Annotated in this window: 52 protein-coding genes (2 of these 52 only partly in view); 35 read left to right on the forward strand and 17 right to left on the reverse strand. The window is 59.9% G+C overall.

Annotated elements, in window-relative coordinates:
• From ASD95_RS01620 to gcvH, 5 genes are all read left to right on the forward strand, one after another.
• Positions 1-5, forward strand: partial view of a 2-octaprenyl-3-methyl-6-methoxy-1,4-benzoquinol hydroxylase gene (locus tag ASD95_RS01620; protein WP_177336486.1) — the end only. 1213 nt of this gene lie to the left of the window's left edge; only the last 5 of its 1218 coding nucleotides appear in the window; its start codon lies beyond the left edge, outside the window; its stop codon occupies positions 3-5.
• A gap of 248 nt (positions 6-253) precedes the next feature.
• Positions 254-1258 (forward strand): extracellular solute-binding protein, encoded by a 1005-nt coding sequence (locus ASD95_RS01625; protein ID WP_056726397.1) that lies wholly within the window; start codon positions 254-256, stop codon positions 1256-1258.
• A gap of 138 nt (positions 1259-1396) precedes the next feature.
• On the forward strand, positions 1397-3013 hold the full coding sequence (locus ASD95_RS01630; RefSeq protein ID WP_056726677.1) for an ABC transporter permease: 1617 nt from the start codon (positions 1397-1399) through the stop codon (positions 3011-3013).
• Between the two features lie 156 nt (positions 3014-3169).
• Positions 3170-4252, forward strand: a complete 1083-nt coding sequence (gene gcvT, locus ASD95_RS01635) for a glycine cleavage system aminomethyltransferase GcvT (RefSeq protein WP_056726398.1) — start codon at positions 3170-3172, stop codon at positions 4250-4252.
• A 49-nt stretch (positions 4253-4301) separates the two neighbouring features.
• The gene (gene gcvH, locus ASD95_RS01640; protein WP_056726399.1) at positions 4302-4685 is read left to right on the forward strand and encodes a glycine cleavage system protein GcvH; all 384 of its coding nucleotides are present in this window, start codon (positions 4302-4304) and stop codon (positions 4683-4685) included.
• Between the two features lie 53 nt (positions 4686-4738).
• Here gcvH and ASD95_RS01645 read toward each other — a convergent pair whose 3' ends face one another.
• Positions 4739-5881: a DegT/DnrJ/EryC1/StrS family aminotransferase gene (locus ASD95_RS01645; RefSeq protein ID WP_056726400.1), complete on the reverse strand. Its 1143-nt coding sequence runs from the start codon at positions 5879-5881 to the stop codon at positions 4739-4741.
• Positions 5882-6034: 153 nt separating this feature from the next.
• Here ASD95_RS01645 and gcvP point away from each other — a divergent pair, with 153 nt between their 5' ends.
• The gene (gene gcvP, locus ASD95_RS01650) at positions 6035-8908 is read left to right on the forward strand and encodes an aminomethyl-transferring glycine dehydrogenase (RefSeq protein ID WP_056726401.1); all 2874 of its coding nucleotides are present in this window, start codon (positions 6035-6037) and stop codon (positions 8906-8908) included.
• Positions 8909-9009: 101 nt separating this feature from the next.
• Here the strand turns inward: gcvP and ASD95_RS01655 are convergent, their stop codons facing one another.
• From ASD95_RS01655 to ASD95_RS01675, 5 genes are all read right to left on the reverse strand, one after another.
• A complete protein-coding gene (locus ASD95_RS01655; RefSeq protein WP_056726402.1) occupies positions 9010-9327 on the reverse strand; it encodes a DUF2388 domain-containing protein in 318 nt (105 codons plus the stop codon).
• A gap of 68 nt (positions 9328-9395) precedes the next feature.
• Positions 9396-9845 (reverse strand): NfeD family protein, encoded by a 450-nt coding sequence (locus ASD95_RS01660; protein WP_056726403.1) that lies wholly within the window; start codon positions 9843-9845, stop codon positions 9396-9398.
• A gap of 8 nt (positions 9846-9853) precedes the next feature.
• On the reverse strand, positions 9854-10774 hold the full coding sequence (locus ASD95_RS01665; protein ID WP_056726404.1) for an SPFH domain-containing protein: 921 nt from the start codon (positions 10772-10774) through the stop codon (positions 9854-9856).
• A gap of 85 nt (positions 10775-10859) precedes the next feature.
• The gene (locus tag ASD95_RS01670) at positions 10860-12644 is read right to left on the reverse strand and encodes a GspE/PulE family protein (RefSeq protein ID WP_056726405.1); all 1785 of its coding nucleotides are present in this window, start codon (positions 12642-12644) and stop codon (positions 10860-10862) included.
• 90 nt (positions 12645-12734) lie between these two features.
• On the reverse strand, positions 12735-13073 hold the full coding sequence (locus tag ASD95_RS01675; RefSeq protein ID WP_056726406.1) for a hypothetical protein: 339 nt from the start codon (positions 13071-13073) through the stop codon (positions 12735-12737).
• 126 nt (positions 13074-13199) lie between these two features.
• Here ASD95_RS01675 and ASD95_RS01680 point away from each other — a divergent pair, with 126 nt between their 5' ends.
• Positions 13200-13670 (forward strand): Lrp/AsnC family transcriptional regulator, encoded by a 471-nt coding sequence (locus ASD95_RS01680; RefSeq protein WP_056726407.1) that lies wholly within the window; start codon positions 13200-13202, stop codon positions 13668-13670.
• A gap of 86 nt (positions 13671-13756) precedes the next feature.
• Here the strand turns inward: ASD95_RS01680 and ASD95_RS01685 are convergent, their stop codons facing one another.
• Positions 13757-15124: a CYTH domain-containing protein gene (locus ASD95_RS01685; RefSeq protein ID WP_056726408.1), complete on the reverse strand. Its 1368-nt coding sequence runs from the start codon at positions 15122-15124 to the stop codon at positions 13757-13759.
• Positions 15125-15281: 157 nt separating this feature from the next.
• Here ASD95_RS01685 and argE point away from each other — a divergent pair, with 157 nt between their 5' ends.
• On the forward strand, positions 15282-16430 hold the full coding sequence (gene argE / locus ASD95_RS01690; protein ID WP_056726409.1) for an acetylornithine deacetylase: 1149 nt from the start codon (positions 15282-15284) through the stop codon (positions 16428-16430).
• 144 nt (positions 16431-16574) lie between these two features.
• Positions 16575-17873 carry an amino-acid N-acetyltransferase gene (argA, locus tag ASD95_RS01695; RefSeq protein ID WP_056726410.1) on the forward strand — a complete coding sequence of 433 codons (1299 nt, stop codon included), beginning with the start codon at positions 16575-16577 and terminating at the stop codon, positions 17871-17873.
• Positions 17874-17979: 106 nt separating this feature from the next.
• On the opposite strand, the gene tauA is transcribed toward argA, so the two are convergent.
• On the reverse strand, positions 17980-18969 hold the full coding sequence (gene tauA / locus ASD95_RS01700) for a taurine ABC transporter substrate-binding protein (protein ID WP_056726411.1): 990 nt from the start codon (positions 18967-18969) through the stop codon (positions 17980-17982).
• 362 nt (positions 18970-19331) lie between these two features.
• On the opposite strand from tauA, the gene ASD95_RS01705 reads away from it, so the two are divergent.
• The 9 genes from ASD95_RS01705 (at position 19332) to ASD95_RS01745 (ending at position 28330) form a co-directional block, all read left to right on the forward strand.
• Complete coding sequence (locus ASD95_RS01705) at positions 19332-20663, forward strand: OprD family porin (RefSeq protein ID WP_056726412.1); 1332 nt, start codon at positions 19332-19334, stop codon at positions 20661-20663.
• Between the two features lie 413 nt (positions 20664-21076).
• Positions 21077-22420: an OprD family porin gene (locus tag ASD95_RS01710; RefSeq protein ID WP_056726413.1), complete on the forward strand. Its 1344-nt coding sequence runs from the start codon at positions 21077-21079 to the stop codon at positions 22418-22420.
• A 292-nt stretch (positions 22421-22712) separates the two neighbouring features.
• Entirely contained in the window at positions 22713-23351 is a 639-nt protein-coding gene (locus tag ASD95_RS01715) for a peroxiredoxin (protein WP_056726414.1), read from the forward strand.
• A gap of 282 nt (positions 23352-23633) precedes the next feature.
• A complete protein-coding gene (gene ssuE, locus ASD95_RS01720) occupies positions 23634-24227 on the forward strand; it encodes an NADPH-dependent FMN reductase (RefSeq protein ID WP_056726415.1) in 594 nt (197 codons plus the stop codon).
• A gap of 90 nt (positions 24228-24317) precedes the next feature.
• Positions 24318-25313 carry a sulfonate ABC transporter substrate-binding protein gene (locus ASD95_RS01725; RefSeq protein ID WP_056726416.1) on the forward strand — a complete coding sequence of 332 codons (996 nt, stop codon included), beginning with the start codon at positions 24318-24320 and terminating at the stop codon, positions 25311-25313.
• Between the two features lie 25 nt (positions 25314-25338).
• A complete protein-coding gene (gene ssuD, locus ASD95_RS01730; RefSeq protein WP_056726417.1) occupies positions 25339-26487 on the forward strand; it encodes an FMNH2-dependent alkanesulfonate monooxygenase in 1149 nt (382 codons plus the stop codon).
• 9 nt (positions 26488-26496) lie between these two features.
• Entirely contained in the window at positions 26497-27279 is a 783-nt protein-coding gene (ssuC, locus tag ASD95_RS01735; RefSeq protein WP_056726418.1) for an aliphatic sulfonate ABC transporter permease SsuC, read from the forward strand.
• The gene (ssuB, locus tag ASD95_RS01740) at positions 27276-28082 is read left to right on the forward strand and encodes an aliphatic sulfonates ABC transporter ATP-binding protein (RefSeq protein WP_056726419.1); all 807 of its coding nucleotides are present in this window, start codon (positions 27276-27278) and stop codon (positions 28080-28082) included. The genes ssuC and ssuB overlap by 4 nt, the downstream gene beginning before the upstream one ends.
• Before the next feature lie 32 nt (positions 28083-28114).
• Positions 28115-28330 carry a TOBE domain-containing protein gene (locus ASD95_RS01745; protein ID WP_007967989.1) on the forward strand — a complete coding sequence of 72 codons (216 nt, stop codon included), beginning with the start codon at positions 28115-28117 and terminating at the stop codon, positions 28328-28330.
• Positions 28331-28469: 139 nt separating this feature from the next.
• Here the strand turns inward: ASD95_RS01745 and ASD95_RS01750 are convergent, their stop codons facing one another.
• Both ASD95_RS01750 and ASD95_RS01755 read right to left on the reverse strand, forming a co-directional pair.
• A complete protein-coding gene (locus tag ASD95_RS01750) occupies positions 28470-29105 on the reverse strand; it encodes a TetR/AcrR family transcriptional regulator (RefSeq protein ID WP_056726420.1) in 636 nt (211 codons plus the stop codon).
• A gap of 265 nt (positions 29106-29370) precedes the next feature.
• Positions 29371-30747, reverse strand: a complete 1377-nt coding sequence (locus ASD95_RS01755; protein WP_046039110.1) for a glutamine synthetase family protein — start codon at positions 30745-30747, stop codon at positions 29371-29373.
• Positions 30748-31414: 667 nt separating this feature from the next.
• On the opposite strand from ASD95_RS01755, the gene ASD95_RS01760 reads away from it, so the two are divergent.
• The 7 genes from ASD95_RS01760 (at position 31415) to ASD95_RS01790 (ending at position 39803) form a co-directional block, all read left to right on the forward strand.
• Positions 31415-32773 (forward strand): glutamine synthetase family protein, encoded by a 1359-nt coding sequence (locus tag ASD95_RS01760; RefSeq protein ID WP_056726421.1) that lies wholly within the window; start codon positions 31415-31417, stop codon positions 32771-32773.
• A 59-nt stretch (positions 32774-32832) separates the two neighbouring features.
• A complete protein-coding gene (locus tag ASD95_RS01765; RefSeq protein WP_056726422.1) occupies positions 32833-34197 on the forward strand; it encodes an aspartate aminotransferase family protein in 1365 nt (454 codons plus the stop codon).
• A gap of 188 nt (positions 34198-34385) precedes the next feature.
• The gene (locus ASD95_RS01770) at positions 34386-35498 is read left to right on the forward strand and encodes a polyamine ABC transporter substrate-binding protein (protein WP_056726423.1); all 1113 of its coding nucleotides are present in this window, start codon (positions 34386-34388) and stop codon (positions 35496-35498) included.
• 188 nt (positions 35499-35686) lie between these two features.
• On the forward strand, positions 35687-36784 hold the full coding sequence (locus tag ASD95_RS01775) for a polyamine ABC transporter substrate-binding protein (protein WP_056726424.1): 1098 nt from the start codon (positions 35687-35689) through the stop codon (positions 36782-36784).
• Positions 36785-36856: 72 nt separating this feature from the next.
• Entirely contained in the window at positions 36857-37999 is a 1143-nt protein-coding gene (locus ASD95_RS01780; protein ID WP_008048747.1) for an ABC transporter ATP-binding protein, read from the forward strand.
• A 35-nt stretch (positions 38000-38034) separates the two neighbouring features.
• Positions 38035-38916, forward strand: a complete 882-nt coding sequence (locus ASD95_RS01785; protein ID WP_172435394.1) for an ABC transporter permease subunit — start codon at positions 38035-38037, stop codon at positions 38914-38916.
• The gene (locus ASD95_RS01790) at positions 38913-39803 is read left to right on the forward strand and encodes an ABC transporter permease subunit (protein WP_056726426.1); all 891 of its coding nucleotides are present in this window, start codon (positions 38913-38915) and stop codon (positions 39801-39803) included. The genes ASD95_RS01785 and ASD95_RS01790 overlap by 4 nt, the downstream gene beginning before the upstream one ends.
• A gap of 142 nt (positions 39804-39945) precedes the next feature.
• On the opposite strand, the gene ASD95_RS01795 is transcribed toward ASD95_RS01790, so the two are convergent.
• Positions 39946-40587: an HD domain-containing protein gene (locus ASD95_RS01795; protein WP_056726427.1), complete on the reverse strand. Its 642-nt coding sequence runs from the start codon at positions 40585-40587 to the stop codon at positions 39946-39948.
• Between the two features lie 271 nt (positions 40588-40858).
• On the opposite strand from ASD95_RS01795, the gene ASD95_RS01800 reads away from it, so the two are divergent.
• Complete coding sequence (locus ASD95_RS01800; protein ID WP_056726428.1) at positions 40859-41824, forward strand: GlxA family transcriptional regulator; 966 nt, start codon at positions 40859-40861, stop codon at positions 41822-41824.
• A 144-nt stretch (positions 41825-41968) separates the two neighbouring features.
• Here ASD95_RS01800 and ASD95_RS01805 read toward each other — a convergent pair whose 3' ends face one another.
• Together ASD95_RS01805 and ASD95_RS01810 are read right to left on the reverse strand one after the other, a co-directional pair.
• Positions 41969-44368 carry a penicillin acylase family protein gene (locus tag ASD95_RS01805; protein WP_056726429.1) on the reverse strand — a complete coding sequence of 800 codons (2400 nt, stop codon included), beginning with the start codon at positions 44366-44368 and terminating at the stop codon, positions 41969-41971.
• A 103-nt stretch (positions 44369-44471) separates the two neighbouring features.
• On the reverse strand, positions 44472-45053 hold the full coding sequence (locus ASD95_RS01810; RefSeq protein ID WP_056726430.1) for a DUF6436 domain-containing protein: 582 nt from the start codon (positions 45051-45053) through the stop codon (positions 44472-44474).
• A 96-nt stretch (positions 45054-45149) separates the two neighbouring features.
• Between ASD95_RS01810 and ASD95_RS01815 the strand changes: the two genes are divergently transcribed.
• A complete protein-coding gene (locus ASD95_RS01815) occupies positions 45150-46097 on the forward strand; it encodes an alpha/beta hydrolase (protein ID WP_056726431.1) in 948 nt (315 codons plus the stop codon).
• A 76-nt stretch (positions 46098-46173) separates the two neighbouring features.
• On the opposite strand, the gene ASD95_RS01820 is transcribed toward ASD95_RS01815, so the two are convergent.
• Positions 46174-46926 (reverse strand): DUF2059 domain-containing protein, encoded by a 753-nt coding sequence (locus ASD95_RS01820; RefSeq protein ID WP_056726432.1) that lies wholly within the window; start codon positions 46924-46926, stop codon positions 46174-46176.
• 108 nt (positions 46927-47034) lie between these two features.
• Here ASD95_RS01820 and ASD95_RS01825 point away from each other — a divergent pair, with 108 nt between their 5' ends.
• Positions 47035-47667, forward strand: a complete 633-nt coding sequence (locus ASD95_RS01825; protein WP_056726433.1) for a 2OG-Fe(II) oxygenase — start codon at positions 47035-47037, stop codon at positions 47665-47667.
• 2 nt (positions 47668-47669) lie between these two features.
• The gene (locus ASD95_RS01830) at positions 47670-48155 is read left to right on the forward strand and encodes a DUF523 domain-containing protein (protein ID WP_056726434.1); all 486 of its coding nucleotides are present in this window, start codon (positions 47670-47672) and stop codon (positions 48153-48155) included.
• A 122-nt stretch (positions 48156-48277) separates the two neighbouring features.
• Here ASD95_RS01830 and ASD95_RS01835 read toward each other — a convergent pair whose 3' ends face one another.
• Positions 48278-48868, reverse strand: a complete 591-nt coding sequence (locus tag ASD95_RS01835; RefSeq protein ID WP_056726435.1) for a transporter substrate-binding domain-containing protein — start codon at positions 48866-48868, stop codon at positions 48278-48280.
• A gap of 135 nt (positions 48869-49003) precedes the next feature.
• On the opposite strand from ASD95_RS01835, the gene ASD95_RS01840 reads away from it, so the two are divergent.
• Positions 49004-49429 carry a DUF4399 domain-containing protein gene (locus tag ASD95_RS01840; protein ID WP_056726436.1) on the forward strand — a complete coding sequence of 142 codons (426 nt, stop codon included), beginning with the start codon at positions 49004-49006 and terminating at the stop codon, positions 49427-49429.
• 61 nt (positions 49430-49490) lie between these two features.
• Here ASD95_RS01840 and serA read toward each other — a convergent pair whose 3' ends face one another.
• Positions 49491-50720, reverse strand: coding sequence for a phosphoglycerate dehydrogenase (gene serA / locus ASD95_RS01845; RefSeq protein WP_007976393.1), 1230 nt, complete (start codon positions 50718-50720; stop codon positions 49491-49493).
• Positions 50721-50925: 205 nt separating this feature from the next.
• Here serA and ASD95_RS01850 point away from each other — a divergent pair, with 205 nt between their 5' ends.
• The 4 genes from ASD95_RS01850 (at position 50926) to ASD95_RS01865 (ending at position 55305) form a co-directional block, all read left to right on the forward strand.
• Complete coding sequence (locus ASD95_RS01850) at positions 50926-52320, forward strand: FAD-binding oxidoreductase (RefSeq protein WP_033052123.1); 1395 nt, start codon at positions 50926-50928, stop codon at positions 52318-52320.
• A 38-nt stretch (positions 52321-52358) separates the two neighbouring features.
• On the forward strand, positions 52359-53024 hold the full coding sequence (locus tag ASD95_RS01855; RefSeq protein ID WP_056726437.1) for a fumarylacetoacetate hydrolase family protein: 666 nt from the start codon (positions 52359-52361) through the stop codon (positions 53022-53024).
• A gap of 256 nt (positions 53025-53280) precedes the next feature.
• Positions 53281-54207, forward strand: a complete 927-nt coding sequence (locus tag ASD95_RS01860) for an SdiA-regulated domain-containing protein (protein WP_056726438.1) — start codon at positions 53281-53283, stop codon at positions 54205-54207.
• A 180-nt stretch (positions 54208-54387) separates the two neighbouring features.
• Positions 54388-55305, forward strand: coding sequence for an SdiA-regulated domain-containing protein (locus ASD95_RS01865; protein WP_056726439.1), 918 nt, complete (start codon positions 54388-54390; stop codon positions 55303-55305).
• A 161-nt stretch (positions 55306-55466) separates the two neighbouring features.
• Here ASD95_RS01865 and rpiA read toward each other — a convergent pair whose 3' ends face one another.
• A complete protein-coding gene (gene rpiA / locus ASD95_RS01870; protein ID WP_056726440.1) occupies positions 55467-56141 on the reverse strand; it encodes a ribose-5-phosphate isomerase RpiA in 675 nt (224 codons plus the stop codon).
• Between the two features lie 222 nt (positions 56142-56363).
• Between rpiA and ilvA the strand changes: the two genes are divergently transcribed.
• Positions 56364-56856 carry the start of a threonine ammonia-lyase, biosynthetic gene (ilvA, locus tag ASD95_RS01875; RefSeq protein ID WP_008048261.1) on the forward strand. It continues 1022 nt past the right edge of the window, so 493 of the gene's 1515 nt are visible here — the first part of the coding sequence; it begins with the start codon at positions 56364-56366; the stop codon falls past the right edge of the window.

Consider the following 56856-nt stretch of genomic DNA (forward strand, 5'->3'; position numbering starts at 1 on the left):
TCTGAGATTTTCGTTGAGGCTTATGGCCTCATCGCGAGCAAGCTCGCTCTAACAGGAATTCAGGTGTTAATGCAATTTGTGTGAACGCTGGAGAACCCTGTGGGAGCAAGCTTGCTCGCGATGGCGGCAGTTCAGTCACCTCATATTCCAGCTCAAGCAACATCTGGTAACTCCTCCACGGCCAGCTTCGATTGAGAAGCTAAATGTGAGTCCTTATCATTTGTCCTCATTTTTCAATCGAGAGACCGCTCCCATGTTGGCACCGAAGCGTCTACTGACTGCACTGGCCTTGACCCTGATCGGCAGCACCGCCGCCCAGGCCGCTGACGAAGTGGTGGTCTACTCCTCGCGAATCGACGAGCTGATCAAGCCAGTATTCGATGCCTACACCGCCAAGACCGGCGTGAAAGTGAAGTTCATCACCGACAAGGAAGCGCCGCTGATGCAGCGGCTCAAGGCCGAGGGCGCGAATACGCCGGCCGACCTGCTGCTGACCGTCGATGCCGGTAACCTCTGGCAAGCCGAGCAGATGGGCATCCTCCAGCCGTTCACCTCGAAAACCATCGACACCAATATTCCCCTGCAATACCGGGCTGCCTCCCATGCCTGGACCGGCCTGAGCCTGCGGGCGCGGACCATCGCCTACTCCACTGATCGGGTGAAGCCGGGTGAACTGACCACCTACGAAGCGCTGGCCGACAAGCAATGGGAAGGCCGCCTGTGCCTGCGCACGGCGAAGAAGGTCTACAACCAGTCCCTGACCGCGACCATGATCGAAGTGCACGGCGCCGGGAAGACCGAGGAAATCCTCAAGGGCTGGGTCAGGAACCTGTCCACTGACGTGTTCTCCGACGACACCGCCGTGCTGGAAGCGATCAACGCCGGCCAGTGCGACGTCGGTATCGTCAACACCTACTACTACGGCCGCCTGCACAAGCAGAAGCCAGACCTGCCGGTGAAGCTGTTCTGGCCGAACCAGGCTGACCGTGGCGTACACATCAACCTGTCGGGTATCGGCCTGACACAACACGCGCCACACCCGGAAGCGGCCAAGGCCCTGGTGGAGTGGATGACCACTCCTGAAGCGCAGAAAATCTTTGCCGACGTGAACCAGGAGTTCCCGGCGAACCCGGCCGTGCAGCCATCGGCTGAAGTCGCCGCGTGGGGCAAGTTCATCGCTGATACCTTGCCTGTGGAAATCGCCGGCAAGCGCCAGGCCGAGGCGATTCGCCTGATGGACAAGGCTGGCTGGAACTGAGCCTGCTGTTTTAAAGGTCAAAAGATCGCAGCCTCCGGCAGCTCCTACAGGGTGATCACCAACCCAATGCAGGAGCTGCCGGAGGCTGCGATCTTTTTGCGTTTTCTCTACACTTCAAAATTTCGCGAGAGATTTTCCTTGGCCCATCCCGCCCAGCGCCGCTGGTATCCCGTCGTCTTCGCCATCGCTGCGCTGGTCCTGTTGCCCCTGAGCGTCCTGCTGCTTTCCTGGCAAACCATCGATCAACAGATCTGGTCCCATCTCTGGGACACACAGATGCCGCGGTTGCTGGGCAATACACTGACCCTGGTGCTAGGCGTCGGTGTCGGCGTGACCGCCCTGGGTGTCAGCCTGGCCTGGCTCACCAGCCTTTGCGAATTCCCCGGCCGGCGCTGGCTGGACTGGGCGCTGATGCTGCCCTTCGCGATCCCTGCCTATGTGTTGGCCTTCGTCTTCGTTGGCCTGCTGGATTTCGCCGGCCCCGTGCAAACCCTGCTGCGCGAGTGGTTTGGCAGTGGTCTGCGGCTGCCGCGCGTGCGCTCCACGGGTGGGGTGATTGTGGTGCTGGTGCTGGTTTTCTATCCCTATGTCTATCTGCTGGCGCGCACCGCCTTCCTCGCCCAGGGCAAGGGTCTGATGGAAGCCGCGCGAGTCCTTGGCCAGTCGCCCTGGCAAGCGTTCTGGCGGGTGGCGTTGCCCATGGCGCGACCAGCCATCGGTGCGGGCGTGGCATTGGCGTTGATGGAAACCCTGGCGGACTTCGGCGCCGTGTCGGTGTTCAACTTCGATACCTTCACCACGGCCATCTACAAGACCTGGTACGGTTTTTTCAGCCTGTCGTCCGCCGCGCAACTGGCCAGCCTGTTACTGCTGGTGGTGATGCTCGTGCTCTACGGCGAACGGCGTGCCCGTGGGGCCAACCGGGCGAGCAACGAGCGACCACGGGTCAAGGCGCTGTATCACCTGCGAGGCATCAAGGCACTGGCGGCCACGACGTGGTGCGGTCTGGTGTTCGCCTGCGCCTTCGTTATCCCGATGCTGCAATTGGCGGTGTGGTTCTGGTTGCGCGGGCGCTTCGATCTCGACGAGCGCTACACCGGGTTGATCGTCCATACCTTGTACCTGGGGGCGATGGCGGCGTTGATCACCGTCAGCGTCGCCTTGTTACTGGCGTTTGCCCGACGACTGGCACCCACCCGGGTCATTCGTTCCGGGATCAGTCTGGCCAATCTGGGTTATGCCTTGCCTGGTTCGGTGCTGGCGGTGTCGATCATGCTGGCGTTCAGTTACCTGGATCGCGAGCTGGTGATCCCGTTCTCGAGCTGGCTCGGTGGCGCGGGCAAGCCACTGCTGCTGGGCAGCCTGTCGGCGTTGCTGCTGGCCTATCTGGTGCGTTTCATTGCGGTGGCCTACGGTCCGCTGGAAAGCAGCCTGGCGCGTATAAGGCCATCTTTGCCCGAAGCGGCACGTAGCCTTGGCGTCAGTGGGCCACGACTGTTTTTCAAAGTGTATCTGCCATTATTGCTACCCGGCACGTTGAGCGCCGCGCTGCTGGTGTTCGTCGACGTGCTCAAGGAAATGCCCGCGACCTTGCTGATGCGCCCGTTTGGTTGGGACACGCTGGCAGTGCGAATCTTCGAAATGACCAGCGAAGGCGAATGGGCGCGGGCGTCTTTGCCGGCCTTGACCCTGGTGCTGGTCGGGCTGTTGCCGGTCATCGGATTGATCCGGCGCTCGGCGCATCGAAACAGCTAGGTGTCAGTCCTACACCTTGCGGCTACAATGCGCGGCATTCGGTGCGGTCAGTCTGACAGACCAGGTAGCTGAAATCGGCTGAAGGCCCTTTGTTTCAAGGCATTCAGTCCGTGCAGCACCTGCCCGCGCCTTCGCCACGCCCGGAAGGAGAAACCCATGGGACAGCGTACGCCTCTGTATGACCTTCATCTCGCACTCGGCGCGAAGATGGTCGATTTTGGCGGTTGGGACATGCCTCTGCATTATGGATCGCAGGTCGAGGAGCACCATCAGGTGCGCCGCGATTGCGGTGTCTTCGATGTATCCCACATGACCGTAATCGATGTCGGCGGCACCCAGGCCAAAGCCTGGCTCCGGCATTTGCTGGCCAATGATGTCGAACGCCTGCACAGCCCCGGCCGTGCTTTGTACAGCACCATGCTCAACGAGCAGGGCGGGATCGTCGATGACATGATCGTCTACCGTCTCGATGAGGGTTATCGCCTGGTGGTCAACGCCTCCACCCGCGATCAGGACATGGCCTGGATGCAAGCGCATCTCGACGGTTTCGACGTGCAACTTCGCGAGCGTTCCGAATTGGCGATGCTGGCCATCCAGGGCCCTCACGCCCGGCAGAAAATTGCCGAACTGGTCAGCCAGTCCCGCGGCAACCTGATCCAGCTCCTCAAGCCCTTCGAAGGCCTGTCCGATGGTGACTGGTTCATCGCGCGCACCGGTTATACCGGCGAAGACGGCCTGGAAATCATTCTGCCGGCCGATCAGGCGCCAGGCTTTTTCAACGATCTGGTCGGTGCCGGGATTTCTCCCATCGGCCTTGGCGCGCGGGATACCTTGCGGGTCGAAGCCGGCATGAACCTTTATGGTCAGGACATCCAGCAGGATATTTCACCCTTGGCCTCCAATATGGCCTGGAGCATTGCCTGGGAGCCCGCCACCCGGAAGTTCATCGGGCGCAAGGCGCTGGAAGCCGAGCAGGCCGCCGGCATACAGCACAAACTGGTAGGGCTGGTCCTTGAGGAGCGCGGTGTTTTGCGTGCTCATCAGGTGGTTCGTATCGCTGATGTTGGCGAAGGGGAGATCACCAGTGGTAGTTTCTCTCCTACGCTAAGCAAGTCGATTGCACTGGCGCGCGTGCCGATGGCAACAGCCGACCGCGCTGAAGTGGAAATCCGTGGCAAGTGGTACCCGGTCCGGGTGGTCAAGCCGACCTTCGTACGCCACGGCAAAACCTTGATCTAATCTTTTCCAGCGGTTAACGACCGCTGACAATTTCCTGAGGACACAGAACATGAGCAATATCCCTGCCGACCTGCGTTTTGCCGAAAGTCACGAATGGGCACGTCTGGAAGCCGATGGCACCGTCACCGTGGGCATCAGCGATCACGCGCAGGAAGCGCTGGGTGATGTGGTGTTCGTCGAGCTGACTGAAGTTGGTAAAGTCTTCAGCGCTGGCGATCAATCTGGTGTGGTGGAGTCGGTTAAAGCCGCTTCCGACATTTACGCTCCGATCAGCGGCGAAGTGATTGCGATCAACGAAGAACTGGGTGGTTCGCCAGAGTTGCTCAACACCGACCCGTACGGCGCGTGGATCTTCAAGCTCAAGCCAAGCGACAAGGCAGAGCTGGAAAAGCTGCTGGATGCCGCCGGCTACAAGGCTGCCATCGGCGAATAAGCCTGACGCAACATCCCAAAGCCCCGATCCGTCGGGGCTTTTTCATTGCGGGCTCAGGCGTCGCGCAAAACCGCTTTCACCGCCGCCACCGAACGCTCGACATCGGCTTTGCTCATCGCCGTGAACATCGGCAGCGAGACAATCAGCCGACCGACCTGCTCAGCGACCGGGAACATGCCCTCCTTGAAGCCGCACTCGCGGTACAGGCTCAACAGGTGAATCGGTGGGTAGTGATAGCCGATCCCGACACCCAATGCCTGCATCTGCTCCATGAAAGTCGCCCGCGCCGGTTTGCCATCCGTGCGTTCCGGTAATACCAGCTGGAACAGATGCCAGTTACTGTTCTCGAAATCCGCTGGCGGCAGTTGCGCTCCGTACTGCGCTTCGAAATCCTCGCCAAAACAGGCGAAATAGTGCCGGGCCAGGTCACGGCGATGAGCGGTGATGGCTTCGATATGAGCAAATTGCCCCAGGCCAATGGCTGCGGCGACGTCGGTCATGTTGAACTTGCCACCCAGCAAGTCGACATCCAGGCCATCGAAGCCGTTGCGGGTAACGCCCTGCAACCGGTATTTCTCCGCCAGTCGTACTTCTTCGGCCGTATTCAGCACCAGGCAACCGCCCTCGGAGGAGGTGACGTTTTTGTTCGCCTGGAAACTGAAGGACACGAAGTCCCCCGTCGAACCAATGCGTTGGCCGTTCCAGCTGGAGCCCAGCGCCTGGGCTGCATCCTCCACGATCCGCAGGCCGTGCTTTTTCGCCAGGGCGTACAAACGTGTCATGTCCACCGGCAACCCGGCGAGGTACACCGGGATGATGGCTTTGGTGCGGGGGGTAATCGCCGCTTCCAGTTGATCGAGATCGATATTGCGGGTCATCGGGTCGATGTCGGCAAACACCGGGGTGGCGCCGACTTCCAGGATGACGTTGGCGGTGGCCACCCAGGAAATCGGCGTGGTGATCACTTCATCGCCTGGCCCGACCCCGGCAATCCGCAAGGCGATTTCCATGGTGCAGGTGCCGGAGTTGAAGGTGCGCACCGGGCGCCCGCCAAAATACTCCGAGAGTTGAGCTTCGAAGGCCTGGACCTTGGGGCCGCTGGTGATCCAGCCCGAGCGCAATACGTCGCCGACGGCGGCAATCGTGGCTTCATCGATAGTAGGTTTGGAAAACGGCAGGAAAGGCAGTTGGCTCATGGATACAGTCACCGATCAGCGGACATTGGGCAGGCGGCGGACATGATGATCCGGATTGCTCGAGCGCGCCACGCCATCCACCGGGAGATCGACTGCTATGCTGGTTTGACCGTGTTGCATCGACGCTGAGCGCCAGTCAAGAGAGAGCCCGTCATGTCCCAGTTGCCGTCCCTGAGCCAGTTACGCGACCCCAATGCCTTTCTGCGCCGCCACCTCGGGCCCGATGCCGCCGAGCAGCAGGCGATGCTCGACAGCCTCGGCCTGGGCAGTCGGGTCGAATTGATCGAGCAGACGGTGCCGCCGGGCATCCGTCTCAACCGGGCGCTGGATCTGCCCCCGGCACTCGATGAAGAGGCCGCGCTGGCCAAGCTGCGCGGTTATGCCGAACAGAACCAGGTCTGGACCAGCCTGATCGGCATGGGCTACCACGGCACCCTCACACCGGCCGTCATTCTGCGCAACGTGCTGGAAAATCCCGGCTGGTACACCGCGTACACCCCTTATCAACCTGAGATCGCCCAAGGGCGGCTCGAAGCGCTGCTTAACTTCCAGCAACTGACCATTGACCTGACCGGCCTGGAGCTGGCCAATGCCTCACTGCTTGATGAGGCCACCGCCGCGGCGGAGGCCATGGCCCTGGCCAAGCGGGTCGCCAAGTCCAAAAGCAACCTGTTCTTTGTCGACGAAAACTGCCACCCGCAAACCATTTCCGTGGTGCAGACCCGTGCTGAAGGTTTCGGCTTCGAGCTGATCGTCGACGCTGTGGATAACTTGAAGCAGCACCAGGTGTTCGGCGCATTGCTGCAATACCCCGACACCCACGGTGAAATCCACGACCTGCGGCCGCTGATCGATCACCTGCACGCGCAACAGGCCCTGGCCTGCGTCGCCACGGATTTGCTGAGCCTGTTGATGCTGACCCCGCCAGGTGAACTGGGTGCCGATGTGGTGTTCGGTTCGTCCCAGCGATTTGGCGTGCCCATGGGCTACGGCGGGCCTCACGCGGCATTTTTTGCCAGCCGCGATGAATACAAACGGGCAATTCCCGGGCGGATCATCGGTGTTTCGAAAGATGCGCGGGGCAACACCGCCTTGCGCATGGCCCTGCAAACCCGCGAGCAACACATCCGCCGGGAGAAGGCCAACTCCAACATCTGCACGGCCCAGGTGCTGCTGGCCAATATCGCCAGTTTCTATGCGGTCTACCACGGCCCCGAAGGGCTCAAGCGGATCGCCCAGCGGGTTCATCGGCTGACCTGCATCCTGGCCGCCGGGCTTGAGCGCAACGGTATCACCCGGATCAACCGGCACTTCTTCGACACCCTGACGCTGGAAGTCGGCGGAGCCCAGACCGCGATCATCGAAAGTGCCCGGGCCGCACAGATCAACCTGCGCATTCTCGGGCGCGGCCAACTGGGCTTGAGCCTTGACGAGACCTGTGACGAAGGCACCGTGGCGAAGCTGTTCGATGTGTTCCTGGGGGCCGATCACGGGTTCAGCGTCGATGACCTGGATGCCGAGGTCTTGCCTGGCGGTATTCCCGAAGGGCTGGTGCGAACTTCGCCTTATCTGCGCCATCCCGTGTTCAGCGCCCATCACAGCGAAACCGAGATGCTGCGCTACCTCAAGCAACTGGAAAACAAGGACCTGGCGCTCAATCAATCGATGATCCCGCTGGGCTCCTGCACCATGAAGCTCAATGCCACCAGCGAGATGATCCCGATTACCTGGCCGCAGTTCGCCAACCTGCACCCGTTCGTGCCCAAGGAACAGGCCGCCGGTTATGGACTGATGATCGAGGAGCTGGAGCGCTGGTTGTGTGCGATCACCGGTTTCGACGCGATCTGCATGCAACCCAACTCCGGTGCCCAGGGCGAATACGCCGGGCTACTGGCAATCCGCAAATACAATGAGAGCCGGCAACAGGGCGGCCGCGATATTTGCCTGATTCCTTCGTCGGCTCATGGCACCAATCCCGCGTCGGCGCAGATGGCCGGGATGCGCGTGGTGATCGTCGAGTGTGACGAGGCGGGCAACGTTGACCTGGATGACCTCAAGGAAAAAGCCGCGCAGGCCGCAGACAAACTCGCCTGCCTGATGGCGACCTATCCTTCGACCCATGGCGTGTATGAGGAGGGAATCAGCGAAATCTGTGAAGTGATCCACCAGCACGGGGGGCAGGTGTACATGGATGGCGCCAACCTCAACGCTCAGGTCGGATTGGCGCGTCCGGCCGATATCGGCGCCGATGTCTCGCACATGAACCTGCACAAGACCTTCTGCATTCCCCATGGTGGCGGTGGGCCGGGCATGGGGCCGATTGGTGTTCGGGCGCATCTGGCGCCGTTCGTGGCCAACCATCCGGTGGTGCCGATCGACGGCCCGCTTCCACAAAATGGCGCCGTCAGCGCAGCACCCTGGGGCAGCGCAAGCATTCTGCCGATCAGCTGGATGTACATCGCGATGATGGGGCCGCAGTTGGCGGACGCCAGCGAAGTGGCGATCCTCGCCGCGAATTACCTGGCGCGGCATTTGTCCGGTGCCTTTCCTGTGCTCTACACCGGGCGCAACGAGCGGGTGGCCCATGAATGCATCCTCGACCTGCGTCCGCTCAAGGCGTTGACCGGCATTACCGAGGAGGACGTGGCCAAGCGCTTGATGGATTACGGCTTCCATGCCCCGACCATGTCGTTTCCGGTGCCGGGGACGCTGATGGTTGAACCGACCGAAAGTGAGTCGAAGGCGGAGCTGGACCGGTTCATCGGGGCAATGCTGAGCATCCGCGCGGAAATCAACGAGGTGCAGAACGGCAATTGGCCGGCTGAAGAAAACCCGTTGAAAGGTGCGCCGCATACGTTGGCCGATATCACCGGCGTGTGGGAGCGGCCATACAGCATCGTGCAAGCGGTCACGCCAGACGCGCACACCAAGGCGCACAAATACTGGCCGGTGGTGAACCGGGTGGACAACGTGTATGGAGACCGGAACCTGTTTTGTGCCTGTGTGCCGGTGGATGATTACCGCTGACATTTCAGGCTGTTCCCACAGGGGTATCAGTGAACATGAGGTTGTGTTCGCAAAGCAAAAAAAATGCCGCTCATATGAGCGGCATTTTTCATTCGCAACGCTTACTCCGAAGCCACGGCATTCTTCGCCAGGATCGCGTTTGCCAGCTCCATGTCCGTGGCTTGCAGGCCCGGGTTGTCGGCGCGGACTTTCTGCATGGCCGCTTCCAGGTACGGGCCGCGGATACTGCCATCACTGGCGACGAAGCTGCTGGCATCGTCCTGGGCTGCGACAACCAGCTTGTTATCCTTGGATGTCAGATAGCTCGAACCGGTGGTTGCGCCGGAGGTGAGAACGTTACGCCAAAAAGTATCGGCCATCGCCGAACCGACAGGCAAAGACAACAGCGCGACGGTAGCGACAGCAAGTTTGAAACGCATGACAGGGTGACTCCACTGGGTTGACTACGCGGTTGGATTGCCAACCCCCAATCGAGTTCCGTGGTCGCCTAATCCGCCGCTTCGACCAGCAGGATCGCGCCTTGCTGGCCGACCACCCGCACGCGACTGCCAATGCCAGCATCCGGCCCTCGGGCCATCCACACGCCGTCGGCCACCTTGATTTTGCCGCGACCGTCGACAATCGCTTCATGCACCACAAAGGTTTTGCCGATCAGATCCTGACCGCGCAGGTTCAGGTGCGGCTGATCGCTCGGGCGCGCCGCCGTGCGCTGACGTCGCCACCAGTACAACGCGGTGGTGATCGACAGCAGGCCGAACAGCAGAAACTGCCATTCCCAGGACAGGTCCGGCAGCAGGAAGGTCAAGACGCCCACGGCGGCCGCAGCCATGCCGATCCACAGCAGGTAACCGCCGGCGCCGAACACTTCGAGAATCAACAGCACCGTGCCCAGCGCCAACCAGTCCCAGAACGAAAGGTGCTGCAAAAATGCCCACATGGCGCGCCTCAGGCTTTCTTGTTATCGAAAGTGGCCTTGACGATTTCGCCAATGCCGCCCACCGCGCCAATCATCGAACTGGCCTCCAGCGGCATCAGGATCACCTTGCTGTTGTTGGCCGAAGCCAGCTTGCCCAGCGCATCGATGTACTTTTGCGCGACGAAGTAGTTGACCGCCTGCACGTTGCCGCTGGCGATGGCTTCGGACACCACTTTGGTCGCCTGTGCTTCTGCCGCGGCTTGCCGCTCGCGGGCTTCGGATTCCAGGAACGCGGCCTGGCGACTGCCTTCGGCTTCGAGGATCTGTGCCTGCTTCTTGCCTTCCGCGGTCAGGATCGCTGCGGCGCGCAGGCCCTCGGCTTCGAGGATCTGTGCACGCTTGATCCGTTCGGCTTTCATCTGCCCCGACATCGCCGCCATCAGGTCGGCGGGTGGGCTGATGTCCTTGATCTCGATCCGGGTGATCTTGATGCCCCACGGCGCGGTCGCTTCGTCGACAGTGCGCAGCAGTTTTTCGTTGATCCCGTCACGCTGGCTGAGCATGGCGTCGAGTTCCATCGAGCCGAGCACGGTGCGGATGTTGGTTTGCAGCAGGTTGCGGATGGCGTGTTCGAGGTTGTTGACCTCATAGGCCGCCTGGGCCGTGTTGACCACCTGGAAGAAGCACACGGCGTCGATTTGCACCGTGGCGTTGTCGGCGGTGATGACTTCCTGCGGCGGAATATCCAGCACGCTTTCCATCACATTCATCTTGCGGCCGATGCGGTCCATGACCGGAATGATGACGTTCAAACCCGGCTTGAGCGTGTTGGTGTAGCGACCGAAACGCTCGACTGTCCATTCAAAGCCCTGGGGCACGACCTTGAAACCCATGAACAGAATGGCGACCACCAGGCCGACAAAAAGCAAAAGCACACTACCGATCTGCATAACGATTCCTTGTTGATGTGTGGATCTGTGGAGTTTCAATCGCTGGAGTGTAGCTGTGCCGATGCCGGATAAGTACAGCCGGGTCTCAGTTCTGCTCGCTCTGGGGTGTCACGCGCAGAACCTCCTCGATGGTCGTCAGCCCGGCGCCGACTTTTTGCGCTCCTGACAGCCGCAGGCTGCGCATGCCTTCCTTGAATGCCTGGCGCCGCACGGCCAGCAGGTCGGTATCAGGACTGATCAGCGCTTTGATGCCATCGCTTAACTGCATGATTTCGTAGACCCCGGCGCGACCGCGATAACCGGTGTCGCGGCACTCCACGCAACCGATGGCTCGCTGGGCATTGGTCGGCAAGGGTGCTTGCCAGGGGCGGGTCAGGGTTTGCCAGTCGTCTTCGCCCAGCGTCAGCGGCGCCTTGCAGTGCGAGCACAGGGTTCGCACCAGTCGCTGGGCCATGACGCCAAGCACCGTGGCCTTGATCAGGTAGTGCGGCACGCCGAGCTCCAGCAGGCGGCTGATGGCGCTGGGTGCGTCGTTGGTGTGCAGGGTCGACAGCACGAGGTGCCCGGTGAGCGCGGCCTGGATCGCCATCTCTGCAGTTTCGAGGTCGCGGATCTCGCCGATCATGATGATGTCCGGATCTTGCCGCATCAGCGCGCGCACGCCGGCGGCGAAGGTCAGGTCGATGTTGTGCTGGACCTGCATCTGGTTGAACGCAGGCTCGATCATTTCGATCGGGTCTTCAATGGTGCAGAGGTTGACCTCCGGCGTCGCCAGTTTTTTCAGGGTGGTATAGAGGGTGGTGGTCTTGCCCGAACCCGTCGGCCCGGTGACGAGGATGATGCCGTGGGGCTGGCGGGTCATGTCTTGCCAGCGGCGCAGGTCGTCGGCGGAGAAACCAAGCTGGTCGAAGTCCTTGAGCAATACTTCCGGATCGAAGATCCGCATGACCATTTTTTCGCCGAAGGCCGTGGGCAGTGTCGACAAGCGCAGTTCGACCTCTCCGCCGTCCGGGGTCTTGGTTTTCACCCGGCCGTCCTGGGGTTTGCGTTTCTCCGCGACGTTCATGCGCCCCAGGGTTTTCAGGCGACTGACGATGGCCATGGTGACCTGGGGCGGGAATTGATAGACGTTGTGCAGCACGCCGTCGATGCGAAAACGCACCGTGCCTTGCTCGCGCCGGGGCTCGATGTGGATGTCGCTGGCACGCTGCTGGAACGCGTACTGGAACAGCCAGTCGACGATGTTGACGATGTGTGCGTCGTTGGCGTCGGGCTCCTGGTCGCTGGCGCCGAGGTTGAGTAACTGTTCGAAATTGCCGAGGGTACTGACTTGCGGGTCGGCGCTGTTCGCCCCAGTGACCGATTTGGCCAGGCGGAAGAATTCGACGCTGAAGCGCTGGATGTCCACCGGGTTGGCCACCACGCGCTTGATCGGCAGCTTGAGCACATGGGTCAGGTCAGCTTCCCAACCGCTGACATAAGGTTGGGCGCTGGCCACGGTGACCGCCTCGCGGTCGATCGATACCGCGAGGATCTTGTGGCGCTGGGCGAAGGCATAGGACATCAGCGGGGTCACGGCAGCGACATTGATTTTCAACGGGTCGATGCGCAGGTAAGGCTGGCCGGCCTGCCGGGATAGCCACAAGGTCAGGCTCTCGAGGTCCAGCGGTTTGCCGGGACGGCTGAGATCGTCCAGCTGTTGGCTGGCAATGAACTCCAGCGGATGCATCTGGCCAAGGGAGGCGTTGCGGCGACGGGCATTGAGCGCGTGTTCGGCCGAATCCTGACTGATAAAGCTCTGGGCGACCAGTTCGCGCAGCAGGTCATTGAGATCCAGCCAGCGGTCCTGAAAGGCGAGATGTACGGACATGCGGGCTCCTTTTGAACGACAGTGCGCAAAGGATAGCCGTGGCCCGGCTGACAGCTGGGCCACTACCCGACAAAGCCGTTTCGGCGTTTTTCAGCCCGCCGCTTGAGCCGCTTCGGCCCATGGGGAATCAGCTTCTTGCAGCTCCACCGAGCAAACGCTGATCAGGTTACGAAGTTTTTCCGCAATCACTTGCGCGCGGTGCCAGCTCAAACCGTCGATGACGATCTCGATGTTCAGCCAGTCGTCCTGGCGCTGTGCGTTGACCTGTTCCGGGGTGAGCAGTTGCAAAGCGAACAGATTGAGGGCACGACACAGCAGGTCCGGTTCTGCCTCGGCCAGCATTTGATAGCGAACCCGGCAATGGGCGTTACCGACGTTCCAGACATCGGAACGGGCAGGTGGGGTGTTTACGGCTTCGAGATACGGCATGGTCTGGCTCCAAAATCATTGGAGAAATGTTTACATCCTGTGCCGGGTATTTCTTCTCTATGATTGGCTGTATTGCAGAATTGAAGAATAAATCAATTCACTTGTTAGTCGATTAAGGGTTTTTTTATGCAAAGCGAACTGGACAGCTACGACCGCAAGATCCTCGCCTTGCTGCAAGAGGATGCTTCGCTTTCCAGCGCACAGATCGCCGAACAGGTGGGGCTCTCGCAATCGCCGTGCTGGCGGCGGATTCAGCGGATGAAAGAGGAGGGCATCATTCGCGCTCAGGTGACCTTGCTCGACCGCAAGAAAATCGGCCTGAACACGCAGATCTTCGCGGAGGTGAAACTCAATGCCCACGGGCGTTCGAACTTCACCGAATTCACCGAGGCGATTCGCGGCTTTCCGGAGGTGCTGGAGTGTTACGTGCTGATGGGGGCGGTGGATTTCTTGCTGCGGATTGTCACGGCGGACATCGAGGCCTACGAGCGTTTCTTTTTCGAGAAACTGTCGATGGTGCCGGGGATTCAGGAGGTGAATTCGATCGTGGCGTTGTCGGAGATCAAGTCGACGACCAGTTTGCCGGTGGTGCGATAAAGCAAAAAGATCGCAGCCTGCGGCAGCTCCTACATTCGGATGGAGTACACCCGTAGGAGCTGGCGAAGCCTGCGATCTTTTCGGTATTACAGGCGCAGTAACATTTTCCAGGCACGGTTCTGATACACCGCAATCGCCTGCTGCTTGCGCGCATCCAGGACTTCGTCGGTGATCGATTCGTTAGCCAGTTGCGCCAGTTTGTTCAGCTCGCCGTAGAGGCGATCCATTTCCGGGATCTCCAGCACGTTACGCGCATGGTGCAGCCAGACCTGGATGCGTTCGATGCGCGGCAGTTGCTCGGCCAGGTCTTCCGGTTGTTGCTGGTAACGTTGCAATTGCAACGAAGTGGCCTCTTCGCCCAAAAGGCGCGGCAACCAGCTGCCCAGTTGCGCAGCGCCCTGGCGATTGCCACGGGTGTTGCGGTCGGCGGCCCAGGTGCGGGCCAGCAGCCAGCGCGAGCTTGTCAGGGAGAACAGGCCCCAGCGCGGGTCTTCGAGCTCTTCGAGGAACTGCTCGGGCGCGGCTTTGCGCACGTCTTCATCTTCCAGGCCGGCCTGGACCAGCGGGCGCCAGTCTTCCAGCAAGGCATCAAGGGCGATACGCAGGTCGTGGGTCGACTGACGCGGAGCGGCCTGGCCCAGGCTGCTGATCAGCGCGCGCATTTCCGCGAGACATTCGACCCAGTCCTGCAACAGGCGCCAGTGACCATTGAAGCGATACTGCTCGGCCAGACGCTGGCTGCTGCCCAGCAAATGCCAGCTCAGCGCGGCGAACGCGTCGTCCAGCGGCGTTTCGGCGGTGATCTGCGGCGCCGGCAGGCTCAACGAATAGCTGTGGGCGTCGTACAGGCGATAACCGCGCTCGGCCTTGCTGATGTCGCAAGGCATCAGGGCCAGTTTCTCGGCCAGCTCGGCGGCCAGTTCCAGCAGGGCTGCCGGCTCGCCTTCGCGCAGTTCCAGTTCCAGCTCGCAGATTTCTTCTTTCTGCTTGCCGACCACGACGTGACCCAGGTCCAGCGCGGCTTCGATGACCACTTTGGTCTTGCCGCGACCCCAGGCGATTTCCGCGCATTCGCGGACGAAGTCGGTGGTGAAGATCGGCTTCAGGGTCTTCTTGTCCAGCTCGGCCAGTTCCTCGGGCCAGCATTCGCCGTCGAGTTTCTTCAAGTCGAGCTTGGCCTTGGGCAGGGGCCAGTTGAATTCATTACGCTCGGACAAGCCGGCGACGCTCTGGCCGCGGGTCTTGAGGGTCTGAATCACTTCTTCGCCATCCTTGCGCAGGCGCAGGGCGACTTTGGCCTGGGCCAGGTCGCGCTCGGGCGTGTCGAAGTACTGATTCATCAACTCACGGCGTTCCCAGCCACTTTTGTTGCGTTTTTTCAGTAACGGGTGCTCGCGCAGGGCGGCGAGGGTTTCGCGGCTGACGCGGAGTTTGATTTCGGTTTCTTTCTGCATGGCCGGAAAATCCAGGATCGGGAGCGCAGCCGGGGGAATGTGTGGCTGCCAAGGTCGTGCAGTGTACAGGACTCACGGTTAGTACGCGCCGAGACGGTTTATTCCTGTCATCGGTTGGTTCTATGATGGACCTCAATTCGGGTGCCGGGAGTCAGCGATGCCATTGCCATCGATGAAAGAACAATTCGCTGCGTTGATCGCCGCACCGTCGGTCAGTTGCACGCAGCCCAGTCTCGATCAAACCAACCGCCCGGTTATCGATCTGCTGGCGACGTGGCTCGGTGAGCTGGGTTTCACCTGCGAGATCCAGCAGGTCAGCCCTGGCAAGTTCAACCTGCTGGCCAGTTTCGGCTCCGGCCCCGGCGGCCTGGTGCTGGCCGGGCACAGCGACACCGTGCCGTTCGACGGCGCGTTGTGGCAAACCGACCCGTTGAAGCTGACTGAAGTCGACGGTCGTTGGATTGGCCTGGGCAGTTGTGACATGAAGGGTTTTTTCGCCCTGGCCATCGAGGCGGTCAAACCGCTGCTCGATCAGCCGTTCAAACAGCCGTTGCTGATTCTCGCCACCTGCGATGAAGAAAGTTCGATGTCCGGTGCCCGCGCGCTGGCCGAAGCGGGGCGACCGCTGGGGCGGGCGGCGGTGATCGGCGAGCCGACCGGGCTCAAGCCGATCCGCATGCACAAAGGCATCATGATGGAACGCATCGACATTCTCGGGCAGAGCGGTCATTCCTCCGACCCGCGCCTGGGCCACAGCGCCCTGGAAGCCATGCACGATGCCATCGGTGAACTGCGTGGCCTGCGCCTGTTGTGGCAGCGCGAATTCCGCAATCCGCAGTTTGGCGTGCCGATGCCAACTATGAATTTCGGCTGCATCCATGGCGGCGACAACCCCAACCGCATCTGCGGCCAGTGTTCGCTGGAATTCGATTTGCGCCCGCTGCCCGGCATGGACCCCAAAGTCCTGCGCGCCGAGATCCTGCAGAAGCTCAAGCCGGTTGCCGAGCGGCATCAGGTCAAGATCGATTACGCGCCGTTGTTCCCTGAAGTGCCGCCGTTCGAGCAGGCTGAGGACGCCGAGCTGGTACGCCTTGCCGAAAAGCTCACCGGTCACAGCGCCGAAGCAGTGGCGTTCGGCACCGAAGCACCTTATCTTCAGCGCCTTGGCTGTGAAACGCTGGTGCTTGGCCCTGGTGATATCGCTTGCGCCCACCAGCCGGGGGAATACCTCGAAATGTCACGTTTGCAGCCTACGGTGCATCTACTAAGGCAGCTGATCGAACACTATTGCCTGACACCGGCCTGAGCTATTTAAATTGCCGGTACCCAAACCCGTATTCATGAGGAGAGCGCGCGTGTCGCCAAGCCTGTTCCGACGATAACCATCAGCCCGCTGTGCGTTTTCAGTTTCGCCCTTTTTTCGGCTGCTATTTATTACAGGCCCAGGTTCATGCCCGAATACGTCAATTGGCTTCGTCACGCTTCGCCTTACATCAACGCTCACCGCGATTGCACCTTTGTCGTCATGCTGCCCGGCGACGGCGTTGAGCACCCCAACTTCGGCAATATCGTCCACGACCTGGTGCTGTTGCACAGCCTGGGCGTGCGGCTGGTGCTGGTTCACGGTTCCCGCCCGCAAATCGAAGCGCGCCTCGCGGCCCGTGGCCTGACCCCGCATTACCACCACGGCATGCGCATCACCGATGCCGCGACCCTGGAGTGCGTGATCGACGCGGTTGGCCAGTTGCGCATTGCCATTGAGGCTCGCCTGTCGATGGACATGGCTTCGTCGCCGATGCAGGGCTCGCGCCTGCGGGTGGCCAGCGGCAACCTGGTGACGGCACGGCCGATCGGCGTGCTTGAAGGCGTCGACTATCACCACACCGGCGAGGTGCGCCGGGTCGACCGCAAGGGCATCAACCGTTTGCTGGACGAGCGCTCCATCGTGCTGCTGTCGCCGCTGGGCTATTCGCCGACCGGGGAAATTTTCAACCTGGCCTGCGAAGACGTCGCCACCCGCGCGGCCATTGATCTGGGCGCGGACAAGCTGCTGCTGTTTGGCGCCGAACTGGGCTTGATCGACGAAAACGGGCGCCTGGTGCGCGAATTGCGTCCGCAACAGGTGCCGGCGCATTTGCAGCGTCTGGGCAGTAACTATCAGGCGGAACTGTTGGATGCCGCTGCCGAAGCTTGTCGTGGCGGTGTGGCCCGTAGTCATATCGTCAGTTATGCCGAGAACGGTGCACTGCTGACCGAACTGTTCACCCGTGACGGCGGCGGTACGCTGGTGGCCCAGGAGCAGTTCGAAGTGGTGCGCGAAGCGGCCATCGAAGACGTCGGCGGACTGCTGGATTTGATCAGCCCGCTGGAAGAGCAGGGCATCCTGGTGCGCCGTTCCCGTGAGGTGCTGGAGCGCGAGATCGAGCAGTTCAGCGTGGTCGAGCGCGAAGGCATGATCATCGCCTGTGCGGCGCTGTATCAGATTGCCGATTCGGATGCCGGTGAACTGGCGTGCCTGGCGGTGAATCCGGAGTATCGCCATGGCGGTCGCGGTGATGAATTGCTGGAGCGCATCGAGACCCGCGCCCGGGCTCAGGGTTTGAAGACTTTGTTCGTCCTTACCACCCGTACCGCTCACTGGTTCCGCGAGCGTGGTTTTGTGCCGAGCAGCGTTGACCGTCTGCCGTCGGCGCGGGCGTCGCTGTACAACTATCAGCGTAATTCGAAGATCTTCGAAAAAGCCCTTTGAGGTTTGAACGACTTTTGTAGGAGCTGCCGCAGGCTGCGATCTTTTGATTTTGCTTTTTCAATATCAAAAGATCGCAGCCTGCGGCAGCTCCTACAGGAGCCTTGCGTTACTCCTGCACAAACTTCGCACTGACATACGGCGAATAGTCCGCCAGCACCGTCTCCACCTTCCCTTGCTCCTTCAAGAATTTCGCCGTCTCGCCAATGGCCTTGGCCGTGCCGCCGTCCAGTAGCGCGGTGCTCTGTTGCGCCTTGGCATCCGGGAATGCGGATCCGGCCAGTAACTCCGGCACATCGGCGGCATTGGCACCGGTCAGTTTGGCGATTTTCTGCACGGGCTCCGAGTCCACCGTCCAGTCGGCTTTATGCGCTGCGTAGTCGGCAAAGGCGTCGAGGGTGACCTTGGCGAATCTGGCCACCACCTCCGGGTGCTTCTCGGCGTAATCCTTGCGCGCCACCCAGACTTCAAAGGTGGGTGCACCCCATTGGCCTACCTGCGCAGCGTCGGTCAGGGTCTTGCCAGTCCTGCGGATTTCCCCCAGGGCGGGCGACCAGACAAACGCGCCATCAATATCACCACGCTTCCAGGCTGCTGCGATTTCCGCCGGCTGCAGGTTCACCACTTTGACTTGCGAACTGTCCAGGCCCCAGTGCTTCAGCGCACCAAGCAGGCTGTAGTGGGAGGTTGAAACGAAAGGCGTGGCGATGGTCTTTCCGATCAGATCTTGCGGTTTCTCGATGCCGCTGCCGTTGCGCACCACCAACGCTTCGGCCGCGTTGATCTGGGCCGAGACGATGAACGCGACAATCGGCAGGTTGCGCGAGGCGGCAGCGGCCAGCGGACTGGAGCCGAGATTGCCGATTTGCACATCACCGGAGGCAATCGCCGTGACCACTTCCGGGCCGCTGTTGAAGCGTCGCCAGTCGATGGGCTGGCCAATTGTTTTTTCATAAAGGCCATCGGCCTGGGGGACTTTGCTGGGGTCGATTCCGGTTTGATAGCCGACAGTGAGGTTTGCTGCCTGGGCGGCGAAAGAAAATGCGAGAGATACACAAACTGTAACAATTGGTCCGGATAGTGCGCGTTTGGTCGTCATGGGGCCGCCTTTCGGTAAAGGATTTGTTTCCGAATTGCGTAAAAAACTAATCGATCTAAAAAAACAAAAATAAATACTTTTTAGGAATTAGCTTATGAGCCGAACCCTCTGTTCTGGGGGATCTGTAAATCGGGTGCTAAATTCCTAAACGGTATTAGAAAAGAATGGGGTAATTCTTTTCAGGTTCATGACGAACTCATGACCCGGCAGGGACCAAAAAACGGGGATTAGACTATGGTCGTAGACACACATGGTTACGATTGACTTGTGGGTCACGGTCTGGCGCTAATCGCGAATCTTAGGATTTCGGGCGACGACTCGAGACCAGGAATACAAGAATTAGAATCGAGAGGAGCTACACAATGAACAAGTCCACCTTGGCTTTGGCCGTGGCCGTAGGGGTTTTGGCGCAGCAGGCAGGCGCCGCAGGTTTCCTGGAAGACAGCAAGGCGTCCATCAGTTCCCGGACCATGTATTACAACAACGATAACCGTGAAGGCGGTGCGGATCAGAAAGAGTCCGCGGAAGGCCTGAAATTCGATTATCTGTCCGGTTTCACCCAAGGCACTGTCGGTTTCGGTATCGACGCCCAGGCACTGCTGGGTATCCACCTGGACGGCGGCAAGGGTCACCACCCGGACAACAACACCTTCTTCCCAAGCGACACCGATGGTTCGGCCGTACACGAATGGAGCCGTGCGGCAGCCAACGTCAAGGCGCGCTTCTCGAAGACCGAAGCCCACCTGGGTGGCGCTCTGGCACCCAACTTGCCGATCCTGGTCGCGAACGACAGCCGTCTGCTGCCGCAGACCTTTGAAGGCGGCACCATCACTTCGAAAGAAATCGACAACGTGACCTTCAACGCAGGTCAGTTGGAGCATTCGGCGGGTCGCGCTTCTTCGAACTCCACCGGCCTGGCCGTGGCTGGCGGTACAGAGGACAGCAACAAGTTCTACTACGGTGGTGCTGACTGGAAGGTCACCAAGGACCTGACCCTGCAGTACTACCACTCGAATCTGAAGGACTACTACAAACAGGACTTCCTGGGCTTGGTCCACGTGTTTGCGATCGACGCCAAGCAGTCCTTCAAGACTGATATTCGCTACTTCGACAGTAGCTCCGACGGCAAGAACGGTGATCCGGGATTCCGTTTCAACAACAACAACGGTTTCGCCAAGACCCCGGGTGAGGTCGACAACAAGACCTGGAGCGCCATGTTCACCTACACCCTGGGTGGCAATGCCTTCCTGGTCGGTCATCAGCGCGTCAGCGATGACGGTGGTTTTGTCTACCTGAACCAGGGCAACGTGGTCGATGGCAATGGCCGTCCGGAAGGGAACGGCGGCGCCAGCTTCTACCTGTTCACCGATTCCATGATCAACGGGTTTGTTCGTGCCGGTGAAAACACCACCTTCGGTCAATACTCCTATGACTTCGCCGGACTGGGCGTGCCGGGCCTGAAAACTTCGATCGCCTACCTGCATGGCGACAACATCAAGGCTACCAACGGCAGCGGCCCTGATGGCTCCGAGTGGGAACGCGACATGCGGATCGACTACACCATCCAGCAGGGCACGCTCAAAGGTTTCGGCGTAACGCTGCGTAATGGCGTCTACCGTGGCAGTGAAGTCTCCAACAACCCTGATGTTGACCAGACTCGTCTGATCTTCAACTACACCTACAGCTTCCTGTAACAAGCCTTGAGAAAAAAACCTCGCCCGCTGGCGAGGTTTTTTTTGTCCGTTCTTTTATATTCCATAAAGATCTTTGCTGATTATTTATTATTCTTTTTGGTTTTTAAATATCCCGCTTAAAGTGCGCCTGTCCGCCACTCATCCCTGAGCCCGGATTTGGCAGTTTCGTCCCTCGATATTTGCTCAGGTTCAGGATTCGGCCTTGCCGCCGATACCTCGGATCTGTCGTGGGAAGCCATATTCCTAAGCGGTATTAAAAAGCACCAAAAAATTCTTTTTGGCTTTAAGGCCATGTATCCTGCGGCCCGCAAAACGACCGGCCTAGACGGTTTGCCACGAATTAATGCATTCAGGATCCCGGGCAATCGATTCGGGACCAGGAACATCAGAACTAGAAACGAGAGGAGCGAAACATGAACAAGTCCACCTTGGCCATGGCTGTGGTCGTCGGGGTTTTGACCCAGCAGGCAAGCGCCGCGGGTTTTATCGAAGACAGCAAGGCAACACTGGGGCTGCGTAACTTCTACATCAACACCGATTACCGTGACGGTACTGGCCCGAACAAAAACGAAGAATGGGGCCAAGGCTTCGATCTACGTTTCATCTCGGGTTACACCCAGGGCACCGTCGGCTTCGGTATCGATGCGATCGGCCTGTTGGGCGTCAAACTGGATTCCGGTGGCGGCACCAACGGCGCGAGCAACAACTCGTATGGCGGCACCGTGTTCCCGAGCAAGTCCAACGGCGAAGCGGTTGATGACTTCTCCAGCCTGGGTTTGACTGCCAAAGCCAAGATCTCCCAGACCGAGCTGAAGCTGGGTACCTTGCAGCCCAAGCTGCCGGTGATCGTGACCAACGACGGTCGTCTGTTGCCGCAAACCTGGCAGGGTGGCCAGATCTCCTCGAACGACATCAAGGACCTGACCTTGATCGGCGGTCAGATCGAGCAGGTAAAAGGTCGTAACTCGAGCAACAATGAACAGTTGTCTATCTCTGGCGCCAACAGCCGTTCCGCTACAGGCCGCGACAGCAACAAGTTCATCTATGCCGGTGGCGACTACAAGATCACCAAGGACCTGACGGCCCAGTACTACTACGGCACCCTGGAAGAGTTCTACAAGCAACACTTCCTGGGTCTGGTGCACAACTGGGCCATCGGCCCTGGCGTGCTGAAGTCTGACTTGCGTTACTTCAACAGCTCCGACGACGGTGCCAACGGTCACGATCCTCTGTACTACACCACTGGCAACTACAGCGGTGCAGCCAACGGCAAGGGCAAGGTCGACAACAACCTGTACAGCGGCCTGTTCCTGTACTCCGTTGCCGGTCACACCTTCGGTGGCGGTTATCAGGTCAGCAACGGCAGCAGCGATTTCCCTTGGCTGAACCAGGGCGACGGTTCGTCGAACTACACCATCACCGATTCGCAAATCCAGAAGTTCGGCCGTGCTGGCGAGCGTACCTGGCTAGCACGCTACTCCTATGACTTCGCCAAGGTCGGCGTACCTGGCCTGACGGCTGGCCTGGTGTACCTGCGCGGTGACAATATCGATACCGTTAACGCCAAGGGGGGCGAGGCGGCCAATGGTGCCTCTGAGTGGGAGCGCGACCTGACCGTGGGTTACGTCGTTCAGTCCGGCGCGCTGAAGAACCTCGGCCTGATGTGGAAAAACGCCACGTGGCGCACCGACCTGCCGAACACCCGTTCGCAGGACGAAAATCGCCTGATCGTCAGCTACTCGATCCCGCTGTTGTAATAAGCGCACGCGTAACCGAGACAAAAAAGCCCCGCCCGGTATTGCACCGGGCGGGGCTTTTACATTTTCAAGACGGGTTCACCCCCGTAATCCCGCCTTGAACTTCCCTCTTTACAGCAACTCAAGGCCTTCTCGAACCTTGGGGGCGATGTTCGGCCGGTTGCGCGGGCACGTCCAGTGAACAGATATTTAATATTTCTTTATGATCTAAATAAATCGATATTTATTCTTTTTAATAGATAAAAAACACAGGCACAGTTGAACCCATCAAGCACTCACAAGGAGCAGCACCATGGGTCTCAGACTTGGCGATATCGCCCCCGATTTCGAACAGAACTCCAGCGCAGGCACCATCCGTTTCCATCAGTGGCTGGGCGATAGCTGGGGCGTGCTGTTTTCCCATCCCGCGGACTTCACACCGGTGTGCACGACTGAGCTGGGCTTCACCGCGAGGCTCAAGGATGAGTTCGCCGCGCGCGACGTCAAGGCCATCGCTTTGTCAGTGGACCCGGTGGAGTCGCACCACAAGTGGATCGAGGACATCAACGAAACCCAGGGCACCGTGGTCAACTTTCCGATCCTGGATGACGCCGACCGCAAGGTCTCGGACCTCTACGACCTGATCCACCCCAACGCCAACGACACCCTGACCGTGCGCAGTCTGTTCGTGATCGACCCGAAGAAAAAGGTCCGGCTGACGATTACCTACCCGGCGAGCACCGGCCGCAACTTCAATGAAATCCTGCGGGTGATCGACTCGCTGCAACTCACCGACAACTACAAGGTGGCCACGCCGGCCAACTGGCAAGACGGTGATGAGGTGGTGATCGTACCGTCGCTCAAGGATGAAGATGAAATCAAACAGCGCTTTCCCAAGGGCTATCGGGCGGTCAAGCCTTACCTGCGTCTGACGCCGCAGCCCAATCGTTGAAGGTCAGAAGATCGCAGCCTGCGGCAGCTCCTACGTGCATACGTCGATCCCTGTAGGAGCTGCCGCAGGCTGCGATCTTTTCAAGGCACCCACAAAGCAGGGGATTTCAGGCCGTTTCGACGGCCTGTTTTTTTGCCTGGAAGAAATCGGTTGTATATTTCCATAACGCATAACCAAATGAATAAATATGATTTATGGATATATAAATCAGCTGTTAAGGTCACTCCATCGAAGCGAGATCGCAAACCGCGAATCGCCAACACCGTGCAAGGAATCGTCTGAATGTTGGTTGTCTCACTCGGTGGCAGTCCCAGTCAGCGCTCTCGTTCCGGGGTGCTTCTGGATCGCTCCCAGCGTTGGTTGCAAGGGCAGGGCGTGGAAGTAGTGAGTTATCAGGTGCGGGACTTCCCGGCCGAGGACTTGCTGCACGCACGCTTCGACAGCCCCAAGGTGATCGACTTGTTGCAACAGATTGAAAATGCCGATGGCCTGCTGATCGCCACACCGGTTTACAAGGCATCGTTTTCCGGAGCACTGAAAGTCGTGCTGGATCTGCTGCCCGAACGCGCCTTGAGCCATAAGGTGGTTCTGCCGATGGCTACTGGCGGCAGCATCGCCCATATGTTGGCAGTGGATTACGCGCTCAAACCGGTGCTGTCGGCATTGAAGGCCCAGGAAATGCTGCAAGGCATTTTCGCCGTCGACAGTCAGATCGCCTACGGCGAAGGTAGCGCCCAGGCGCAGTTGGCACCGGAGCTGGAACAACGACTGAATGAATCGCTGGAGCTGTTTTTCAGCGCTATGGCGCGACGGCCCAAGCCGCTCGACCCGAACCTGTTGAATGATCGTTTGTTGAGTGCTCGCTGGAGCATTTGAACCTCACCAAAAAATTGAAGTACTGGCCTTACTCGCCCGCCAACGGGCAAGCAGGTGCAGCCAAAACCCAACTGCAAAAAGGAGAGCGCCATGCGCCCTGTCATTTTGCGTCGTGGTCTGGTCGCTCTGTTTGCTGCGGCTTTGACCTTCGGCGCCATTACTCAAGCTCAGGCGCTTTCTACCCGGGAAGGCGTGCTACGAATCGGCTATCAGAAATACGGCACCCTGGTGCTGCTCAAAGCCAAGGGCACCCTGGAAAAACGTCTCGCCGCCCAAGGTGTGGACGTGCAATGGACGGAATTCCCCGGTGGCCCGCAACTGCTTGAAGGCCTGAACGTCGGCTCCATCGACTTCGGTGTTACAGGCGAAACGCCTCCGGTGTTTGCCCAGGCAGCGGGTGCCGATCTGCTCTACGTCGCCTATGAACCGCCAGCGCCGCACAGTGAGGCGATCCTGGTGCCGAAGGACTCGGCGATCAAGTCGGTGACGGACCTCAAGGGCAAGAAAATCGTGCTCAACAAGGGTTCCAACGTGCACTACCTGCTGGTACGTGCGCTGGAAGATGCCGGCCTCAAATACACCGACATCCAGACCGTATTCCTGCCGCCGGCCGATGCCCGCGCCGCGTTCGAGCGTGGCAGTGTCGACGCCTGGGTGATCTGGGACCCGTACCAGGCCGCTGCCGAACAACAGCTGCAAGCGCGCACCCTGCGCGATGGCCAAGGCATCGTCGACAACCATCAGTTCTACCTGGCAACCAAGCCTTATGCGCAGAAAAATCCCGAGGTGATCAAGACACTGGTGGAAGAAGTGCGCGCGGTGGGCGAGTGGTCCAAGGCTAACCCGCAAGAGGTGACCCAACAGGTTTCACCGCTGCTCGGCCTGCCAGCGGACATCACCCTGACCTCGGTGAAACGCCAGGGCTATGGCGCGCTGTTCCTCACCCCGGAAGTGGTCGCCGCACAGCAGAAAATCGCCGACAGCTTCTACCAGCTCAAGCTGATTCCCAAGCAGTTGAGCATTAAAGACGTGATCTGGACGCCGCCGGCTGCCGTTGCCCAAAGCTCAGTAACCAAAGCCCAATAATTCGATTCCCCAAGGAGACCACTCCATGAGCCTCAATATTTTCTGGTTCCTGCCTACCCACGGCGACGGCCATTACCTTGGCACCGCCGAAGGCGCTCGCGCCGTCGACCACGGTTATCTGCAACAAGTGGCGCAAGCGGCGGATCGTCTGGGCTTCGGCGGTGTGCTGATTCCTACCGGTCGCTCCTGCGAAGACTCGTGGCTGGTGGCGGCATCGCTGATTCCTGTGACCCAGCGCTTGAAGTTCCTGGTTGCCCTGCGCCCGGGGATCATTTCCCCGACGGTGGCGGCGCGTCAGGCTGCGACCCTGGATCGACTGTCCGGCGGTCGTGCGTTGTTCAATCTGGTGACGGGTGGTGATCCGGAAGAGTTGGCGGGCGATGGTCTGTTCCTGAGCCACGAAGAGCGCTATCAGGCCTCGGTGGAATTCACCCGCATCTGGCGTCGGGTACTGGAAGGCGAAACCGTCGATTACGACGGCCAGCACATCAGCGTGAAGGGGGCGAAATTGCTCTATCCGCCGATCCAGCAACCGCGTCCGCCGCTGTACTTCGGCGGTTCCTCTGAAGCCGCCCAGGATCTGGCCGCCGAACAGGTGGAAATGGTCCTGACCTGGGGCGAACCACCGGCCGCCGTTGCGGAAAAAATCGAACAGGTCCGTGCCAAGGCCGCCAGGCTTGGTCGCACCGTACGCTTCGGCATTCGCCTGCATGTGATCGTGCGTGAAACCAACGCCGAAGCCTGGCAAGCGGCGGACAAATTGATCTCGCATCTGGACAACGAAACCATCGCCCGTGCCCAGGCTTCGCTGGCGCGTTTCGATTCGGTCGGTCAGCAACGCATGGCTGCGCTGCATGGCGGAAGCCGTGACAACCTGGAAGTCAGTCCTAACCTGTGGGCCGGCGTCGGTCTGGTGCGCGGCGGTGCCGGTACGGCGCTGGTGGGCGATGGTCCGACCGTGGCCGCCCGCGTGAAGGAGTACGCGGACCTGGGCATCGATACCTTCATCTTCTCCGGTTATCCACACTTGGAGGAGTCGTACCGGGTGGCGGAGTTGCTGTTCCCGCACCTCGATGTCGAGCGTCCTGAACTGCCGAAGAGCGCCGGTTACGTCAGCCCGTTCGGCGAGATGGTCGCCAACGACATTCTGCCAAAAGCCGCGTCCCAGAGCTGAGGCGCGATCATGAAGAAAATCATCCACAGCCTGGCGCCCTGGGCGTTGCCGGTGTTGTTGCTGGCGGTGTGGCAGTTGAGTGTGTCGGCGGGCTGGTTGTCGACACGAATCCTGCCGGCACCCATCGCCGTCATCGAGGCCGGCGTGAGCCTGGTGCGCAGTGGCGAAATCTGGACGCACTTGGCGATCAGTGGCTGGCGTGCCGCGCTAGGCTTCACCATCGGTGGTGGCATCGGCCTGACCCTTGGCTTCATCACCGGTCTGTCGAAGTGGGGCGAGCGCTTGCTCGACAGTTCGGTGCAGATGATCCGCAACGTGCCGCACCTGGCGCTGATTCCACTGGTGATCCTGTGGTTCGGCATTGATGAGTCGGCAAAGATTTTCCTGGTGGCGCTGGGCACCTTGTTCCCGATTTACCTCAACACCTATCACGGCATCCGCAATGTCGACCCGGCGCTGGTAGAGATGGCGCGTAGCTATGGCCTGAGCGGTTTCAGCCTGTTCTGGCAGGTGATTTTGCCGGGGGCGCTGCCTTCGATTCTGGTTGGCGTACGCTTCGCGCTGGGCTTCATGTGGCTGACGTTGATCGTCGCGGAAACCATTTCCGCGAGTTCCGGCATCGGCTATCTGGCGATGAATGCCCGGGAGTTCTTGCAGACCGACGTGGTGGTGCTGGCGATTCTGTTGTACGCGGTGCTCGGCAAACTGGCAGACCTCGCGGCCCGTGGACTTGAACGAGTGTGGCTGCGCTGGCATCCGGCGTATCAGGTTGCGAGGGGAGGTTCGGTATGACTGCCCAACAGCCTCCACGCCTGCTGCGCGGGACTCCGCTGGTGGTGCGCAAGTTGCAAAAAACCTTCGGTGCGCGGCAGGTGCTGCGCGAGATCGACCTGCACATTCCGGCGGGCCAGTTTGTCGCTGTGGTCGGTCGCAGTGGTTGCGGCAAAAGTACCCTGTTGCGCTTGCTCGCCGGCCTCGATCAACCAAGCGGCGGTGAGTTGTTCGCCGGTGCCGCGCCATTGAGTGATGCGCGGGAGGATACGCGGCTGATGTTCCAGGAAGCGCGTTTGCTGCCCTGGAAAAAGATCATCGACAACGTCGGTCTGGGCCTCAAGGGGAACTGGCGGCCGCAGGCGCTTGAAGCTTTGGAAGCGGTGGGCCTGGCCGATCGTGCCCACGAGTGGCCGGCCGCGCTGTCCGGTGGGCAGAAGCAACGCGTGGCATTGGCTCGTGCGTTGATTCATCAGCCGCGCCTGCTGTTGCTCGACGAACCTTTGGGTGCGCTGGATGCCCTGACTCGAATTGAAATGCAGCAACTGATCGAACGGCTCTGGCAGCAGCACGGCTTCACGGTGTTGCTGGTGACCCATGACGTCAGTGAAGCCGTGGCGATTGCCGATCGGGTGATCCTGATCGAAGACGGCGAAGTCGGCCTGGACCTGCACGTGGAACTGCCGCGCCCTCGGGTTCGTGGTTCCCATCGGCTGGCGGCGCTGGAAACCGAAGTGCTAAATCGCGTGCTGGCGCTGCCCGGCCAACCGCCGGAACCGGAACCTGTTTCACCCTTGCCTACGCAATTGCGCTGGGCTCAATAACTCAAGTCTTATCCACGACAGGAATCAACATCATGACTATCAAGGCCATCAACGTTCGCAACCAGTTCAAGGGCTCCATCAAGGAAATCGTCCTCGGCGACGTGCTGTCGGAAATCGACGTGCAGACCGCGTCCGGCATTGTCACTTCGGTGATCACCACGCGTTCGGTGAAAGAGCTGGAACTGGCGGTCGGCAGTGAAGTGATCGCGTTTGTGAAATCCACCGAGGTGTCGATCGCCAAGTTGTAAGGCACATGCGTAAACAACAACCCCGAAGGGTTTGAGCCCTTCGGGGTTTTTTATTCGTTAAGATCAAAAGATCGCAGCCTTCGGCAGCTCCTACTGGAATACGCATTCCGATGTAGGAGCTGCCGAAGGCTGCGATCTTTTAAAGCGCCACACGCTTGGGCAAATACGGCGGCAAATACAACCCCACATAAGCATCAAACACCCGCATCCCTTCCTCGGCCATGCGCGGCGTAATCTGCCCGTGCTGCTGCACCGAGCGCGCATACACCCGGTCGCCCAGTTCCATGGCCAGGGCAAACACATCGACATCACTGGGCAACGTCGGCAGCTCGAAGTGATGGTCGAACAGCTTGTGCATCAGGTCGCCCAGTTCGATGTCGTGCTGGCGGTCGGCCTGGGTGACTTCAGTCAGACCGTGCTGGGCCAGAATGAGTTGGCGGGCGGCGGCGTCTTCTGCGTAGATGTCGAGCATGCGTTGTTCCACCAGTCGCGACAGATCGCGCCAGCCATTCAAGGCGAGATGGTCGATGGGAGCTTGCAGGCAGGCGCGGAAGGCCGCATGGACGTCGGCGGTCAAGGCTTCGAGCAAAGCCGGCACGCTGGCGAAGAAGTGGTAGACCGAGGAGGGCGGAATCTCCGCGCGCTCGGCGACGCTGTAGATCGACAGACTGGCCACACCCTCGGCAGCCAGCAGCGTGCGGGCGGCATCGAGTATCGAATCGATCCGGGCCTGGCTGCGTGCGCGGGGTTTGCGGGGGGTGGCTACGCGTGTCATTGGAGTCTCCTGCGGGGCAGCGGGCATTGTACGCAGAGCGGGCAGATGTTCCATATCCCCTGTGGCGAGGGAGCTTGCTCCCGTTGGGTCGCGAAGCGGCCCCAAAACGGCCGATGCGGTGTGCCTGACAGAACCGACTGCGGATTAAAGGGAGTCCTTCGGCCTCCAGCGGGAGCAAGCTCCCTCGCCACGGGGTTTGATGGCACCCATAAAAAAACGCCGCCGGCTTTTACAGCCGGCGGCGTTTCCTTTTTACTGCAACCGATTAAACGGTATGCAGGTACCAGTTGTACTCGAGGTCGGAGATGGAGTGTTCGAACTCCTCCAGCTCACTCTCTTTGCACGCGACGAAGATATCGATGTATTTCGGATCGATGTACTTGGCCATGACTTCGCTGTCGTCCAGCTCGCGCAGTGCATCGCGCAGGTTGTTCGGCAGGCTCTGCTCGTTCTGCTCGTAGCTGTTGCCTTCGACCGGGGCGCCAGGCTCGATCTGGTTGGTCAGGCCGTGGTGCACACCCGCCAAAACCGAAGCCATCAGCAGGTACGGGTTGGCATCGGCGCCGGCTACACGATGCTCGATGCGCACGGCGTCGGAAGAACCGGTCGGTACGCGAATCGCCACAGTACGGTTATCCAGGCCCCAGCACGGCGAGTTTGGCACGTAGAACTGTGCGCCGAAACGACGGTAGGAGTTGACGTTCGGGCAGAGAAAAGCCATCTGCGCCGGTAGGGTCTCGAGCACACCGCCGATCGCGTGACGCAGTGCGGCGTTCTGCTCGGGATCCTCGCTGGCAAAAATATTCTTGCCGTCTTTGTCGAGAATCGAAATGTGGACGTGCAGACCATTACCCGCCTGGCCTGGGTAAGGCTTGGCCATGAAGGTGGTGTCCATTTCATGGTCGTAGGCGATGTTCTTGATCAGGCGCTTGAGCAGGACCGCGTAGTCGCAGGCCTTGATCGGGTCAGCCACGTGGTGCAGGTTCACTTCGAACTGCGCCGGGGCACTTTCCTTGACGATGGCGTCGGCCGGAATGCCTTGCTCTTTGGCACCTTCCAGAATGTCCTGGAGGCAGTCGACGTATTCGTCGAGGTCGTCGATCAGGTAGACCTGAGTCGAGTGCGGACGTTTGCCGGAAACCGGCGAGCGAGGTGGTTGCGGACGACCGTTCACGTTCTCCTGGTCGATCAGGTAGAACTCCAGTTCGAACGCGGCACAGATGGTCAGGCCCATTTCGTCGAACTTGCGTACCACATTGGCCAGCACTTCACGCGGGTCGGCGAAGAATGGTTCGCCTTCGAGTTCGTGCATGGTCATCAGCAGTTGCGCGGTCGGGCGCTTCTGCCATGGCTCGTTGCATAGGGTATCGGGAATTGGATAGCAGATTCGGTCAGCATCACCGATGTCCAGGCCCAGGCCGGTGCTTTCCACCGTCGAGCCATTGATATCCAGAGCAAATAGAGAGGCCGGCAGGTTGATGCCTTTCTCGTAAACCTTGTGGAGGCTGGTGCGTTCGATGCGCTTGCCGCGCACCACACCATTCATATCCGCAATCAGAAGGTCAACGTACAGAACCTCAGGATGTTCCTTAAGGAACGCGTTCGCTTCGTTAAGCTGAACGGCACGCGGGGGTACCGACATGATGCAACACCTTTGTTGTTAAAAATATCAATCATTGATCTTTTCAGATTCCAGTCAACCCGAACGGCATGCCGAAGTCAAGCGAGGCCTTTTTTGCCCTAAAAAAGCGCCCGTGTGGCTTTTTTGAGGCACTTTGGGGCGTTTTTATGCCTTTGGCCTCCATGGCGCCCGCAGGCTTGAGCGGGCCGTGTTGTATTTTTTACGGGGGTGTTGTGTAAAAAAATGAACAAGGCTAAGCTCGAATCAAACCCATAACAGCAATAATACCGGGGTGCTTCATGTCTCGCCTGCCGATAATCGGCGTCACCGACTGCTCAAGACAGGTCGGTCGGCATGTTTATCACATCAGTGATGACACGTCCGTCCGTTCCGTGGCCTCAGCGGTTCTGGTGATCCTCCCATCCGTGACGGTTCAACCGTCCCCGTCCGATATTCTGGACGGTCGTGATGGCACCCCCATTACGGTTACTCCATTCAATATAGAACCGATTCACAATAGCGGCCTGACCATCGTTCAGGGCACCGCTCGCGATTCTGCACGCCCGGCTTCTGCAGCCGTGTCGGCAAGCACGATAATCTGCCGCGCAAACGCTCTACAACGCGACGCCGATGCGTCAAACAACGCCTGACCTTAAAAGGGTCAGACAACTCAAGCCTAGAGGCATTTATGAGTAACAACCTCGACCAGCTCACCGATTGGTTGAAAAACCACAAGATCACAGAAGTCGAATGCATGATCGCCGACTTGACCGGGATTACCCGGGGCAAGATTTCGCCGACCAACAAATTCATCGCCGAAAAAGGCATGCGCCTGCCAGAAAGCGTGCTGTTGCAGACAGTGACCGGCGATTACGTCGAAGACGACATCTATTACGAGCTGCTCGACCCGGCCGACATCGACATGATCTGCCGTCCCGATCAGGGTGCGGTGTACCTGGTGCCGTGGGCCATCGAGCCGACCGCCATCGTCATCCACGATACCTACGACAAGCAAGGCAACCCGATCGAGCTGTCGCCGCGCAACGTGCTCAAGAAAGTCCTGAAACTCTATACCGACAAAGGCTGGCAGCCGATCGTGGCGCCGGAAATGGAGTTTTACCTGACCAAGCGCAGTGACGACCCGGACTACCCGCTGCAACCGCCGATCGGCCGTTCCGGTCGTCCGGAAATCGGTCGCCAGTCGTTCTCCATCGAAGCGGCGAACGAATTCGACCCGCTGTTCGAAGACGTCTATGACTGGTGCGAATTGCAGGAACTGGACCTCGATACCCTGATCCACGAGGACGGCACGGCGCAGATGGAAATCAACTTCCGTCACGGCGATGCCCTGTCCCTGGCCGACCAGATCCTGGTGTTCAAGCGCACCATGCGCGAAGCCGCGCTCAAGCACGACGTGGCCGCGACCTTCATGGCCAAGCCGATGACCGGCGAGCCGGGCAGTGCCATGCACTTGCACCAGAGCATCATCGACATCGAGACCGGCAAGAACATCTTCTCCAATGAAGACGGGACCATGAGCCAGTTGTTCCTGCACCACATCGGTGGTCTGCAGAAGCTCATTCCCGAACTGTTGCCGCTGTTCGCACCCAACGTCAACTCGTTCCGCCGCTTCCTGCCGGATACTTCGGCGCCGGTGAACGTGGAGTGGGGTGAAGAGAACCGCACCGTGGGCCTGCGGGTACCGGATGCGGGGCCGCAAAACCGACGGGTGGAAAACCGCCTGCCGGGCGCCGATGCCAACCCGTACCTGGCGATTGCCGCGAGCCTGCTCTGCGGTTACATCGGCATGGTCGAAGGCCTGAACCCGAGTGCGCCGGTGGTTGGGCGAGGCTATGAACGCCGCAACCTGCGCCTGCCGCTAACCATCGAAGACGCACTGGAACGCATGGAAAACAGCGCGACCATCGAGCGGTACCTGGGCAAAAATTTCATCACTGGCTACGTTGCGGTCAAGCGGGCCGAGCATGAAAACTTCAAGCGCGTGATCAGTTCGTGGGAAAGGGAATTCCTGCTCTTTGCCGTCTGATACGCCGGGCGCCGCCGCTGCCTGGCGGCGCCTTCACCTGATTGTTTTAGGAGATTCGTATGACCAGCAACAATCCGCAAACCCGTGAATGGCAAACCCTGAGCAATGATCACCACCTGGCTCCGTTCAGCGACTTCAAGCAGCTGAAAGAGAAAGGCCCGCGGATCATCACCAACGCCAAGGGCGTTTACCTCTGGGACAGCGAAGGCAACAAGATCCTCGACGGCATGGCCGGCCTGTGGTGCGTCGCGATTGGTTATGGTCGCGATGAACTGGCCGATGCCGCCAGTAAACAGATGCGTGAACTGCCTTACTACAACCTGTTCTTCCAGACTGCGCACCCACCGGTACTGGAACTGGCCAAGGCTATCGCCGACATCGCGCCAGAAGGCATGAACCATGTGTTCTTCACCGGCTCCGGCTCCGAAGGCAACGACACCATGCTGCGTATGGTTCGTCACTACTGGGCGATCAAGGGCCAGCCGAACAAGAAAGTCATCATCAGCCGCAAGAACGGCTATCACGGTTCCACCGTGGCCGGCGCGAGCCTGGGCGGCATGACGTACATGCACGAACAGGGCGACTTGCCGATCCCGGGTATCGTACACATCGCCCAGCCGTACTGGTTCGCCGAAGGCGGCGACATGACCCCGGAAGAATTCGGTATCTGGGCGGCCAACCAGCTGGAAGAAAAGATTCTGGAAGTCGGCGTCGACAACGTCGGTGCCTTTATTGCCGAGCCGATCCAGGGCGCCGGTGGCGTGATCATTCCGCCAGAGACCTACTGGCCGCGCATCAAGGAAATCCTCGCCAAGTACGACATCCTGTTCGTGGCTGACGAAGTGATTTGCGGTTTCGGTCGTACCGGCGAGTGGTTCGGTGCCGATTTCTACGACCTTAAGCCAGACATGATGACCATCGCCAAGGGCCTGACCTCGGGCTACATCCCGATGGGCGGCCTGATCGTGCGTGATGAAGTGGTGGACGTGCTCAACGAAGGCGGCGACTTCAACCACGGCTTCACTTACTCCGGTCACCCGGTAGCCGCTGCGGTGGCGCTGGAAAACATCCGCATCATGCGCGACGAGAAGATCATCGAGCGCGTACATGCAGAAACGGCACCGTATTTGCAAAAGCGTCTGCGGGAACTGAACGATCACCCGCTGGTGGGTGAAGTTCGTGGCGTGGGTCTGCTGGGGGCCATCGAACTGGTCCAGGACAAGGCCACGCGCAAGCGCTACGAAGGCAAGGGCGTCGGCATGATCTGCCGTCAGTTCTGCTTCGATAACGGCCTGATCATGCGCGCCGTCGGCGACACCATGATCATCGCTCCGCCACTGGTGATTACACCGGCGGAAATCGATGAACTGGTGACCAAGGCTCGCAAGTGTCTTGACCTGACCCTGAGTGCATTGCAGGGCTAAGTGCTAGGCTCTGAGCGGAAGTCCAAAGTTCTGCAAATGAACCAGGAACTTTCGCTCGGAACTGGTCAGAAAGCGTGGCCGTTCCTTGAAAGACCGATGTGGATCTTGCCAGACTAGCCGCGGTTCCAGTTGCCCGGGTTCGGTCGCTGAACAAGTGGTTCAAAAAAGAAAAATTTGGAGCATTACGCATGAAGGCACTAGGTAAAAAGCTCGCTGGCAAGACCCTCCTTGCCATGTCCGTGATGGGTTTGATGGCGGGCGCGGTTCAGGCCGATGACAAAGTACTGCACGTGTACAACTGGTCCGACTACATCGCACCGGATACCGTCAAGAAGTTTGAAGACGAGTCGGGCATCAAGGTTGTCTATGACGTCTTCGACAGCAACGAAACCCTGGAAGCCAAGTTGCTGGCAGGCAAGTCCGGTTACGACATCGTTGTACCGTCGAACAACTTCCTGGCCAAGCAGATCAAGGCTGGCGTCTACCAGAAGCTGGACAAGTCCAAGCTGCCTAACTGGAAGAACCTGAACACCGACCTGCTCAAGGCCGTTTCCGTGAGCGACCCGGGCAACGAACACGCCTTCCCGTACATGTGGGGTTCGATCGGTATCGGCTTCAACCCCGAGAAGGTCAAGGCTGCGTTGGGTGCCGACGCGCCGACCAACTCCTGGGACCTGCTGTTCAAACCTGAAAACGCCGCGAAGTTGAAATCGTGCGGCATCAGCTTCCTCGATTCGCCAACCGAGATGATTCCGGTGGCGTTGCACTACCTGGGCTATCCAACCGACAGCCAGGACAAGAAACAACTGGCCGAAGCCGAAGCGCTGTTCCTGAAAATCCGCCCTTCGGTAGGTTACTTCCACTCGTCCAAGTACATCTCCGACCTGGCCAACGGCAACATCTGCGTGGCTGTGGGTTACTCGGGTGACATTTACCAGGCCAAGTCCCGCGCGGAAGAAGCCGGTGGCAAGGTGAAAGTCAGCTACAACATTCCAAAAGAAGGTGCCGGCAGCTTCTACGACATGGTCGCCATCCCTAAAGATGCCGAAAACGTCGAAGGCGCCTACAAGTTCATGACCTTCCTGCAGAAGCCGGAAATCATGGCTGAAATCACCAACGCCGTGCGCTTCCCGAACGGTAACGCGGCTGCAACTGCGTTGGTCGATAAAGACATCACCAGCGACCCGGGCGTTTACCCACCGGCGGACGTGCTCGCCAAGTTGTACGCGATTGCCGACTTGCCGGCCGCGACGCAGCGGATCATGACCCGCAGCTGGACCAAGATCAAATCCGGTAAATAAGCCGGTTTTATGCAACAACCTGTTGTCGCCACCCGCGCGGTGGCGACAACAGGTGTAATTAAATGACAGAAAGTTTTGCTGGAACGGTTTTTCGAGGGTAAGTTGCGCGCCGGTTTTGTTGCCGGGCAACCACGGTTGTCATGTAACACGGGGCAACTTGGGCCCAACTAATTTCAGAGGACCTCCACTTGCCTATTTTTTCTTTGTTGCGCAATGCCATGCTGGCGGGCGCCGGGTTGACGCTGGCTGTCAGTGCCCAGGCCGCCGGTACCGTGCATATTTATAACTGGTCGGACTACATCGGCGAGACCACCCTGGCCGACTTCCAGAAAGAAACCGGTATCAAGCCGGTTTATGACGTCTTCGATTCCAACGAAACCCTGGAAGGTAAATTGCTGGCCGGGCGTACCGGCTACGACGTGGTCGTGCCGTCGAACCACTTCCTCGGCAAACAGATCAAGGCCGGAGCATTCCAGAAGCTCGACAAGTCTCAGCTGCCGAACTATTCGAACCTCGACCCGGTGCTGCTCAAGCGCCTGGAGCAGAACGATCCGGGCAACCTGTACGCCGTGCCGTACCTGTGGGGCACCAACGGCATCGGTTACAACGTCGACAAGGTCAAGGCTGTGCTGGGCGTCGATACGATTGATTCGTGGGGCGTGCTGTTCGAGCCGGAGAACATCAAGAAGCTGCAAAGTTGTGGCGTCGCGTTTCTCGATTCCGCCGATGAAATGATGCCGACAGTGCTCAACTACATGGGCCTGAATGCCAACAGCACCAACCCTGAAGATTACAAAAAGGCCGAAGAGAAGTTGCTCGCAGTACGGCCTTACGTGACCTACTTCCACTCCTCCAAGTACATCGCGGATCTGGCCAACGGCGATATCTGCGTGGCGATCGGTTTCTCCGGTGACATCTTCCAGGCCAAGAACCGCGCCGAAGAAGCCAAGAAAGGCGTGAACATTGCCTACTCGATTCCGAAAGAGGGCGGTGCACTCTGGTTCGACATGCTGGCGATTCCGAAGGACTCGGCCAACGTCAAACAAGCCCACGCCTTCATCAACTATTTGCTCAAGCCTGAGGTGATTGCCCAGGTCAGCGATTACGTCGGCTATGCCAACCCTAACCCGGGGTCGGACAAACTGATGGAACAGTCCATTCGCACCGACGAAGCGGTTTATCCACCGCAAGAGGTGCTCGACAAGACCTACGTGTCGATCGAGTTACCGCCGAATATTCAACGTTTGATGACCCGCAGCTGGACCAAGGTCAAGTCGGGTAAATAGTTTCAAGGCTCAAACTATCCAAGGTTGGCTCACCTTGAGCGAACTGCACTCTTTTTTCTGGGAGTTTCGTAAATGGCAGTTGCCTCCGGCGCCTATAAGAAAGCCCTCGAGGGCGACCAGCAACCTAAACAGGTGCTGGTCAAAATCGACCGGGTCACGAAGAAGTTCGACGAGACGATTGCCGTGGACGATGTGTCCCTGGAAATCAAGAAAGGCGAAATTTTCGCCCTGCTCGGCGGTTCGGGATCGGGCAAATCCACTTTGCTGCGCATGCTCGCAGGTTTCGAACGGCCCACGGAGGGACGCATTTTCCTCGATGGCGTAGACATCACAGACATGCCGCCCTACGAGCGGCCGATCAACATGATGTTCCAGTCCTACGCTCTGTTCCCGCACATGACCGTGGCGCAGAACATCGCTTTCGGCCTCAAGCAGGACAAGATTCCCGCGGCAGAAGTCGACGCCCGCGTGGCCGAAATGCTCAAGCTGGTGCAGATGAGCCAGTACGCCAAGCGCAAGCCGCATCAATTGTCCGGCGGTCAGCGTCAGCGTGTGGCCCTGGCCCGTTCCCTGGCCAAGCGTCCGAAGCTGCTGCTGCTCGACGAACCGATGGGCGCACTGGACAAGAAGCTGCGTTCGCAAATGCAGCTGGAGCTGGTGGAGATCATCGAGCGCGTCGGCGTGACCTGCGTCATGGTGACCCACGACCAGGAAGAGGCCATGACCATGGCCGAGCGCATCGCGATCATGCACCTGGGCTGGATCGCCCAGATCGGCAGCCCGATCGACATCTACGAAACCCCGACCAGTCGCCTGGTCTGCGAATTCATCGGTAACGTGAACATCTTCGAAGGCGAAGTGATCGACGACGCCGAAGGCCACGCGATCATTACCTGCAAAGACCTGGATCGCCAGATCTACGTCGGCCACGGCATCAGCACTTCGGTGCAGGACAAGTCGGTCACCTACGCGATCCGTCCGGAAAAACTGCTGGTCACCGCCGACATGCCGACCTGCCAGTACAACTGGTCCAGCGGCAAGGTGCACGACATCGCCTACCTGGGCGGGCACTCGGTGTTCTACGTCGAACTGCCAAGCGGCAAGCTGGTGCAGTCGTTCGTGGCCAACGCCGAGCGTCGCGGGCAGCGTCCGACCTGGGGTGATCAGGTCTACGTGTACTGGGAAGACGACAGCGGCGTGGTGCTTCGCTCATGAACATGCGCAAACTCAAGCGTCGACTCAATCGAATAATTCCCGGTGGCCGTCAAATGGTCATCGGGGTTCCCTTCATCTGGCTGTTCCTGTTCTTCATGCTGCCGTTCTTCATCGTACTGAAGATCAGCTTCGCAGAAGCGGACGTGGCCATTCCGCCCTACACCGAAATCTACAGCTACGCCGAGCAGAAGCTGCAGTTGCTGCTTAACCTGGGCAACTACGCGATGCTGGCCGGTGACGAGCTGTACATCGCCGCATATCTCGGCTCGCTGAAGATGGCGCTGTTCAGCACCATCCTCTGCCTGGTGATCGGCTACCCGATGGCCTACGGCATCTCCGTTGCCCGCAAGGAAGTGCAGACGGTGCTGGTGCTGTTGATCATGATGCCGACCTGGACTGCGATCCTGATCCGCGTTTACGCGTGGATGGGCATCCTCAGCAACAACGGCCTGCTCAATGGGTTCCTGATGAGCATGGGCTGGATCGACGAGCCGCTGCAGATCCTCAACACCAACCTGGCGGTCTACATCGGCGTGGTTTATTCCTACCTGCCGTTCATGATCCTGCCGCTGTACGCCAACCTGGTGAAGCACGACCAGAGCCTGCTGGAAGCTGCGTCGGACCTGGGTTCGAGCACCTTCAACAGCTTCTGGAAAATCACCGTGCCGCTGTCGAAAAACGGCATCATCGCCGGCTGCATGCTGGTGTTCATCCCGGTGGTGGGCGAGTTCGTGATCCCGGAACTGCTCGGCGGTCCGGAAACCCTGATGATCGGTAAAGTGCTCTGGCAAGAGTTCTTCAACAACCGTGACTGGCCGGTGGCGTCTGCCCTGGCGGTAGTGATGCTGGCGATCCTGATTGTGCCGATTATCCTGTTCAACCGCAGTCAGGCCAAGGAAATGGAGGGTAAAGAATGAAGCGCTTCCGTTTCTCCAGCCTGATGCTGGTACTGGGTCTGTTGTTCATCTACCTGCCGATGCTGATCCTGGTGATCTACTCGTTCAACGCCTCGAAACTGGTAACGGTGTGGGGCGGCTGGTCGATCAAGTGGTACGTCGGCCTGCTCGACAACAGCCAACTGATGGGTTCGGTGGTGCGTTCGCTGGAAATTGCCTGCTACACGGCGGTGGCGGCGGTGGCATTGGGCACACTGGCGGCGTTCGTCCTGACGCGCATTACGCGCTTCAAGGGCCGTACCCTGTTCGGTGGCCTGGTCACCGCGCCGCTGGTGATGCCTGAGGTGATCACCGGTCTGTCGCTGTTGCTGCTGTTCGTGGCCATGGCGCAGATGATCGGCTGGCCGCAGGAACGCGGCATCGTCACCATCTGGATCGCCCACACCACGTTCTGTGCGGCCTATGTGGCGGTGGTGGTTTCGGCGCGCTTGCGCGAGCTGGACCTGTCCATCGAAGAGGCGGCCATGGACCTCGGTGCACGGCCGTGGAAGGTGTTCTTCCTGATCACCATCCCGATGATCGCACCGTCGTTGGCGGCGGGCGGGATGATGTCCTTCGCATTGTCCCTCGATGACCTGGTGCTGGCGAGTTTCGTGTCGGGCCCGGGTTCCACGACCCTGCCGATGGAAGTGTTCTCGGCGGTGCGTCTGGGGGTCAAGCCCGAGATCAACGCCGTGGCCAGCCTGATCCTGCTGGCGGTGTCGATCGTGACTTTCCTGGTCTGGTTCTTCAGCCGTCGTGCCGAAGAAAGCCGTCGTCGTGCGATCCAGCAGGCGATCGAAGAAGCGGCAGCCGACTCGTGGAAGCAACCGGACGTGCGTCGCGCACAGGCACCGGAAGCGGCTTGAGTCTGAACCAGGGGTGACCACAACAATGTGGTCACCCCGATTCAAAATGTGGGAGCGGGCTTGCTCGCGAAAGCGGTGTGTCAGTCAATGTGGATGTCGACTGACACGACCCCTTCGCGAGCAAGCCCGCTCCCACATTTGCTCATGCGACCCAGGGCGATTTGCGGATGACCTCGACGAAGTTCATCGGCTTGAACCCCGGCTCCTGATCCGCCAGCACATCGGCTTTCACATTACCAAACGTGGTCTGCGGACGATGGCGCAAGCCATCGGCAAACGCGCAGATGATGCACTCCTTGAACCCCTCGCCCCGTGGATGCGCATGCACCACCGCTTCGCGCTGCACGCTGGAAAACGCTGCGTAGTCCATGCCCAGCACGTCCATCTCGACGCCAGCCGTGACCAGCGCCACGGTGGGCCGCAAATGCCGGGGCACGCCCGGCGTGGTGTGCAGGGCAATCGATAGCCAGACCTGTTCGATGTCGTCATCGCTCAACCCGTAGGGCTTGAGGAACGCCGCTGCAGCGTTGGCACCATCGACTTCGAAGCGCTCGTTGTCGCTGCGATAACCTTGCACCAGGCCCAGGTCATGGAACATCGCGCCGACGTACAGCAACTCCGGGTTGTAGGCCAGTCGCTTGCGCTCACCGCTCAGTGCGCCGAACAGGAAGACCCGGCGCGAGTGGTGGTAGAGCAGGTCGGACTCGATGTCGCGAATGTATTCGGTGGTGGCCCTGGCCAGTGCACTGTCGGGGATCTGGATGCCGGCGATGGTGCTGCTCATGGAGTTTTCCTCGTCGTGAACGCCTTGGCGGCGCTGAGGGTTTCAGTCTGTTCCGGCCCCCGAAACCGGACAATCGATCCATGGCTGCGATCCCGGCCAATGAGCGTGCATATCGCGCCAACCTCGCTTGTTGTGTGTGGATTGGCTAGGGTTGCTGGTGAGCAGCTAGAAAAGATCGCAGCCTTCGGCAGCTCCTACATGGCATTGCGCTCACCTGTAGGAGCTGCCGAAGGCTGCGATCTTTTTTCAACGTTGAGGATGAACTTGAACCATGCAGAAAACCGTAGCCATCGTGGTGTTCGCCGGCGTCCAGTCACTGGATGTCACCGGTCCCATGGATGTGTTTTCCGAGGCCAATCGCTTCCTTGCCCCGCAGGATCACTATCGTCTGGAGGTGATCGGCGTCGAGCGCGGGATGATGGCGTGCTCCAACGGTTTGGCACTCAATGCCCATCGGCATTTCAGCGAGGCGCTGGAGCCATACGACCTGTTGCTGGTGGCCGGCGGGCCGCAGTTGCCGTTCATGAGTTTCGGTATGGCATTCGATGGCTGGTTGCGCGATGCCTGTGCCCGGGCCAAGCGCTTTGGCTCGATCTGCAATGGCGCGTTCATGCTCGCCCGGGCCGGATTGCTGGAGGGGCGCACGGTCACCACGCACTGGCAGGACGCATCGGATCTGGCGGTGTTGTGTCCCACGTCCCGGGTGGAGGCGGATCGACTGTATGTCGAGGACGGCGAGCTGTTCACCTCGGCCGGGGTCACCGCGGGTATCGATCTGTCGCTGTATCTGTTGGGTCGGGATCACGGGTCGGAAGTGGCGCTGAATGTCGCCAAGCGGCTGGTGGTGTTTACCCAGCGTTCGGGCGGGCAGTCGCAATTCAGTCCGTTCCTCACGCCGCACGCCGAAACGGATTCAGCGGTGGCGATGGTGCAGCATTACGTGCTGGCCAACCTGACGGGCGACCTGACGATCGCCGACCTGGCCAATGCCGCCAACATGAGCGCGCGGAACTTCTCCCGGGTGTTTGCCAGGGAAGCGAAAATCACCCCGGCCGAGTTCGTCGAGCGTGCGCGAGTGGATGCGGCGAGGACGCTGCTGGAAAGTACCCGCGCGCCGCTCAAGACCGTGGCCTATCAATGCGGCTTTCGCGATGCCCAGCATATGCGCAGTGTGTTCAATCGTAGATTGGGGGTGACGCCGCAGCAGTTCAGGTTGAATTTTGCGGCGATGGTTTGAGCTGACATTTTTATTGCCTGTGAGGGACCCTTCGCGGGCAAGCCCGCTCCCACAGGGTTCTCTGGTGTTCACACAATTTGTGTTCGACACAGATCCCTGTGGGAGCGAGCTTGCTCGCGATGAGGCCAGTCCAGCCAGCAAAATCTATGGCACAGCCCGCGCCGGCAACAGCTTCAACGTACTGCGCGTGTTGGCCGTGACTTCTTCATCATTGAGATGCGCCTGGAAGTACATCCCCTCGATGTAGGCCTCGGCCTGATCATCATAGTGACTGTCGAACAGTACGCCGCTCTGGCCGACCGGGTTGACGGTCAGGCTGTGGGTCGGGTCGGCGAAGTCGATCAGGCGTCGGGTCGAGGGGCCATAAGTGACGGGCCAGGGTGCCGGGCCAATTTTCGCCGAGAGGTTGTTGGGCACTTCATGGCTGCCCGGTGCGGCGAAGGGGCCGACATTGAAGAACAGGTCCAGCGGCTTTTGCTGCCCCAGCGGATGGCCGTGGGTCAACGTGTGCGCGTTGCCCCACTGCCATTGCGAGGCGTCGGCGCCGAGTGTGCTCTTGAGGTGCGCGAGGCTGGCTTGCCAGGCGGCCTTCACCGTATCGGCACGGGTTTCCTTGCCGAGGGTGCTGCGGTTGTCCCACCACGGTGAATCGGCGCTGGCGGCCAGGCGGGGGAGCGCGGCGTCGATCACCCGGGTCGAGAGCAGCGTTTCGAAGAAGTCGTTACCCAGTTCATCGCGCATCGTCGCGTCAGCCAGGTTGAACAGGAGCTGGTTGAACAGCGTGGCGCTGGTCGAGTCGAGGGGGTAATCGCCTTGCCACTGGGCCAGTTGCTCCACCAGTTTGAGCTCGGCGGGATCGCTCACCACTTCGCGCAATACTGGCAACAGTGGTGCCAACAGGCGCGGGCCGTAGGCGGTGGTGGTGCCCAGTTGCAGCTTCTGGCTGTTTTCCAGGTCCCATTTGACCGCTTTGTCACTGAGCTGGCGATTGAGTTGCTGGCCGCGATCGGCAAGGTTGTAGTAGCCGGGAATCTCCATGCCGGTCGGCGACACTGGCTGGAAGTTGGCCGAGACGATGTAGCCCCGGGCCGGGTTTTCTTCCTGGGGGTTGGCCGTGAACGGGTAAAAGCCGTCCTTGTCCGCCTCGGCGGTGCTGCCGTCGAGGATGAACCACGGGCGTACACCCGTCGGGCGTTTAGGCAATTGCGCCGCCGCCCACCAGCCGATGTCACCCTTGGCATTGGCCCAGACAACGTTCAGGCCCGGGGCCTGGATTTTTGCCGAGGCACTGCGGGCCTTGGCCAGGGTATCGGCGCGATTGAGCTGGTAGAAGCCCTCCAGGATCGGGTTCTGGCTTTCGAGAAACGCCCACCACATGGCAATCGGCGTTTTGCCGGCGCCGCTGCCCAAGGCATCGTTGACGATCGGGCCGTGGGGCGACTGGCGCAACACCAGGGTGACTGGCGCCTGGCCCTTGACCACGATCTGCTGCTCGCTGGTCGTCATGTCCACCCATTTGCCGCGATACCAGACCTGATTGGGGTTGTCCGGGTTGACCTTCTCGGCGATCAGGTCGAGGTCGTCGTTCTGGAACATGGTGATGCTCCAGCCGAAGTCGCTGTTCATGCCCAGGGAGGCAAACGGCATCAGGGCCTGATAGTGGCCGTAGAGTTCAAAGCCCGGCGCCGAGAGCTGTGCTTCGTACCACACCGACGGCGCGGAAAAACGGATATGCGGATCACCCGCCAGCAACGGCTTGCCGCTTTGGGTCCGGCTGCCCGCGACGACCCAGGCGTTGCTGCCCTCGAACTGTGGCAGGCCGTTGTCAGCCAGGGCTTGCTCGCTCAGGCGGGCGAGGGCGTTGAGGTCTTTCCAGTCGGCGCTGGCCAAGGGTGTGCCGGTCCCGTTGAGCACGCCCTTTGGCTGCCAGTCGAGATCGAAGATGTTCAGGTATTCAGGCCCCAGTTGATCGCGCACGAATGTCAGCAAGGGTTCGGTACGAAATGCCGCGGCAAAACTGTAGGCCATGTAGCCGGCGATGCTGATGGTGTCCTGGGCCGTGAACGGGCGTTTTGGAATGCCCAGCACATCGAACTCCACGGGTTTGGCGTGGCTGTCCTGATACTGGTTGATGCCGTCCAGATAGGCTTGCATGGCGATGAAGGAGGGCGACTGCTTGTCGAGATTCGCCAAGTAGGTTTCGGCACGTTCGCGAATGCGCAGGCTGCGCATCAGTTTGTCGGTATCGAGCAGTTTCGGCCCCAGCACTTCGGCCAGTTCGCCACGGGCCAGGCGACGCAGGACTTCCATCTGGAACAGGCGGTCCTGGGCATGCACATAGCCGAGGGCACGGTACAGGTCGGTTTCGTTGTCGGCGCGGATGTGCGGGACGCCGCGCTCGTCGTAGCGCACGGTGACGGAGCCTTGCAGGTGTTGCAGTTCCATCATGCCCTGGCGTGACGGCTGCTTGCTGTAGAGGTACCAACCGGCCCCGGCGGCCAGCATGACGATCAACAGAGCGAGAGCGGTCAGGCTGCGTTTCATGGAGACTCCTTGTTGTTATTGTGATTCCTGGCGCCACTGTGTAACACGTTGCGCCGATTTGGCGCATCGCCCGTAGGAGGGATTCGTATTACTGCGTCTTTCCCTATTTGCTTGGCTCGACAAGCCACGGGCAGTAACACCCCACCGCCAGTGTGTGCGTGGCACTCACCGCACGTCCCTCATCCAGCGCTTGCAGGATCGGTTCGATAAAGCTGTTGCTCGAATTGCAGGTCAGGCCTTCGCTGTAGGGGCCGAAATACGCCAGTTTGCCGCTGCGATCCCAGATCGCCACGGCCGGGCTGGCGGGGATCTGTTCGGAGCCGGGCAGGACGTCGATGGTTTTCAGGCTGTTCAAGGTGCCCGGCAATTGGCCGTGGCTGCCGGGTTTTTGCACGGCATAGAATTCCACGCCATGGGGAATGTAGCGCTCGACCAGTTCGGTCAGGTGTTGTTGGTTGCCGACATTGCACGGGCAGGCCGGGTCCCAGAAGTGGACCAGGCGGATGGCGCCAGGGCCGGCGAGGGATTCGGGAAGGCGCAGCGGATCGCCGGAAAACATCGCGGTGTGCTCGCTGAACGCCCGCAGGTAACGCCCCTGGAACCAGTCGTAGGCCGCCCACAATGCGCCGGCACACACCACGGCGAGCAGGCTGGCAAACAGGGTGGCGCGAAGGGGCGAGCGCATCGGTTCAATCCTCGAAGGTCGGCTAGCTTGCCATGCTTGCCGCGACAGATGAATATCGCAGGCCTATAAAGTCCGTTTCACGTTCTGGAATCGTCCATGCCGGCTACTTTCGACCCTGATTTTCTACGTGCAAGCCTGCTGCCATTGGCGGCCGGGCAGCCGTTGTCGGCGCAGGCGCAGGCTTACCAGCGATTCTACGGGCTGGATTTTGCCTCGCGTCAGGTGCGCAGTGGCCTTGGGCGATTCGAGGTCGACGGTTATGAGCTGGTCAGCCAGTTCTGGTGGCCCGAGCGGGCAAAGGCGACGTTGTTTGTCATCCACGGTTTCTACGACCACACCGGGCTCTACCGGCATGTGATCGAATGGGCGCTGGACCAGGGCTTTGCGGTGATTGCCTGCGACTTGCCGGGGCATGGCTTGTCCAGTGGCGAACGGGCGAGCATCAAGGATTTCGCCGAGTACCAGGACACGCTGCAAGGTCTGTTCAGTGAGGCGCAGTCTCTCGACCTGCCGCAGCCGTGGCACCTGTGCGGGCAGAGCACCGGCGGGGCGATCGTGATCGATCATGTGTTGAATGCGGGGGCGAGCAGCCCGGCCCAGGGGCAGGTGATTCTGCTGTCGCCGCTGGTGCGGCCGCGGGCGTGGGGTTGGTCGCAGCTGAGTTATTACCTGCTCAAACCTTTCGTCAAAGCCATCGCCCGACGTTTCAGCGAGAACTCCAGCGACCCGGCCTTTCTGCCGTTCCTGCAAGCCGATCCGTTGCAGCCGCTGCGTCTGCCGACGGCCTGGGTGGGCGCATTGGCGCGCTGGATCAAGCGCATCGAGGCCGCTCCCGTGAGTGCCCGCCGGCCGCTGATCGTGCAGGGGCAGGCCGACATGACGGTGGATTGGGAACACAACCTGGAAGTGTTGCGGGGCAAGTTTGATCGGCCGCAGGTGCTGATGCTTCCCGAGGCGCGGCATCATCTGGCGAATGAGACGCTGGTGATGCGAGAGGAGTATTTCGGCTTCTTGACCAGGCGGATGAGCCGGCAATATCGATGAGTCAAGATCGAAAGATCGCAGCCTTCGGCAGCTCCTACAGAGCGTTTGTAGGAGCTGCCGAAGGCTGCGATCTTTTTTACTGGGTCAGGTTCGAATTGCTCTGCCCCACCGCCAACCCTGCCCGGATTGCTGCCAATGCGGCTTGATAATAAGCCTGGCCTTCCGAAGATTCAGCAAAGGTCGCGAACTCTTCCAGTTCGTTGTCCGACAGGTCGCGATAGACATACAGCAGCGTGTTGTTCAGGTCGCTGCCGATCTGGTCCATCAGGCGCTGGCGTTGGCCGTTGAGCATACCTTGGGCCTGACCGGCACCGAGCAACCCGGGGATCATCGAACTCAAGCTGTCGGCGGCGACGCCAGCAATCGCCAGGCTGACTTCCGCGCCGGCCTCGCGTGCGGGCAGGGCTTGTGCCAGGTGGCCGATGATCAGCATGCGGCTGTCACTGGCCTGCATCTTCGGCAGGCCCTTGGCGTTTTTCGCCAGTTGGTCGCGACGGGTCGCCAGCAGCTCGGCGGCGACGACTTTCTTGCCCAGGGGTGACTGGAAAAACGTCAGCGCGGGTTTGGGGTTGGCGAGGTTCTTGCGCAATTGCGCTTCGGCGCGCTGGTCCATGGCCTGGGCGGAAAAACGCTGATTGCTGTTACTGACCAGTGCCTGAAAAACCGCTGGAGGCAGGCTGCCCTGGTAGCGTTGCTGAGCGGCCGAGAGGGCGTCGCTGAAATGCGCGCGTTGTTCCGGCCAGCCGGCGACCTTGTACAACAGGTCATGGCCGTCTGCCCAGGCGGGCATAACGCAGAACATCAGCAGTGATAAAAGCAAACGGCGCATAGGGACTCCTGTCAGCAGGCGACTATTCTCCGTGCGGCACTCCTGCTTGTCGAGAATTCGTATCAACCCGCTGCGCGGCTCTGTCGGATTTCCGGGCACAGGAATACTATGCGCGCCATGCAAATATCCTCTGATCACCCGCTGCTGCTACGAATCGTCGACGACCTGGCCGAGCACGGCTGGTCGCAGCAGAATATTTTCCTGCCTCTGGATCTGACCCGGGCGCTGGCGGCCGAGTGTCGCAAACGTGCTGCCGAGGGTGAACTGGCTCCGGCCGCCGTCGGCCGTGGACCGTTTTCGGAGATCCGCGAAGGGATTCGTGGCGACCATATCCAGTGGATCGACCCCGGCCAGGCCGAGGCGTGCGACAGCTACCTGAGTTTGATGAACAGCCTGCGCGAGGCGATCAATCGCGGTCTGTTTCTCGGCCTGGAGGATTTCGAAAGCCATTTTGCGATGTACCCGCCCGGTGCGTTCTACCTGAAGCACGTCGACCGCTTTCGCGATGACGACCGGCGTATGGTTTCGGCGGTGGTTTACCTCAATGACGCCTGGCTTCCCGAACTCGGCGGCCAGTTGCGCATGTACCTCGACAATGATCGCGTCCACGACGTGCAACCTGTAGGCGGCTGCCTGGTGGTGTTTCTCTCCGGAGAGGTTCCCCATGAAGTCCTGCCCGCGACCCGGGATCGCCTGTCGCTGACCGGCTGGTTCCGCCGGCGCGGCAACGAGCCGTTCTGATCATGCGGAAAATTCTCGTCAGCCGCTGCCTGTTGGGCCACCGCGTCCGTTACGACGGCGGGGCCAGCGGGCCGTTCGATCAGCTTCAGCAGTGGCTTGATGAGGGGCGGGTCGTGCCGTTGTGCCCCGAGGTGGCCGGTGGATTGCCAACACCTCGGGCGGCAGCGGAAATTCCAGGCGGGCAGGGCGTGCAAGTCCTCGATGGCCAGGCGTTGGTGATCACCACCGAGGGTGAGGACGTCAGTTCGCAGTTTCTGTCGGGGGCGTATCAGGCACTGGAGCTGGTACAAAAGCACGGCATCCGCATCGCCGTCCTCAAGGCCAACAGCCCGTCCTGCGGCAATCTGCTGACCTATGACGGGACGTTCAGCGGTGTGAAGGTCAGTGGCGAGGGCGTGACGGCGGCACTGCTCAAACGCCACGGGGTGCAGGTGTTCAGTGAGCTGGAGTTGCCGCAGGCGGCGCAGGCGTTGGCAACACTCGATTAACGAGCGACACAAGACACTGTGGGAGCGAGCTTGCTCGCGATGGCGGCCTGACATCCAACATCAATGTTGACTGGACTGGCCTCATCGCGAGCAAACTCGCTCCCACAGGTTCTGCATTTACTTCAGTTCTGCAGCTTCGGCACCACACCCGCATCCGCCCCCAACCACTTCTGCTCCAGCGCTTGCAGTCGTCCGTCATCCTTGATCCGCTGCAAGGCGTTTTCCAGGCTGGCATGGAACGCCGGATTACCCTTCTGGAACGGAATCGCCAGGCTCACGGCCGGGTTGGTTTTGGGCGTCTCTTGCGTCAGCGATTGCACCAGCAAAATGGAGCGCGGCTCTTCTTTCTGCGCGATCAGTTGCGCATGGGTTTGAATGTAAGGCTCGCTGAAGTCGAAACGATCCTTGAGATCCGGGGTCACTGCTATGTGGTTGATAGCGATGTCGTATTTGCCGCTTTCGACGCCGGTCAGCAGATCGCTGCCGTCGGTGACGACAAAGTCGGCCCGGACATCGAGTTCACTTGCCAGCAGTTGGCCCAGCTCGACTTCGAAGCCGGTGAGCTTATCGTCATCCTTGAAATTGAACGGGGGAGTGTTGGCTTCAACGGCAATGCGCAATTCGCCCCGGTCGTTGACGTCATCAATCAGTTCGGCATGAGCCAAAGGGCTCAGAAGGGGTAGCAGGCAGATCAGGCCAGGCAGAAAGCGCATGGTCACTCCTTTGAATTTATTATCGCGACCCTCTGATTCAGGCTCGCTTTGCTATGGTTGTCGAGTGCCTTCGACAACGAATGGCCATGAAGTTGTCATGGTCACGCGGATTTTACGGAAAAACTGGAGAAGAGAATGAAAACCTTTATGTCACGTGCTGCTTTGGCTGGCCTGTTGATGGGTGTTTCGGTGCTGGCCAGTGCTGCAACGCCGGCTCCGAAAGGCGCCGAAGTGTCCATCGTGTCTCCCAAGGATGGCGCGACGGTTCCCCAGACGGTCGTGGTCAAGTTCGCGGTCGAGAACGTTGCCTTGGCACCGGCGGGCGATACCACCAAGAACACCGGTCACCACCACTTGCTGATCGATGTCGACGAGCTGCCCGCCGCCGGTGCGCCGATTCCCAAGGATGCCAACCACATGCATTTCGGCAACGCGCAGACCCAGGCTGAAGTAACGCTCACGCCGGGCAAGCACACCTTGCAGTTGGAACTGGGCGATAGCAACCACATGCCGTTCGATCCGCCGATCGTTTCCGAGAAGATCACCGTCAACGTCAAGTAACGTTGTTGCGTGAATGAAAAAGGGAGCCCGAAGGCTCCCTTTTTTGTCGCTCAGGTCGTGATCAGAACAACACACGACTACGGATGGTGCCTTTGACGTGTTGCAGCTTCTCTTGCGCCAGATCCGAGTACTCGGCGTCGACGTCGATTACCACGTAACCGACTTTCTCGTTGGTCTGCAGGAACTGACCGGAGATGTTGATGCCGTTTTCGGCGAAGACCTTGTTGATCTCGCTGAGCACGCCCGGGATGTTTTCGTGGATGTGCAGCAGGCGGTGCTTGCCAGGGTGAGCCGGCAGGGCCACTTCCGGGAAGTTCACGGACGATACCGAAGTACCGTTGTCGCTGTACTTGACCAGTTTTTCCGCCACTTCCAGACCGATGTTGGCCTGGGCTTCAGCGGTGGAACCGCCGATGTGCGGGGTCAGGATCACGTTGTCCAGGCCACGCAGCGGGCTTTCGAACTCTTCGTCGTTGGAGCGTGGCTCCACCGGGAATACGTCGATGGCCGCGCCGATCAGGTGCTTGTCCTTGATGGCTGCCGCCAGGTGGTCCAGTTCGACCACGGTGCCGCGGGCGGCATTGATCAGGATGCCGCCTTTCTTGATGGCGCGGATTTCCTTCTCGCCCATCATCCACTGGGTGGCGGCGGTTTCCGGAACGTGCAGCGAAACGATGTCGGACATCGCCAGCAGCTCGTGCAGGTTGCCTACCTGAGTGGCGTTACCCAATGGCAGCTTGGTGATGGTGTCGTAGAAGTACACCTGCATGCCCAAGCCTTCCGCCAGGACCGACAGTTGAGTGCCGATCGAGCCGTAGCCGACGATGCCCAGCTTCTTGCCACGGATCTCGAAGGAATTGGCCGCGCTCTTGATCCAGCCGCCACGGTGGCAGGAAGCGTTCTTCTCAGGGATGCCGCGCAGCAGCAGGATCGCTTCGGCCAGCACCAGCTCCGCTACGGAACGGGTGTTGGAGTACGGTGCGTTGAACACCGCGATGCCGCGTTCGCGGGCCGCGTCCAGGTCGACCTGGTTGGTGCCGATGCAGAAACACCCTACAGCCACGAGCTTCTTCGCGTGATCGAAGATCTCTTCGGTCAGTTGAGTGCGGGAGCGAATGCCGATGAAGTGAGCATCAGCGATCTTTTCCTTGAGCTGGGCTTCCGGCAGAGAACCCGTGAGGTACTCGATGCTGGTGTAGCCCGCCGCCTTGAGGACGTCGACAGCCGATTGGTGGACGCCTTCGAGAAGAAGGAACTTGATCTTGCTCTTATCGAGAGAAGTCTTGCTCATCTGCGTAAACCTGTGTCCCGGAGAAAAAATGGCAGGAAGTAGCCAGCAGATGCTGACCCGGACGGCAGGAAAGCCGTCACCGCAGAACAGCCCTTGGGCACTATCCTGCGGGGTCGTTATGCTAGCATATGCACCCCGCTAAACACTCATTCCTGCGACGTGAAGCGTTCTCAGGATGACCATGAATTGTTCGAGAGTTCTGTCGATGACCAATCCTGCCCTGATTGAAGAGCTGAAGACCCTGGTTGAGCCTGGCAAGGTGCTGACCGATGCCGACTCCCTGAATGCTTACGGAAAGGATTGGACCAAGCATTTCGCCCCGGCCCCGACCGCCATCGTGTTCCCCAAGACCACCGAGCAGGTCCAGGCCATTGTCCTGTGGGCGAACAAACACAAGGTGGCGCTGGTGCCGTCCGGCGGTCGTACCGGTCTTTCCGCAGCAGCGGTGGCGGCCAATGGTGAGGTCGTGGTGTCCTTTGACTACATGAACCAGATCCTCGACGTGAACCTCACTGACCGCACGGCCGTTTGCCAGCCGGGCGTGGTCACCGAGCACCTGCAGAACGTCGCCGAAGAGAAAGGCCTGTACTACCCGGTGGACTTCGCTTCGGCGGGTTCGAGCCAGATTGGCGGCAATATCGGCACCAATGCCGGCGGGATCAAGGTGATTCGCTACGGCATGACCCGTAACTGGGTCGCCGGCATGAAAGTGGTCACCGGCAAGGGTGACGTTCTGGAACTGAACCGCGACCTGATCAAGAACGCCACCGGCTACGACATGCGCCAGCTGTTCATTGGTGCCGAAGGTACCCTCGGGTTCGTGGTCGAAGCGACCATGCGCCTGGACCGCGCACCGAAAAACCTCACTGCAATGGTCCTCGGTACCGCCGATTTCGATTCGATCATGCCGGTGCTGCACGCCTTCCAGAGCAAGCTTGACCTGACCGCCTTCGAATTCTTCTCCGACAAAGCCCTGGCCAAAGTCATGGCTCGTGGCGATGTGCCGGCGCCGTTCGAATCCGATTGCCCGTTCTACGCGCTGCTGGAATTCGAAGCGACCACCGAGGAAGTGGCCAACCACGCCCTGGAAACCTTCGAGCACTGCGTCGAGCAGGGCTGGGTACTGGACGGTGTGATGAGCCAGAGCGAAACCCAGCTGCAGAACCTGTGGAAGCTGCGCGAATACATCTCCGAAACCATTTCCCACTGGACACCGTACAAAAACGACATCTCGGTCACCGTATCGAAAGTCCCGGCATTCCTGAAGGAAATCGACGCCATCGTCGGCGAACACTACCCGGATTTCGAAATCGTCTGGTTCGGCCACATCGGCGACGGCAACCTGCACTTGAACATCCTCAAGCCGGATAACCTGAGCAAGGATGAGTTCTTCGCCAAGTGCGCGACCGTCAACAAGTGGGTGTTCGAAACCGTCGAGAAGTACAACGGTTCGATCTCCGCCGAGCACGGCGTGGGCATGACCAAGCGTGACTACCTGACCTACAGCCGCTCGCCTGTCGAGATCGAATACATGAAGGCGGTCAAGGCGGTGTTCGACCCGAACGGCATCATGAACCCGGGCAAGATTTTCGCTGTTTGATTTTCGAACTTTAAGAGCCAACGAAGCAGGAGTCGGTAATGAGCTATCAGCACCAGTATGTCGACGGTACGCGCATTCACTTCCCGTTGGGGAAAGTGGTGTGCATCGGCCGTAACTACGCCGAACACGCCAAGGAACTGGACAATCCGGTGCCGACCGAGCCGCTGCTGTTCATCAAGCCGGGCAGTTGCGTGGTGCCGCTGGAAGGCGGTTTCAGCATTCCGACCGAGCGCGGTTCGGTGCATTACGAGGCGGAAATCGCGGTCTTGATCGGCAAGCCGTTGTCGACCAAGCCGAGCCGTGAAGAAGTGCTCGACGCCATCTCCGGTTTCGCTCCGGCCCTGGACCTGACCCTGCGCGACAAGCAGGCCGAGCTGAAATCCAAGGGGTTGCCCTGGGAAATCGCCAAGTCCTTCGACGGCGCGGCAGTGCTTGCTCCGTTCGTGTCCGGCAGCACCTTTGCCGACCTGACCGATATCGGCATTCGCCTGACCATCAACGGTGAAGTGCGCCAGGACGGCAACAGCAGCGCGATGCTCAACCCGATCGTGCCGATGATCCAGCACATGGCCGGCTGCTTCTCGCTGCAGGCTGGTGACGTGATCCTCACCGGCACGCCAGTGGGCGTTGGTCCGCTGAACGTCGGTGATGAGATCGTTCTGGAATTGCCCGGCGCCAGCAGTTTCACCAGCAGCGTTCGCTAGTCCAGGCACCGCCAAACCCTGTGGGAGCTGGCTTGCTCGCGAAGGGGGCGTGACAGTCGACATAAGTGTTGTCTGACACACCCTCTTCGCGAGCAAGCCCGCTCCCACATTGATTTTTCCGTGGTCTTCAAAAGGCTCACCCTGGCATTTCCCGTTTTTTTCACATCCAGTCTGGATAATTTCAGGGCTATTGGCCTCTGAGCCGGCCCCAAACTGTGCTATTACCCTAGCCTGAATTTCTGGAACGCATTCCTCGATGGCCACTCCTCCTCTTTCCACGCTTGAACCTGTTCGCCGTTCGCGCTTCGCCCTGCGCTGGCACACCTGGCTGCTGCTGGTGGTGGTTGTTGCCTACGGCGTCGCATTTGCCATGCACTGGGATTCTCGTGGCGTGCTCTGGGTGAAAGAGCAATTCAAGAGTCCGGCCGAGCGTCAGGCGAGTATCTGGCTTCCGGGCTATCGGGCGGTGATCGATGCCAAGCCGTTGCCGGGCATGGAGAAGGATGAAGCATCGGACGTGGCCTACGACCCTCAGACCAAGACCCTGTTTTCGGTCATGGGCAAGAACCCGTTCCTGGTCGAATTGAACTTGCAGGGCGATGTGCTGCGCAAAATGCCGTTGGTCGGCTGGAGCAACCCTGAGGGCATCACCGTGCTGGGCGACGGCCGGCTGGCCATTGTCGATGAGCGCGAGCATCTGATCGCTATCGTCAAGGTCGATGCCGATACCCGCGAATTGGATATGGCCGACTTCCCGAAATACGACCTCGGGCCTTCCAAAGACCAGAACAAGGCGTTCGAGGCTGTCACCTGGGACCCGAGCAATCAGCAACTGTTACTGGGCGAAGAGCGTCCGCCGGCATTGTTTGCCTGGAAAGGTGATGGCAAGGTCCTGACCGGCGACAAGCTGAAGCTGGCCAGCCATGCACTGGACATGCGCAACCTGTCTGCCCTGGCCGTCGATCCACGGACCGGCCACATGCTGGTGTTGTCCGCTGACTCGCACCTGCTGCTGGAGCTGGACAAGAAGGGTGAGCAGGTCAGTTTCATTACCCTGCTGCGTGGCTTCAACGGTCTGAAAAATACCACTCCCCGTGCCGAAGGCGTAACCATGGATGAAGCGGGCACGCTGTACATGGTGAGTGAACCGAACCTGTTTTATCGCTTCGAAAAACAGAGGTAGTGCCTCTGTGTAGGAGCTGCCGAAGGCTGCGATCTCTTGACTGATAGCTAAAGATCAAAAGATCGCAGCCTGCGGCAGCTCCTACGCTGATTGCGTATGCGTAAAAGGCTCACGGCCATTAAGCTTCAGTTCAGACGGGCGTGATATTTCATCCGCCTGTTTTGACCCGAGCCCACCCGAATGCGTCGATTTGCCCGTCCCAAATCCCTGATTCTGATTCTGTTGGTGGTCTTGCTGATCGCGTTGATAGCGATCGCCCAGTACATGCGCCTGTTCGAGCGCACCTGGTTCAATCTGCATACGCTGTGGCAGCCGGTGAGTTCCCGGTCCATGGGGCTGGACCAGTACCAGGTCGTGACCGAAGCGCAGGTGATCGATGGCCTGGCCGACAACGTTTCGGCGCTGACCTACGATCCCGTGCGCAAAAGCCTGTTCACCGTCACCAACAAACGGAGCGAGCTGGTCGAGTTGTCCCTCGACGGCAGGATCTTGCGTCGTGTGGCGCTGGTCGGTTTCGGTGATCCGGAGGCGGTGGAGTTCATCAGCGAAGACATCTACGTGGTCACTGATGAAAGCCAGCAGCGGCTGATCAAGATTCGTCTGGAGCAGGACACCACCTTCGTCGATGCGGCAGACGCCGAGCAGATGACCATTGGCGTACACATGGGCGGCAACAAGGGCTTCGAGGGCCTGGCCTACGACTCTGTGGGCAAGCGCCTGTTCGTCGCCAAGGAGCGCAACCCGATGCTGATCTACGAGGTGCACGGTTTTCCGCGCTTCAATCCTGAAGAATCCTACTCGGTGCACGTGATCAACGACCCCAAACGTGATGCCGGGATGTTCGTGCGGGATCTGTCGAGCCTGCAATACGACGAGCGCAGCGGGCATTTGCTGGCGCTGTCGGATGAGTCGCGATTGATTCTGGAGCTGGATGTGGGCGGGCGTCCGCTGAGCACAATGTCATTGAGCAAGGGGCGCCATGGCCTGCAAAAAACCGTGCCGCAAGCGGAGGGGCTCGCCGTGGACGACGACGGTGCGTTGTACCTGGTGAGTGAGCCAAACCTGTTCTACGTGTTCAAGAAACCCACGCAACTCTAACCAGCACCCCAAAACAAATGTGGGAGCGGGCTTGCTCGCAAAGGCAATCTGTCAGTTGACATCTCTATCGACTGACACGACCCCTTCGCGAGCAGGTCGGATCGCCGCACCGCCGCTCCCACAGGTATTTCGTCTGCCCGCAAACAGGTGGGCAAACTGGCTTACTCGGCGCGCAGTGTCTTCACACCTTCGCTCGTACCCAGCAACAACAGATCCGCCGGACGTGCCGCGAACAAACCGTTGGTGACCACGCCGACGATCGCATTGATCTGCGTTTCCAGTTCCACCGGATTGGTGATCTGCATGTTGAACACGTCGAGGATGATGTTGCCGTTGTCGGTCAGCACGCCTTCACGGTAAACCGGGTCGCCGCCGAGCTTCACCAGTTCGCGGGCCACGTGGCTGCGGGCCATCGGGATCACTTCCACCGGCAGCGGGAAAGAACCGAGGACCGGCACCAGTTTGCTGGCGTCGGCGATGCAGATGAAGGTCTTGGCCACGGCCGCGACAATCTTCTCGCGGGTCAGGGCCGCGCCGCCGCCCTTGATCAGGTTCAGGTGCTCGTCGCTTTCATCAGCGCCGTCGACATAGAACTCCAGGTCGCTGACGGTGTTCAGTTCGTACACCGGAATCCCGTGGCCCTTGAGGCGTGCGGCGGTGGCTTCGGAGCTGGCGACAGCGCCGTCGAATGCGCCCTTGTGCTTGGCCAGCGCGTCGATAAAGCAATTGGCGGTGGAGCCGGTGCCGACCCCGACGATGCTCTTGTCGTCGAGTTTCGGAAGGATGAAGTCGACGGCGGCCTGAGCCACTGCCTGTTTGAGTTGATCCTGGTTCATGCGGGCTCCGAGGTGCCGAGGAGGGGACGAAAGGCCGGCATTATAGGCTTCGGGGCGGGGAAGGTCATTGCCCAATTGGCAGGTCAAAAGATCGCACCTGTAGGAGCTGCCGAAGGCTGCGATCTTTTCGCTGGCTTAAAACCACCTGTTTAGTGTGGTCGCCCGCCCAAAATGCGGGTTAGACTCCTTGGTCCAGCCCAACCCGCTCAGTGATGCTTTCCGATGCTTGAACAGTACGTCAAAAAGATCCTCACCTCGCGCGTTTATGACGTTGCCGTAGAAACCCCGCTGCAGACTGCCCGCCAGCTCTCCGAGCGGCTGGGCAACAGCATTTGGCTCAAGCGCGAAGACTTGCAGCCGGTGTTCTCGTTCAAGATTCGCGGCGCCTACAACAAGTTGACCCAGTTGAGCGACGAAGAACGCGCTCGCGGCGTGGTCACCGCGTCGGCGGGCAACCATGCCCAGGGCCTGGCCCTGGCGGCGAAGGTGTTGGGCGTGAAAGCGACCATCGTCATGCCCAAGACTACCCCGGAGATCAAGGTCGAAGGCGTGCGCTCCCGTGGTGGCAAAGTGGTGCTGCACGGCGATTCGTTCCCGGAAGCCCTGGCCTACTCGCTGAAACTGGTCGACGAAAAAGGCTACGTCTACATTCACCCGTACGACGACCCCCACACCATTGCCGGGCAGGGCACCGTGGCGATGGAGATTCTGCGCC

This window comes from Pseudomonas sp. Root71 (genome assembly GCF_001429045.1).
Lineage (GTDB): Bacteria > Pseudomonadota > Gammaproteobacteria > Pseudomonadales > Pseudomonadaceae > Aquipseudomonas > Aquipseudomonas monachiensis.

What these genes read in the sequence shown, in the direction of transcription:
- ASD95_RS01625 (WP_056726397.1), top strand. Translation starts at nt 254, where the DNA reads ATGTTGGCACCGAAGCGTCTACTGACTGCACTGGCCTTGACCCTGATC.
- gcvT (WP_056726398.1), top strand. Translation starts at nt 3,170, where the DNA reads ATGGGACAGCGTACGCCTCTGTATGACCTTCATCTCGCACTCGGCGCG.
- gcvH (WP_056726399.1), top strand. Translation starts at nt 4,302, where the DNA reads ATGAGCAATATCCCTGCCGACCTGCGTTTTGCCGAAAGTCACGAATGG.
- ASD95_RS01645 (WP_056726400.1), bottom strand. Translation starts at nt 5,881, where the DNA reads ATGAGCCAACTGCCTTTCCTGCCGTTTTCCAAACCTACTATCGATGAA.
- gcvP (WP_056726401.1), top strand. Translation starts at nt 6,035, where the DNA reads ATGTCCCAGTTGCCGTCCCTGAGCCAGTTACGCGACCCCAATGCCTTT.
- ASD95_RS01655 (WP_056726402.1), bottom strand. Translation starts at nt 9,327, where the DNA reads ATGCGTTTCAAACTTGCTGTCGCTACCGTCGCGCTGTTGTCTTTGCCT.
- ASD95_RS01660 (WP_056726403.1), bottom strand. Translation starts at nt 9,845, where the DNA reads ATGTGGGCATTTTTGCAGCACCTTTCGTTCTGGGACTGGTTGGCGCTG.
- ASD95_RS01665 (WP_056726404.1), bottom strand. Translation starts at nt 10,774, where the DNA reads ATGCAGATCGGTAGTGTGCTTTTGCTTTTTGTCGGCCTGGTGGTCGCC.
- ASD95_RS01670 (WP_056726405.1), bottom strand. Translation starts at nt 12,644, where the DNA reads ATGTCCGTACATCTCGCCTTTCAGGACCGCTGGCTGGATCTCAATGAC.
- ASD95_RS01675 (WP_056726406.1), bottom strand. Translation starts at nt 13,073, where the DNA reads ATGCCGTATCTCGAAGCCGTAAACACCCCACCTGCCCGTTCCGATGTC.
- ASD95_RS01680 (WP_056726407.1), top strand. Translation starts at nt 13,200, where the DNA reads ATGCAAAGCGAACTGGACAGCTACGACCGCAAGATCCTCGCCTTGCTG.
- ASD95_RS01685 (WP_056726408.1), bottom strand. Translation starts at nt 15,124, where the DNA reads ATGCAGAAAGAAACCGAAATCAAACTCCGCGTCAGCCGCGAAACCCTC.
- argE (WP_056726409.1), top strand. Translation starts at nt 15,282, where the DNA reads ATGCCATTGCCATCGATGAAAGAACAATTCGCTGCGTTGATCGCCGCA.
- argA (WP_056726410.1), top strand. Translation starts at nt 16,575, where the DNA reads ATGCCCGAATACGTCAATTGGCTTCGTCACGCTTCGCCTTACATCAAC.
- tauA (WP_056726411.1), bottom strand. Translation starts at nt 18,969, where the DNA reads ATGACGACCAAACGCGCACTATCCGGACCAATTGTTACAGTTTGTGTA.
- ASD95_RS01705 (WP_056726412.1), top strand. Translation starts at nt 19,332, where the DNA reads ATGAACAAGTCCACCTTGGCTTTGGCCGTGGCCGTAGGGGTTTTGGCG.
- ASD95_RS01710 (WP_056726413.1), top strand. Translation starts at nt 21,077, where the DNA reads ATGAACAAGTCCACCTTGGCCATGGCTGTGGTCGTCGGGGTTTTGACC.
- ASD95_RS01715 (WP_056726414.1), top strand. Translation starts at nt 22,713, where the DNA reads ATGGGTCTCAGACTTGGCGATATCGCCCCCGATTTCGAACAGAACTCC.
- ssuE (WP_056726415.1), top strand. Translation starts at nt 23,634, where the DNA reads ATGTTGGTTGTCTCACTCGGTGGCAGTCCCAGTCAGCGCTCTCGTTCC.
- ASD95_RS01725 (WP_056726416.1), top strand. Translation starts at nt 24,318, where the DNA reads ATGCGCCCTGTCATTTTGCGTCGTGGTCTGGTCGCTCTGTTTGCTGCG.
- ssuD (WP_056726417.1), top strand. Translation starts at nt 25,339, where the DNA reads ATGAGCCTCAATATTTTCTGGTTCCTGCCTACCCACGGCGACGGCCAT.
- ssuC (WP_056726418.1), top strand. Translation starts at nt 26,497, where the DNA reads ATGAAGAAAATCATCCACAGCCTGGCGCCCTGGGCGTTGCCGGTGTTG.
- ssuB (WP_056726419.1), top strand. Translation starts at nt 27,276, where the DNA reads ATGACTGCCCAACAGCCTCCACGCCTGCTGCGCGGGACTCCGCTGGTG.
- ASD95_RS01745 (WP_007967989.1), top strand. Translation starts at nt 28,115, where the DNA reads ATGACTATCAAGGCCATCAACGTTCGCAACCAGTTCAAGGGCTCCATC.
- ASD95_RS01750 (WP_056726420.1), bottom strand. Translation starts at nt 29,105, where the DNA reads ATGACACGCGTAGCCACCCCCCGCAAACCCCGCGCACGCAGCCAGGCC.
- ASD95_RS01755 (WP_046039110.1), bottom strand. Translation starts at nt 30,747, where the DNA reads ATGTCGGTACCCCCGCGTGCCGTTCAGCTTAACGAAGCGAACGCGTTC.
- ASD95_RS01760 (WP_056726421.1), top strand. Translation starts at nt 31,415, where the DNA reads ATGAGTAACAACCTCGACCAGCTCACCGATTGGTTGAAAAACCACAAG.
- ASD95_RS01765 (WP_056726422.1), top strand. Translation starts at nt 32,833, where the DNA reads ATGACCAGCAACAATCCGCAAACCCGTGAATGGCAAACCCTGAGCAAT.
- ASD95_RS01770 (WP_056726423.1), top strand. Translation starts at nt 34,386, where the DNA reads ATGAAGGCACTAGGTAAAAAGCTCGCTGGCAAGACCCTCCTTGCCATG.
- ASD95_RS01780 (WP_008048747.1), top strand. Translation starts at nt 36,857, where the DNA reads ATGGCAGTTGCCTCCGGCGCCTATAAGAAAGCCCTCGAGGGCGACCAG.
- ASD95_RS01790 (WP_056726426.1), top strand. Translation starts at nt 38,913, where the DNA reads ATGAAGCGCTTCCGTTTCTCCAGCCTGATGCTGGTACTGGGTCTGTTG.
- ASD95_RS01795 (WP_056726427.1), bottom strand. Translation starts at nt 40,587, where the DNA reads ATGAGCAGCACCATCGCCGGCATCCAGATCCCCGACAGTGCACTGGCC.
- ASD95_RS01800 (WP_056726428.1), top strand. Translation starts at nt 40,859, where the DNA reads ATGCAGAAAACCGTAGCCATCGTGGTGTTCGCCGGCGTCCAGTCACTG.
- ASD95_RS01805 (WP_056726429.1), bottom strand. Translation starts at nt 44,368, where the DNA reads ATGAAACGCAGCCTGACCGCTCTCGCTCTGTTGATCGTCATGCTGGCC.
- ASD95_RS01810 (WP_056726430.1), bottom strand. Translation starts at nt 45,053, where the DNA reads ATGCGCTCGCCCCTTCGCGCCACCCTGTTTGCCAGCCTGCTCGCCGTG.
- ASD95_RS01815 (WP_056726431.1), top strand. Translation starts at nt 45,150, where the DNA reads ATGCCGGCTACTTTCGACCCTGATTTTCTACGTGCAAGCCTGCTGCCA.
- ASD95_RS01820 (WP_056726432.1), bottom strand. Translation starts at nt 46,926, where the DNA reads ATGCGCCGTTTGCTTTTATCACTGCTGATGTTCTGCGTTATGCCCGCC.
- ASD95_RS01825 (WP_056726433.1), top strand. Translation starts at nt 47,035, where the DNA reads ATGCGCGCCATGCAAATATCCTCTGATCACCCGCTGCTGCTACGAATC.
- ASD95_RS01830 (WP_056726434.1), top strand. Translation starts at nt 47,670, where the DNA reads ATGCGGAAAATTCTCGTCAGCCGCTGCCTGTTGGGCCACCGCGTCCGT.
- ASD95_RS01835 (WP_056726435.1), bottom strand. Translation starts at nt 48,868, where the DNA reads ATGCGCTTTCTGCCTGGCCTGATCTGCCTGCTACCCCTTCTGAGCCCT.
- ASD95_RS01840 (WP_056726436.1), top strand. Translation starts at nt 49,004, where the DNA reads ATGAAAACCTTTATGTCACGTGCTGCTTTGGCTGGCCTGTTGATGGGT.
- serA (WP_007976393.1), bottom strand. Translation starts at nt 50,720, where the DNA reads ATGAGCAAGACTTCTCTCGATAAGAGCAAGATCAAGTTCCTTCTTCTC.
- ASD95_RS01850 (WP_033052123.1), top strand. Translation starts at nt 50,926, where the DNA reads ATGACCAATCCTGCCCTGATTGAAGAGCTGAAGACCCTGGTTGAGCCT.
- ASD95_RS01855 (WP_056726437.1), top strand. Translation starts at nt 52,359, where the DNA reads ATGAGCTATCAGCACCAGTATGTCGACGGTACGCGCATTCACTTCCCG.
- ASD95_RS01860 (WP_056726438.1), top strand. Translation starts at nt 53,281, where the DNA reads ATGGCCACTCCTCCTCTTTCCACGCTTGAACCTGTTCGCCGTTCGCGC.
- ASD95_RS01865 (WP_056726439.1), top strand. Translation starts at nt 54,388, where the DNA reads ATGCGTCGATTTGCCCGTCCCAAATCCCTGATTCTGATTCTGTTGGTG.
- rpiA (WP_056726440.1), bottom strand. Translation starts at nt 56,141, where the DNA reads ATGAACCAGGATCAACTCAAACAGGCAGTGGCTCAGGCCGCCGTCGAC.